The sequence below is a fragment of the Stenotrophomonas sp. TEPEL genome (assembly GCF_004348785.1).
GTDB classification, from domain to species: domain Bacteria; phylum Pseudomonadota; class Gammaproteobacteria; order Xanthomonadales; family Xanthomonadaceae; genus Stenotrophomonas; species Stenotrophomonas indicatrix.
In genome coordinates, this window is the sequence record NZ_QQXJ01000001.1 from 1,594,649 (window position 1) to 1,651,604 (window position 56,956).

51 protein-coding genes, 1 tRNA gene and 2 pseudogenes (1 of these 54 only partly in view) are annotated in these 56,956 nt (G+C 63.0%); 27 read left to right on the top strand and 27 right to left on the bottom strand.

The window, feature by feature from the left end; all coding sequences use genetic code 11:
- Positions 1–215, top strand: a pseudogene (locus tag TEP_RS07110) (hypothetical protein); the annotation flags it as partial.
- A 15-nt stretch (positions 216–230) separates the two neighbouring features.
- Here TEP_RS07110 and TEP_RS07115 read toward each other — a convergent pair.
- On the bottom strand, positions 231–776 hold the full coding sequence (locus TEP_RS07115) for a thioesterase family protein (RefSeq protein ID WP_080148474.1): 546 nt from the start codon (positions 774–776) through the stop codon (positions 231–233).
- Between the two features lie 69 nt (positions 777–845).
- Here TEP_RS07115 and TEP_RS07120 point away from each other — a divergent pair, with 69 nt between their 5' ends.
- Positions 846–1,424 (top strand): TetR/AcrR family transcriptional regulator, encoded by a 579-nt coding sequence (locus TEP_RS07120; RefSeq protein ID WP_132824761.1) that lies wholly within the window; start codon positions 846–848, stop codon positions 1,422–1,424.
- 56 nt (positions 1,425–1,480) lie between these two features.
- On the opposite strand, the gene TEP_RS07125 is transcribed toward TEP_RS07120, so the two are convergent.
- Positions 1,481–1,729: a hypothetical protein gene (locus TEP_RS07125; RefSeq protein WP_240790643.1), complete on the bottom strand. Its 249-nt coding sequence runs from the start codon at positions 1,727–1,729 to the stop codon at positions 1,481–1,483.
- A 166-nt stretch (positions 1,730–1,895) separates the two neighbouring features.
- Between TEP_RS07125 and TEP_RS07130 the strand changes: the two genes are divergently transcribed.
- Both TEP_RS07130 and TEP_RS07135 read left to right on the top strand, forming a co-directional pair.
- On the top strand, positions 1,896–2,309 hold the full coding sequence (locus tag TEP_RS07130; RefSeq protein ID WP_132824762.1) for a VOC family protein: 414 nt from the start codon (positions 1,896–1,898) through the stop codon (positions 2,307–2,309).
- Positions 2,310–2,357: 48 nt separating this feature from the next.
- Positions 2,358–2,873 carry a hypothetical protein gene (locus TEP_RS07135; protein WP_059064588.1) on the top strand — a complete coding sequence of 172 codons (516 nt, stop codon included), beginning with the start codon at positions 2,358–2,360 and terminating at the stop codon, positions 2,871–2,873.
- A gap of 40 nt (positions 2,874–2,913) precedes the next feature.
- Here TEP_RS07135 and TEP_RS07140 read toward each other — a convergent pair whose 3' ends face one another.
- From TEP_RS07140 to hutI, 7 genes are all read right to left on the bottom strand, one after another.
- Positions 2,914–5,022, bottom strand: a complete 2,109-nt coding sequence (locus TEP_RS07140; protein WP_132824763.1) for a TonB-dependent receptor — start codon at positions 5,020–5,022, stop codon at positions 2,914–2,916.
- Between the two features lie 58 nt (positions 5,023–5,080).
- The gene (locus TEP_RS07145) at positions 5,081–5,881 is read right to left on the bottom strand and encodes a restriction endonuclease (protein WP_132824764.1); all 801 of its coding nucleotides are present in this window, start codon (positions 5,879–5,881) and stop codon (positions 5,081–5,083) included.
- A 96-nt stretch (positions 5,882–5,977) separates the two neighbouring features.
- Positions 5,978–7,414, bottom strand: a complete 1,437-nt coding sequence (locus TEP_RS07150; protein WP_132824765.1) for a serine hydrolase domain-containing protein — start codon at positions 7,412–7,414, stop codon at positions 5,978–5,980.
- Positions 7,415–7,564: 150 nt separating this feature from the next.
- A complete protein-coding gene (gene hutU, locus TEP_RS07155; RefSeq protein ID WP_132824766.1) occupies positions 7,565–9,232 on the bottom strand; it encodes a urocanate hydratase in 1,668 nt (555 codons plus the stop codon).
- A complete protein-coding gene (hutG, locus tag TEP_RS07160; RefSeq protein WP_032976262.1) occupies positions 9,229–10,083 on the bottom strand; it encodes an N-formylglutamate deformylase in 855 nt (284 codons plus the stop codon). Before hutG ends, hutU begins: the two co-directional genes overlap by 4 nt.
- Positions 10,080–11,621 (bottom strand): histidine ammonia-lyase, encoded by a 1,542-nt coding sequence (gene hutH / locus TEP_RS07165; protein WP_025876974.1) that lies wholly within the window; start codon positions 11,619–11,621, stop codon positions 10,080–10,082. Before hutH ends, hutG begins: the two co-directional genes overlap by 4 nt.
- Positions 11,618–12,841: an imidazolonepropionase gene (gene hutI / locus TEP_RS07170; RefSeq protein ID WP_132824767.1), complete on the bottom strand. Its 1,224-nt coding sequence runs from the start codon at positions 12,839–12,841 to the stop codon at positions 11,618–11,620. Before hutI ends, hutH begins: the two co-directional genes overlap by 4 nt.
- 67 nt (positions 12,842–12,908) lie before the next feature.
- On the opposite strand from hutI, the gene TEP_RS07175 reads away from it, so the two are divergent.
- Positions 12,909–14,279, top strand: coding sequence for a formimidoylglutamate deiminase (locus TEP_RS07175; RefSeq protein WP_132824768.1), 1,371 nt, complete (start codon positions 12,909–12,911; stop codon positions 14,277–14,279).
- Between the two features lie 28 nt (positions 14,280–14,307).
- Complete coding sequence (hutC, locus tag TEP_RS07180; RefSeq protein ID WP_132824770.1) at positions 14,308–15,036, top strand: histidine utilization repressor; 729 nt, start codon at positions 14,308–14,310, stop codon at positions 15,034–15,036.
- Positions 15,037–15,167: 131 nt separating this feature from the next.
- Here the strand turns inward: hutC and TEP_RS07185 are convergent, their stop codons facing one another.
- The 3 genes from TEP_RS07185 to TEP_RS07195 all read right to left on the bottom strand — a co-directional run bounded on the left by TEP_RS07185 (position 15,168) and on the right by TEP_RS07195 (position 17,271).
- Positions 15,168–16,184 (bottom strand): restriction endonuclease, encoded by a 1,017-nt coding sequence (locus TEP_RS07185; protein WP_132824771.1) that lies wholly within the window; start codon positions 16,182–16,184, stop codon positions 15,168–15,170.
- 238 nt (positions 16,185–16,422) lie between these two features.
- Positions 16,423–16,914, bottom strand: a complete 492-nt coding sequence (locus TEP_RS07190; protein ID WP_132824773.1) for a phasin family protein — start codon at positions 16,912–16,914, stop codon at positions 16,423–16,425.
- 81 nt (positions 16,915–16,995) lie between these two features.
- Entirely contained in the window at positions 16,996–17,271 is a 276-nt protein-coding gene (locus TEP_RS07195; protein WP_025876985.1) for a polyhydroxyalkanoic acid system family protein, read from the bottom strand.
- 125 nt (positions 17,272–17,396) lie between these two features.
- Here TEP_RS07195 and TEP_RS07200 point away from each other — a divergent pair, with 125 nt between their 5' ends.
- From TEP_RS07200 to aroA, 4 genes are all read left to right on the top strand, one after another.
- Positions 17,397–18,206 (top strand): FHA domain-containing protein, encoded by an 810-nt coding sequence (locus TEP_RS07200; protein WP_100460401.1) that lies wholly within the window; start codon positions 17,397–17,399, stop codon positions 18,204–18,206.
- 183 nt (positions 18,207–18,389) lie between these two features.
- Complete coding sequence (gene serC / locus TEP_RS07205; protein WP_025878758.1) at positions 18,390–19,475, top strand: 3-phosphoserine/phosphohydroxythreonine transaminase; 1,086 nt, start codon at positions 18,390–18,392, stop codon at positions 19,473–19,475.
- A gap of 51 nt (positions 19,476–19,526) precedes the next feature.
- Entirely contained in the window at positions 19,527–20,717 is a 1,191-nt protein-coding gene (gene pheA, locus TEP_RS07210; protein WP_025878757.1) for a prephenate dehydratase, read from the top strand.
- Positions 20,718–20,791: 74 nt separating this feature from the next.
- A complete protein-coding gene (gene aroA / locus TEP_RS07215; RefSeq protein ID WP_132824774.1) occupies positions 20,792–22,099 on the top strand; it encodes a 3-phosphoshikimate 1-carboxyvinyltransferase in 1,308 nt (435 codons plus the stop codon).
- 127 nt (positions 22,100–22,226) lie between these two features.
- Here aroA and TEP_RS07220 read toward each other — a convergent pair whose 3' ends face one another.
- A complete protein-coding gene (locus tag TEP_RS07220) occupies positions 22,227–22,796 on the bottom strand; it encodes an energy transducer TonB (protein ID WP_132824775.1) in 570 nt (189 codons plus the stop codon).
- 118 nt (positions 22,797–22,914) lie between these two features.
- Complete coding sequence (locus TEP_RS07225; RefSeq protein WP_025878754.1) at positions 22,915–23,559, bottom strand: energy transducer TonB; 645 nt, start codon at positions 23,557–23,559, stop codon at positions 22,915–22,917.
- A gap of 113 nt (positions 23,560–23,672) precedes the next feature.
- On the opposite strand from TEP_RS07225, the gene serS reads away from it, so the two are divergent.
- On the top strand, positions 23,673–24,953 hold the full coding sequence (gene serS / locus TEP_RS07230) for a serine--tRNA ligase (protein ID WP_025878753.1): 1,281 nt from the start codon (positions 23,673–23,675) through the stop codon (positions 24,951–24,953).
- A gap of 165 nt (positions 24,954–25,118) precedes the next feature.
- On the opposite strand, the gene TEP_RS07235 is transcribed toward serS, so the two are convergent.
- Together TEP_RS07235 and TEP_RS07240 are read right to left on the bottom strand one after the other, a co-directional pair.
- Entirely contained in the window at positions 25,119–25,469 is a 351-nt protein-coding gene (locus TEP_RS07235) for a ligand-binding protein SH3 (protein WP_132824776.1), read from the bottom strand.
- Between the two features lie 130 nt (positions 25,470–25,599).
- Entirely contained in the window at positions 25,600–26,187 is a 588-nt protein-coding gene (locus TEP_RS07240; RefSeq protein WP_059064575.1) for an NAD(P)H-dependent oxidoreductase, read from the bottom strand.
- A 122-nt stretch (positions 26,188–26,309) separates the two neighbouring features.
- On the opposite strand from TEP_RS07240, the gene TEP_RS07245 reads away from it, so the two are divergent.
- The 8 genes from TEP_RS07245 to TEP_RS07280 all read left to right on the top strand — a co-directional run bounded on the left by TEP_RS07245 (position 26,310) and on the right by TEP_RS07280 (position 37,073).
- Positions 26,310–27,302, top strand: coding sequence for a LysR family transcriptional regulator (locus tag TEP_RS07245; protein ID WP_025878750.1), 993 nt, complete (start codon positions 26,310–26,312; stop codon positions 27,300–27,302).
- An 85-nt stretch (positions 27,303–27,387) separates the two neighbouring features.
- A tRNA-Ser gene (locus TEP_RS07250) sits at positions 27,388–27,477 on the top strand.
- A gap of 84 nt (positions 27,478–27,561) precedes the next feature.
- Positions 27,562–29,034 carry a site-specific integrase gene (locus TEP_RS07255; protein WP_165933900.1) on the top strand — a complete coding sequence of 491 codons (1,473 nt, stop codon included), beginning with the start codon at positions 27,562–27,564 and terminating at the stop codon, positions 29,032–29,034.
- Positions 29,035–29,087: 53 nt separating this feature from the next.
- A complete protein-coding gene (locus tag TEP_RS19745; protein ID WP_165933901.1) occupies positions 29,088–29,324 on the top strand; it encodes a hypothetical protein in 237 nt (78 codons plus the stop codon).
- A gap of 397 nt (positions 29,325–29,721) precedes the next feature.
- On the top strand, positions 29,722–32,508 hold the full coding sequence (locus TEP_RS07265) for a DNA methyltransferase (RefSeq protein WP_132824778.1): 2,787 nt from the start codon (positions 29,722–29,724) through the stop codon (positions 32,506–32,508).
- Entirely contained in the window at positions 32,505–34,610 is a 2,106-nt protein-coding gene (locus tag TEP_RS07270; RefSeq protein ID WP_206140194.1) for a DEAD/DEAH box helicase, read from the top strand. The genes TEP_RS07265 and TEP_RS07270 overlap by 4 nt, the downstream gene beginning before the upstream one ends.
- A complete protein-coding gene (locus TEP_RS07275) occupies positions 34,603–35,796 on the top strand; it encodes a GIY-YIG nuclease family protein (RefSeq protein ID WP_132824779.1) in 1,194 nt (397 codons plus the stop codon). Before TEP_RS07270 ends, TEP_RS07275 begins: the two co-directional genes overlap by 8 nt.
- Before the next feature lie 2 nt (positions 35,797–35,798).
- Entirely contained in the window at positions 35,799–37,073 is a 1,275-nt protein-coding gene (locus TEP_RS07280; RefSeq protein ID WP_240790644.1) for an abortive infection family protein, read from the top strand.
- A 93-nt stretch (positions 37,074–37,166) separates the two neighbouring features.
- Here TEP_RS07280 and TEP_RS19750 read toward each other — a convergent pair.
- The 3 genes and pseudogenes from TEP_RS19750 to TEP_RS07290 form a co-directional block, all read right to left on the bottom strand.
- A pseudogene (locus tag TEP_RS19750) lies at positions 37,167–37,355 on the bottom strand (integrase); the annotation flags it as partial.
- A gap of 23 nt (positions 37,356–37,378) precedes the next feature.
- Positions 37,379–37,747, bottom strand: coding sequence for an H-NS histone family protein (locus TEP_RS07285; protein WP_132824780.1), 369 nt, complete (start codon positions 37,745–37,747; stop codon positions 37,379–37,381).
- Between the two features lie 81 nt (positions 37,748–37,828).
- Positions 37,829–39,220 carry a site-specific integrase gene (locus tag TEP_RS07290; protein WP_132824781.1) on the bottom strand — a complete coding sequence of 464 codons (1,392 nt, stop codon included), beginning with the start codon at positions 39,218–39,220 and terminating at the stop codon, positions 37,829–37,831.
- 854 nt (positions 39,221–40,074) lie between these two features.
- On the opposite strand from TEP_RS07290, the gene TEP_RS07295 reads away from it, so the two are divergent.
- The 5 genes from TEP_RS07295 to TEP_RS07315 all read left to right on the top strand — a co-directional run bounded on the left by TEP_RS07295 (position 40,075) and on the right by TEP_RS07315 (position 46,910).
- Positions 40,075–41,394 (top strand): SIR2 family anti-phage-associated protein, encoded by a 1,320-nt coding sequence (locus TEP_RS07295; RefSeq protein ID WP_240790645.1) that lies wholly within the window; start codon positions 40,075–40,077, stop codon positions 41,392–41,394.
- Positions 41,391–43,136: an anti-phage-associated helicase HerA gene (gene herA / locus TEP_RS07300; protein ID WP_132824782.1), complete on the top strand. Its 1,746-nt coding sequence runs from the start codon at positions 41,391–41,393 to the stop codon at positions 43,134–43,136. The genes TEP_RS07295 and herA overlap by 4 nt, the downstream gene beginning before the upstream one ends.
- Before the next feature lie 203 nt (positions 43,137–43,339).
- Positions 43,340–44,152 carry a hypothetical protein gene (locus TEP_RS07305; protein WP_132824783.1) on the top strand — a complete coding sequence of 271 codons (813 nt, stop codon included), beginning with the start codon at positions 43,340–43,342 and terminating at the stop codon, positions 44,150–44,152.
- A gap of 125 nt (positions 44,153–44,277) precedes the next feature.
- Positions 44,278–45,225, top strand: a complete 948-nt coding sequence (locus tag TEP_RS07310) for a hypothetical protein (protein WP_132824784.1) — start codon at positions 44,278–44,280, stop codon at positions 45,223–45,225.
- A 143-nt stretch (positions 45,226–45,368) separates the two neighbouring features.
- On the top strand, positions 45,369–46,910 hold the full coding sequence (locus tag TEP_RS07315) for a MobA/MobL family protein (RefSeq protein ID WP_132824786.1): 1,542 nt from the start codon (positions 45,369–45,371) through the stop codon (positions 46,908–46,910).
- Positions 46,911–47,732: 822 nt separating this feature from the next.
- On the opposite strand, the gene TEP_RS07320 is transcribed toward TEP_RS07315, so the two are convergent.
- From TEP_RS07320 to TEP_RS07335, 4 genes are all read right to left on the bottom strand, one after another.
- Positions 47,733–48,203 carry a hypothetical protein gene (locus TEP_RS07320; RefSeq protein WP_132824787.1) on the bottom strand — a complete coding sequence of 157 codons (471 nt, stop codon included), beginning with the start codon at positions 48,201–48,203 and terminating at the stop codon, positions 47,733–47,735.
- A 221-nt stretch (positions 48,204–48,424) separates the two neighbouring features.
- Positions 48,425–49,897 (bottom strand): XVIPCD domain-containing protein, encoded by a 1,473-nt coding sequence (locus TEP_RS07325; protein ID WP_132824788.1) that lies wholly within the window; start codon positions 49,895–49,897, stop codon positions 48,425–48,427.
- Positions 49,894–50,532: a hypothetical protein gene (locus tag TEP_RS07330; RefSeq protein WP_132824789.1), complete on the bottom strand. Its 639-nt coding sequence runs from the start codon at positions 50,530–50,532 to the stop codon at positions 49,894–49,896. Before TEP_RS07330 ends, TEP_RS07325 begins: the two co-directional genes overlap by 4 nt.
- Before the next feature lie 649 nt (positions 50,533–51,181).
- Positions 51,182–51,631, bottom strand: a complete 450-nt coding sequence (locus TEP_RS07335) for a hypothetical protein (RefSeq protein WP_132824790.1) — start codon at positions 51,629–51,631, stop codon at positions 51,182–51,184.
- A gap of 639 nt (positions 51,632–52,270) precedes the next feature.
- On the opposite strand from TEP_RS07335, the gene TEP_RS07340 reads away from it, so the two are divergent.
- Entirely contained in the window at positions 52,271–52,678 is a 408-nt protein-coding gene (locus TEP_RS07340; RefSeq protein WP_132824791.1) for a hypothetical protein, read from the top strand.
- Positions 52,679–52,751: 73 nt separating this feature from the next.
- Here the strand turns inward: TEP_RS07340 and TEP_RS07345 are convergent, their stop codons facing one another.
- Positions 52,752–53,117 (bottom strand): helix-turn-helix transcriptional regulator, encoded by a 366-nt coding sequence (locus TEP_RS07345; RefSeq protein ID WP_132824792.1) that lies wholly within the window; start codon positions 53,115–53,117, stop codon positions 52,752–52,754.
- A 520-nt stretch (positions 53,118–53,637) separates the two neighbouring features.
- Between TEP_RS07345 and TEP_RS07355 the strand changes: the two genes are divergently transcribed.
- Together TEP_RS07355 and TEP_RS07360 are read left to right on the top strand one after the other, a co-directional pair.
- Entirely contained in the window at positions 53,638–54,501 is an 864-nt protein-coding gene (locus tag TEP_RS07355; protein WP_132824794.1) for a hypothetical protein, read from the top strand.
- 19 nt (positions 54,502–54,520) lie between these two features.
- Positions 54,521–55,846, top strand: coding sequence for an XVIPCD domain-containing protein (locus TEP_RS07360; RefSeq protein ID WP_132824795.1), 1,326 nt, complete (start codon positions 54,521–54,523; stop codon positions 55,844–55,846).
- 45 nt (positions 55,847–55,891) lie between these two features.
- Here the strand turns inward: TEP_RS07360 and TEP_RS07365 are convergent, their stop codons facing one another.
- The 3 genes from TEP_RS07365 to TEP_RS07375 all read right to left on the bottom strand — a co-directional run.
- Positions 55,892–56,269, bottom strand: coding sequence for an EF-hand domain-containing protein (locus TEP_RS07365; protein WP_132826474.1), 378 nt, complete (start codon positions 56,267–56,269; stop codon positions 55,892–55,894).
- A 31-nt stretch (positions 56,270–56,300) separates the two neighbouring features.
- Positions 56,301–56,681: a hypothetical protein gene (locus tag TEP_RS07370; protein ID WP_132824796.1), complete on the bottom strand. Its 381-nt coding sequence runs from the start codon at positions 56,679–56,681 to the stop codon at positions 56,301–56,303.
- Between the two features lie 90 nt (positions 56,682–56,771).
- Positions 56,772–56,956, bottom strand: partial view of a MacB family efflux pump subunit gene (locus TEP_RS07375; protein WP_132824797.1) — the 3' portion only. Its footprint extends 1,780 nt past the window's final position; the window shows 185 of its 1,965 coding nt (coding positions 1,781–1,965); the start codon falls outside the window, past its right edge; the stop codon is at positions 56,772–56,774.

The following is a 56,956-nucleotide window of genomic DNA, read 5'->3' on the forward strand; positions in this document are numbered from 1 at the left end:
ACCTCGATCTGCATGCCGAACGGATTGCCGGCCAGCGGCCGGCACTACCCTTAACGCCTGGTCAGCACACCGTGAGCGTCGGCGCCAACTATGGCGCGCCCGAAGCTGGCGCGTACAGCCAGATGCGGAAGACCTTCGAGTATGTGCTGCATGTGGGTGGCCGCACGCAGATCACCTTCGTCACCCCCATGATGGTGGAGGCGTCTGCCCCCTGATCTGCGCGGCTGGGGTCAATCATGGTCCTGCTTCAACGCCAGATCGGCAGCCAGCAGCGCCTCGGCTGCCGCACTCAGGGCCGGCGAGGGCGGAGCAACCACGCCGATCGATTCCATCATCTGTGGCATGCCGACGAACTGACGTGCGCGGCGGTCGTAGATGCCGGTGATCAGCAGTGCACGCGTGGCGGTTTTCTGCTCCGGGCCGATCAGTACGCGCTGCTCCATGATGCCGCGTGTGCCGACCCAGCCGACCAGCCGCGTTTCCAGGGTGAAGCGCTGGAATGGCTTCAGCTCGCGGCGGAACTGAATGGTGCCGGCGCCGACGATAGGCGCCCACTTCTCACGCAGCGCCACCTTGCCCAGCCCCATGCGCAGGATCAGGTCCAGCCGGCCCAGATCGAAGATGTTCCAGTAGCGGCCGTTGGTCATGTGCAGATTGCTGTCCAGGTCGTTGGGCAGCACCCGGAACTGCAGGCGGGAGACGCCGAACGGGGCCTCCAGCTTCGGCCGGAACAGGCTGCACAGCAGCAGGTGGAGCAGGCGGAACCAGAGATTCATGGTTATGACGACTGTTATAGAATGGGCGATACGCTAGTCTATGACGACTGTCTTAGCAAGGAGCCGGCCGTGAGCCCGCGATCGTCCGATGCCCCCCAGCGTGTGATCGATGCCGCAGCGCAGATGCTCGCGCGTGTGGGCCTCAACGCGACCAGCATCCGCGAGGTGACCAAACTGGCTGATGCGCCGCTGGGGTCCACGTATCACCACTTCCCGGGCGGCAAGCAGGAATTGTTGGCACGGGCCACCACGATGGCCGGCGACAAGGTGGAGGCGCTGCTGATCGAACTGCTGAAGGGCGGCGCGGTGCAGGGGTTGCAGCAGTTCCTGGCGATGTGGCGCGAGCGCCTGCTGCGTACCGGTTTTCGTGCCGGCTGCCCGGTGCTGGCGGCGGCCGTCGAGGAGCCGGTGGAGGCCCTGCCGAGCCAGCCACGTGTGGCGGCCGCCGAGGTGTTTGCCCGCTGGCAGGGGCGCCTGGCTGAGGCGTTCGTCGCCGATGGGCACGCGCCTGCCGGGGCAACCGGCCTGGCCAGCCTGGTGATTGCCAGTGTGGAAGGCGCAGTGGCGATGAGCCGTGCACTGCAGGACATCACGCCGTTCGACCAGGTGGCTGCGCAGTTGTTGAAGGCAGCCGCACCGCCTGCCTGAGCGGCGCGCGGACTACTTGAAGAACATGTAGATCCACCCGGCAAACATGGGCACCATCACAGCGATACTGGATGCCACCAGCCAGCGTACATGGCCCCTTGCCGTTTCAGTGCCCAGGCATGCAGAGGCAAGACCAGCAGGGCCTGCAGGAACAAGGCCGCCATGGCGCCAAGCCAAAGCGCAAACACGCCCAGGCAGCCGTCACTCATGCAATAGGTCGCGAACCACGACCCCCATCCTGCCAGGCCGATCATCGGCAGGAACATGACGATGGCAACAGGGCGGGTGAACTGGGATGTTTGCATGCAGGAGCCGATCCGTTCCGTGGCTGCCCAGAATATGGGATCCACACCGGACTGCGGTTGCCGTGGATCGGGCGGGAACCGGATGGGGCGTGGCCTGTAGACGCGCCGCCACGGCAGGGTAGAATCGGGCCAGCGCAGCCCGCGCGTGCTTGGCAAGGATGTCTGCATGCTGCACCACCTCTCGTTGGGTGTCCGCGATCTCGAGCGTGCAGGTCGCTTTTACGATGCCGTTCTTGCAGCACTCGGTTACCGCCGCGTTTTCGAAGACGACACTGCGATCGGCTATGGCCTGGTCGAGGATGAAGACCTGTTGTGCCTGAAGCTGCGCGACGATGCGGTTGCGCCGGGACCTGGCTTCCATCTGGCGTTGACGGCAACTACGCGCGACGCCGTTGATACCTTCCATCGTGCTGCCTTGGCCACCGGAGGCCAGGACAACGGGCCTGCCGGTCTGCGCCCGGACTACGGCGAGCGCTACTACGCTGCGTTCGTGATCGATCCAGATGGCCATCGCATCGAGGCGGTGACCAAGGCGGCGCCGGATGCGGTCAGCCTGCTGCAGGTATTCAATGCGTTGTAACAGGATCTGCCACGACGTTTAATATCAATCACACGCAAGGAGAAGCGCATGGATGTCGCTGCACGCAGGAACAGGAAGTTCGTTCGTTGGCTGATGGTGGCGATGTTCGCCCTGTTGATGCCCTTCGCGGTGCTGGCCCAGTCCGGGCCTACGGCCACCCCGCCCACAACAGATGCGGCCGCCGAAGAAGCCCAGTGCCGCGCCTGCACCTATGAACGCATCGGGCACAAGGTCGACATCGGCCTGGTGGCCTTGGTGTCGCTGCTGGTGGTCGGCCTGCTGGTGGCCATTTCCCGCGAATGGGGGACGACCTCGCAGCGCTGGACCTGCCGCACGATGGCCCTGCTGCTGGTGGGCATCGGGCTGGCCCTGCTGTGGTGGGCGGGCAGCATCATCTACCTGGGCTATAACCCGTGGCAGGAGGACGCCGCTCCGCTGGATGCCGCGTTGGCCTCTACACTGCTCAGCACGTCACCGAAGTGGCTGGCAGGGCTGTTGATGATGGGTTTCGCGCCAACCGTGTGGCGGCGCAGCGAGCGCCTGCCGTCCTGGCGCATTGCATGATCCATGGGGCGCCGGCGATGCCCGGCGCTCCCCTTGTGAATCAGTCGAAGCGCCAGCGCATGCCCGCATACACGCCGCGGCCTTCGCCGGGCGTCGAGCGCGCCACGTCCTTGCCGGCATCGTTGTAACCGGGGGTGACGGTGGCGGCGTAATGGCGGTCAGCGATGTTGCGCATCTCCGCCCACAGCTGCCAGCGGCCGCCCGGTGCGTCGTAACCGATGCGACTACCGAAGATGACGTGGCTGTCCGCCCAGTAGCTGTTGGCGTAGTCCACCGCGATGCGTGAGGCGTACTCGGTGTTCAGTGCGGCATACAGGCCCGAGGCGTGGTCGAAGCGCAGTTCGGCTTGGTAAGCGTGGCGCGGCAGGCCGGGCAGGCGGTTACTGCCGAAGCGCGTGTCATGGCGATAGCGGAAATCGCTGAAGGTGTACGCCTGGCGCAACGACAGACGGCCCGGTGCAGCCCGCCACAAGGTGCTTTCCAGACCGGCCTCGATGCCACGGTGCACGGTGGGGCTGGCGTTGTTCTCGGCGATGAACAGGTTCGGCACCGGCTGCAGTTCCACGCTCAGCAGTTCATGGTTCACGTGCGCGTAGTAGCCGGTCAGTTCCCAACGGCCCAGCGCCGCTTCGCCGCGTGCGCCGAGTTCCAGTGTGGTGGCGGTCTGGTTCTGCATCGGTACCGGCGCGCGCTGGCGGCCGGTGGACGGGCCATTGCCCGCGCTGAAGTACTGGTTCGAGCCCCAGATCATCGACCACGGGTGTGGCGCTTCCACCGAACGGCTGAGGTTGCCGAACCACTGCGTCTGCGGCGTCTGCTGCCAGGTGAAGCCCAGCCGCGGCGCGTAGTCCCAGTCGTGGTCGCGCAGGCCGCCGCCGCTGCTCGGCCAGGTAACCTGCACATCGCGGCGGGTGTTGATCAGTGCAAAACCGGTCTGTACGCGCAGGCGATCATTCACGGCCAGGTTGTTGCCGATGTGCAGCGTGCCGTCGGTGCCGTGGTGGCGGAAGTCGCGCGTGCGGGTACCGGCGGCATAACCGTTGTTGGCAAAGCGCAGCGACTCGTGCACATCGGCATCCAGGTCGTGGGTAATGCGCAGCCCGATGGTGGTCTCGCTGTCCAAACCGAACAGCATGTGGCGGCGGCGGTAGTCCAGCGTGGCATTGAGGTTGGCGTAGTCCAGCTGCTGGCGGTACAGGCTTTCGTTCAAGTCCATCGGGTACTTGTGATAGACCAGCCCGGCCTGCAGCGAGGAATCCTCGTCGATCTGCAGGGTGGTGAGATTGCCCACCCAAGTGCTGCCCGGCTGCGGACGGCGCGCATCGATGGCCAGGTTGGCCGCGTTCGCCGCGCGCGGATCATTGCGGATCTGCTCGCGGGTCAGGCGCCCGGGTGTCTCGTGGTTGGTTTCGCGGTAGCGCACGAAGAAGCGGGTCTGCAGATCGGGGGTAATCTGCCAGCCGATGTTGGCCATTGCGCCCTTGCCATCGCCGGCCGCATGGCGCTGGTAGCCATCGAATTCGGTATCGGTATAGGCCAGGAAGTAATCGACATCGCCGCTGACGCTGCCCCAGCTGATCCCGCGCTTCTGGTAGCCGCGGCTGCCGGCTTCGTAGTGCAGCTGCACGCCAGCCGAGTCGCGACCGCTGCGGCTGATGTAGCCGATGGCTCCGCCCAGTGCCAGCGCGCCGCGTTCGAAGCCGTTGGCACCGCGCAGCACTTCCACGCGCGACAGCCACAACGTTTCCAGCAGTTCGTAAGGTGTGCCGCCCGGGCCAGTCAGTGGAAGGCCGTCGATCGACACCGCGATGCCGGAAGCATGTGCACCTGGGCCGCGGTTGATGCCCGAGCCGCGGATCGACACCTTGGTGCCTTCGTTGCCCGGCGACTGCGCGCTGATGCCGGGCTGGTACGCCAACACGTCGGCGCTGCTGGACAGGCGGCTGTCCGCCTTGGCCACGTCGATCACGTTGCTGGCGCCCGGCACGCGCTTAAGCGCCTCGCGCGCCTGCGCGCTGGCATCGGCGGCAGTGACCTGCACCGCATCCAGCGTGGTGGCCTGTGGGGCGGCGTGGGCGGTGGCGGACAGGCCAAGCAGGATGGCCAGCGACAGCAGGGAGCGGGTGGGGCGGTGCGGCAGGAAGGGCATGTGGAGAGTCTGTAAACCACAAAACAGGCGCGAAAGTTAACAGGTCGGGTGCGGTACGTCACCCCCGGCAGGCCGGGAATCGGCTACACCCCATGAACAACTCGCCGGTAGTCCGGTTCTTGCGCTCAACCAGCGGCGCAGCGCACTTCCGGCAGCTTGCGGCAGTTGCGGCTTGCGTGGGCGTTGCCAGGGTTGGCTCCAGCCGTTCCAACGCTTCGGTGATCGGCCGAGTCTGCACTTCGCGGATCATCCGCAGCAGCTCGGCGCCGGGCACCAATGCGACGGGTTTGCCCGCCACGAAGGCCTGGGCATCACGGCTGAACTTGCCCCAGCTGACAACCACTGCCGCGTCCGCCTTGTGGTGTGCGAGCAGCCCGTACATCTCGCGCACGACCGCCACGCCTACCTGCTGCCGTCGCCATTGCTTGCATTGCACCAGCGTGCGCTTGCCGTTGCGTCGCAGGATCAGGTCGATGCCACCGTCAGCGCCGCCCAGTCCGGTTTCTTCGACTGCATAGCCTTGGCGCCGGAAGGCTTCGCCGACAAGAAGCTCGAAGTTGCGCCAGCCCGTCGTAGCCAGGCTTTCCAACCCGGTTCGGGTATCCAGCAGTCTGCGTCGCTTATAGGCGCCAGCCAAGGAAAGCAAGGTGGCAAGCATGCAGACCGCCAACCAGGCCCAGGCAAATACCGGTTGGGCGAGAACCTGAAGGAGGATGTCGCCAGTGGGGGCAGTGACAGGTTGGCGCCACGCCGGTAACAACCAGCGCAGAGTGGCGAAGCCGAGCCCGCCCGCCGCAGCGTTGATGTACCACGGCCATGTGGCCATGACATCCAGAAGACTGTTGCGCCTGCGTCCCATGCATTTTTCTCCGACGTGCTCGCCATTGTTCGGTCGAGCCTTCCGATTGGTTTTCCGGTGTGCCCCACAGCAAATTCCAGTAGAAGAGGCGCGACGCTACAAAGCGGATTTCACCAGTGCTTTTGATTTGACGTATAGCGTTTTGGCCATCTCTGCGTTACCGAGCGCAGCATGGCATTCGGCAAGGCTGTCCCAGGCGTTGGCCGAGGTGGGATACAGGGCCGTGTTGAGGGCGAAGACCTTCAGCGCGGGCCGGTCGCCCAGATTGTTGCGGATCGCGTAGCCGGTTGCGTTGATGGCCCGCTCCAGCTCATTGGAAGGAATGCCACTGCGTTCGCGCAGCCATGCACGCAGCGTGCTTTCACTGCTGCTGTCGCCGGTCAAGGCATAGCCGATCAAACGTTCGGACAGTGCTGCATGCGGAAACTCGCTTGGCGCAGCCACTGCCATCGTGCTGTCCACCAGCGTGCTCGACCAGACATTGTGGGCGCTGCCATTGGTCAGGTACACGAAGACCCAGTAGCCGCTGGCCAGCGTGCCCTTGTAGGCCAGCCGCGCGCGCACGCGGGTGCCACCATCGTGGCCGACCTGTGTGTAGCCATCGCTGCGGGTCGTATCCCAGCCGGTGGAGAAGAAGTTGCTGCCACCGCCGGTCAGTGTCTGCGGCTTCCACAGCGCTTCCAGCGTCCCTGTGCGCACCAGCTTGCCGGTTGCCAGTGCCTGCAGGAAACGGTTCATGTCGCCCACGGTGGTCTGCAGATCGGCGTGGCCCCAACCGTAGTTCGGCCATGGATCTTCATTGGCCGGCTGCAGCTGGCCGTCCTTGCCGATGTACGGCGTTGCCGCGCGCTGCGCGGGCACGCTGGCTGCTCCCCACGAGGTGCTGGTCATTTTCAGCGGCTGCAGGATGCGTTCGCGAGCGATGACCGGATAGGGCTTGCGGTACTGCGCCTCCAGCAAAGCAGTCAGCACCAGGTAGTTGGCCTGCGTGTACTGCACGCGGCTGCCGGTTCTGAACTGCATTGGCGCCGAACCGGCCACCTTCAACGCAGCAGCAGGATCGGGTGCCACACCCGGGTAGCCTTTGCTCACCCAGCGGTTGTCCACGCGGTCGTAGTATTCGCCGATGCCAGAGCTGTGGTTGAGGAAGTCACGCACGTGGATGGCCTGCCACGCGGGCGGCAGGTCCGGCACATAACGACTGGCGGGGGCATCCAGATCCACCTTGCCCTGGTCCACCAGCTGCATTACCAGCGTGCTGGTCAGCAACTTGGCCATCGACTGAGCAGCGAAGATGGTATCGACGGTGGTGGGCGCGTGGGTGGCCGGGTCGCGCTCACCGCTGGCGCCTTGGTAGAGCACCTGGCCGTTGTGTGCGACCAGCACCGCCTGGCCGGCGATGCCGTAGCGTTCGCGGTTGGCCTGGAGCTGGCTGTTGAGCTGGGAAGCAAGATCTGGCGGAACATCCCGCGCCGAAGCGAACGGGGTGGCGAACAGGGCGCAGAGCAATGCAGCAGCGAGCGTGCGGTACATCGCGGTGATCCGTCAGCGGCGATGGCGCATCTTGGTCACGGCGGGGGATAGGGTCAAGCCAGGAGGGTTGTGCCGACCAAGACCGGCATCCACCAGAGCGATGGCCATCAGGAAGAGCCGGCCAGCGGCCGGCACTACCCGGGTGCTGGGTCAGCCGAGGATTCCTGGCAGATCCAGACCCTTCTCCTTCGCGCACTCAATCGCGATCTCATACCCCGCATCGGCATGGCGCATCACGCCGGTGGCCGGGTCGTTCCACAGCACGCGTGCAATGCGCTTGGCCGCCGCTTCAGTGCCATCGCAGACGATCACCATGCCGGCGTGCTGCGAGAAGCCCATGCCCACGCCGCCGCCATGGTGCAGTGACACCCACGTCGCGCCACTGGCGGTGTTGAGCAGGGCATTCAGCAGCGGCCAGTCGGACACAGCATCGGAGCCGTCGGCCATCGCTTCGGTTTCGCGGTTCGGCGAGGCCACGCTGCCGCTGTCCAGATGGTCGCGACCGATCACCACCGGCGCCTTCAGTTCACCGTTGGCCACCATCTCGTTGAAGGCCAGGCCCAGTCGATCACGATCGCCCAGACCGACCCAGCAGATGCGCGCCGGCAGGCCCTGGAACTTGATCTTCTCGGCGGCCATGTCCAGCCAGCGGTGCAGGTGCGGGTTGTCCGGAATCAGCTCCTTCACCTTGGCATCGGTCTTGGCGATGTCTTCCGGGTCGCCGCTCAGCGCCGCCCAACGGAACGGGCCGATGCCACGGCAGAACAGCGGCCGGATGTAGGCCGGCACGAAACCCGGGAAATCGAACGCATCCTCGACGCCTTCTTCCAGCGCCATCTGCCGCAGGTTGTTGCCGTAATCCACGGTAGGCACGCCCAGCGAGTGGAAACCGAGCATGGCGCGGATGTGGTTGGCCATCGACGCACGCGCGGCCTTTTCCACTTCCTTCGGGGCGGTCACGCGCTTGGCATCCCATTCTTCCACCGTCCAGCCCTGCGGCAGGTAACCGTTCACCGGGTCGTGGGCGGAGGTCTGGTCGGTCAGCAGGTCCGGCTTCACGCCGCGGATCAGCAGTTCGTCCAGCACGTCGGCAACGTTACCGAGCAGGCCCACCGACAGCGGCTTTTTGGCGGTGCACGATGCTTCGATCAGGCGCAGGGCCTCATCCAGATCGTCGGTCCAGGTATCCAGGTAGCCGGTGCGCAGGCGCATCTCGATGCTGCTCTTGCGGCATTCCACCGCCAGGCAGGAGGCGCCGGCCATCACCGCGGCCAGCGGCTGCGCGCCACCCATGCCGCCCAGCCCGCCGGTGAACAGCCACTTGCCGGCCAGGCTGCCGTTGTAATGCTGGCGGCCCATTTCCACGAAGGTTTCGTAGGTGCCCTGGACGATGCCCTGCGCGCCGATGTAGATCCAGCTGCCGGCAGTCATCTGGCCATACATCGCCAGGCCTTTCTTATCCAGCTCGTTGAAGTGATCCCAGTTGGCCCAGCGCGGCACCAGGTTGGAGTTGGCGATCAGCACGCGCGGTGCATCGGCATGGGTGCGGAACACGCCCACCGGCTTGCCCGACTGCACCAGCAGCGTCTGGTCATCGTCCAGGCGCTTGAGGGTTTCGACGATGGCGTCGAAGCTCTCCCAATCGCGTGCGGCACGGCCGATGCCGCCGTACACCACCAGCTCCTGCGGCCGCTCGGCCACGTCCGGGTGCAGGTTGTTCATCAGCATGCGCAGCGGCGCTTCGGTGAGCCAGCTCTTGGCGGTGAGCGTGGTGCCGGTCGGTGCGGCAATGGTGCGGGACGGGTCGTTGCGGGTCATGCGGCGCTCCGGTTCGTAGCGAATTCAAGGCAGGCATTGAGCACCTGCGCCAGGGTGTGGCGCAGCGGTGCGGCGTGTTCGGGGTCGAGCGGGGTGGGCCAGCTGTGCTCGTCCACCTGGTCGGGTAGTGGTTCGTGCATGTAGCCGCGGCAGGCCAGTTCCATCTGCAGGCTGTGCACACCACCGGCAATGCTGCTGTAGTGGCGGGTGATCCAGCCGCCCTTGAAGCGGCCGTTGCGCACCTGGCTCATGCCGCTGAGCGCCAGCAGGTTCTCCACCACATCGCTCAGTGCGTTGTCGCAGGAGGTGTCCGGTGCACCGGACGGCCCGGCGGTGCCGAGATTGAACTGCGGCAACTCGCCCTCGAACAGGTGCGGGATGTGCGAACGGATCGAATGCGCGTCGTACACCACCACGGTGCCGTGGCGTGCACGCAGGCGTGCGATCTGCGTGGCCAGTGCGTTGTGGTACGGCGCGAAATACGTGTCGCGGCGCCGGGCAATCTCGGCGTCGTCCGGCTCGCGACCGGCGTGGTACAGCGGCTGGTTGTCGAAGGTGGTCAGCGGGCATAGGCCGGTGGTGTTTTGCCCCGGGTACAGCGACACGCCGCTGGGGTCGCGGTTGAGGTCGATCACCGAACGCGAGATTGCCGAGCGCACGGTGGTCGCGCCCATGCCGCGTGCGAAGTCGTACAGCTCATGCACCCACCAGTCGGCATCGCGGCGCGCCAGCCACGGCGAGTGGAAATCGCCGATCAGGTCATGCGGCAGCTCGCTGCCGGTGTGCGGGAAGCTGACGATCAGCGGCGCGTCGCCTTCGTGCACGGTCAGCCATTCGGGATGGCCGTTCATGCCTGCGGTTCCACCGTGGGCAACAGCTCGGCCAGACCCTTGGCCAATGCGCCGCTGCGGACCAGGTCGGTTGCGATCACCATGTCCGGGTGGAAATAGCGGTCGTCCTGCAACATCGGCACCTGTGCACGCAGCGTGGCGCGCACGTTTTCCAGTGCCTTGCTGGAGCGCAGCGGCGCATGGAAGTCGCAGCCCTGCGCAGCGGCCAGCAGCTCGATACCGATTACGTTGGCCGCGTTCTCGGCCATCTGCATCAGGCGGCGTGCACCATGCGCGGCCATCGACACGTGGTCTTCCTGGTTGGCTGAAGTGGGAATCGAATCGACGCTGGCGGGGTAGGCGCGCTGCTTGTTTTCCGAGACCAGCGCAGCGGCGGTCACCTGCGGAATCATGAAGCCGGAGTTCAAGCCCGGGCGCGGCGTCAGGAAGGCTGGCAGGCCGGACAGCGCAGGGTCGACCAGCATCGCCAGGCGGCGCTCGCTGATCGAACCGATTTCGCACACAGCCATCGCCAGCATGTCGGCGGCGAAGGCCACCGGCTCGGCGTGGAAGTTGCCGCCGGACAGCGCCTCACCGGTGTCGGTGAACACCAGCGGGTTGTCGGACACGCCGTTGGCTTCGATTTCCAGCGTGGTCGCAGCCTGGCGCAGGATGTCCAGCGCCGCGCCCATCACCTGCGGCTGGCAGCGCAGGCAGTACGGGTCCTGCACGCGCACGTCGTTGTCGCGGTGCGATTCGCGGATGCCCGAATCCTGCATCAGCGTGCGCAGGGTGGCCGCGGTGGCGATCTGCCCACGCTGGCCACGCAGCGCATGGATACGCGGATCGAACGGCGTATCCGAGCCCTTGGCCGCTTCCACAGACAGCGCGCCGGTGACCAGTGCGGCCTGGAACACGGTTTCGATCTCAAACAGGCCGGCCAGTGCGTACGCAGTGGAGAACTGGGTGCCGTTGAGCAGGGCCAGGCCTTCCTTCGCGCCCAGTTCCACCGGCTGCAGGCCGGCGCGTGCCAGTGCGTCCACGGCGGGCAGGCGTTCTTCGCCGACGAAGGCCTCGCCGACGCCGATCATCACGCTGGCCAGATGCGAGAGCGGTGCCAGGTCGCCCGAGGCACCGACCGAGCCCTGCGCCGGCACCACCGGCAGCACGCCCTTCACCAGCATTGCTTCCAGCAGCAGCAGCGTTTCCTCGCGCACGCCGGAAGCACCCTGGGCCAGGCTGACCAGCTTCAACGCCATCATCAGCCGCACCACATTCGCCGGCATCGGCTCGCCCACGCCCGCGGCATGCGAGAGCACGATGTTCCGCTGCAGGGTGGCCAGGTCCTCGCGTTCGATGCGCACGCTGGCCAGCTTGCCGAAACCGGTGTTGATGCCATACACCGGTGCGCCCTTGGCGACGATGGCAGCCACCGTTGCGGCACTGGCACGCACCGCCGGCAACGCGGCCGGGTCAAGCGACAGCGGCGCACCGCGATACGCCTGCCGCCACTGGGCGAGGGTGACATGACCGGGGCGAAGAACCAGGGTGTTGCTCATGTGTTGCTCCAGGAGGCAGGCAGGTCGGGCTGTCCGCGCACCACGCGCGCGTGCAGCGGGTTGAATCCAATGCGATAGACCAGGTCGGCGGGGGCGTCGATGTCCCAGATCGCCAGGTCGCAGTCCATGCCGACGGCCAGGCGGCCGATGCGCTCGCCATGGCCCAGCGCACGCGCCGCTTCACGGGTGAAGCCGGCGATGCACTCGTCCACGGTCAGGCGGAACAGGGTGGCGCCCATGTTCATTGCCAGCAGCGGGCTGGTCAGCGGCGAAGTGCCGGGGTTGCTGTCGGTGGCCAGTGCCAACGGCACACCGGCCGCGCGCAGCGCAGCGATCGGCGGCAGGGTGGTATCGCGGGTGAAGTAGAACGCGCCCGGCAGCAATACGGCGACGGTACCGGCGGCGGCCATCGCGGCAATGCCGGCGTCGTCCAGGTGTTCGATATGGTCGGCCGACAGCGCGCCGAAACCAGCCGCCAGTTCGGCGCCATGCTGGTTGCTCAGTTGTTCGGCATGGATCTTGATCGCCAGCCCATGCGCACGCGCAGCGTCGAATACCTGGCGGGCCTGCGCCGGCGAGAACGCGATGTTCTCGCAGAAGATGTCCACGGCCTCGGCCAGGCCTTCTGCAGCGATGGCCGGAATCATCACCTCGCACACCTCATCGGTGTATTCCTGCTCCTCGCGACCGGGCGGCACCGCGTGCGCACCGAGGAAGGTCGGCACCACGTTCACCCGGCATTCCTCGCCCAGCGCGCGGGCCACCTGCAACTGCTTGCGCTCGTCCTGCAGGGTCAGGCCGTAGCCGGACTTGATCTCGATGGTGGTCACGCCTTCGGCGCGCATCGCCAGCAGGCGCGGCCGGCTCTCGCGTGCCAACTGCTCTGGCGAGGCAGCACGGGTGGCGCGCACCGTAGAGACGATACCGCCACCGGCACGGGCGATCTCGGCATAGCTCACGCCCTGCAGGCGCTGCTCGAATTCGTTGGCGCGGTTGCCGGCGTAGACCAGGTGGGTGTGGCAATCGATCAGACCAGGCGAGATCCATCGGCCTTCGCCGTCGATGCGGGTGGTCGGCTGCAGTTGGGCATCGCTGCCGGCGGGGCCAACATGCACGATGCGGCCATCAGTGGCGGCCAGTATTCCATCGCGCAGGACACCCAGGCCCTCGCCATCGAGGGTCATCAGGTGGACGTTGGACCAGAGGGTATCGACGAGCATGGCATCCACAACGCAGCTGTGCTTATATGTCTATACAATATAGGCGTCCAATTCGGGTTGTCCAGCCATGTCCGATTCGCGTCCCGCGCACTCCTTCCATGCCGCCCATGCCCTGCTGGCCGACGGCTGGGCCGCCGACGTCCGCCTGCAGGTGCAGGACGGGCGCATCGCCGCGGTCACGCGTGGGCAGGCTGCGCAGCAGGGTGATACCCGCGTGGGCATCCTGGTGCCGGGCCTGCCGAACCTGCACAGCCACGCCTTCCAGCGCGGCATGGCCGGCCTGACCGAGATCGGTGGCGGCGACGGCGACAGTTTCTGGAGCTGGCGCGAACTGATGTACCGCTTCCTGGCCCATCTGCGCCCGGACGCAGTGCAGGCCATCGCCGCCCAGGCCTACATGGAAATGCTGGAAAGTGGCTTCACCCGTGTCGGCGAATTCCACTACCTGCACCACGATGCTGATGGCCGCCCCTACGCCGATCGCGCCGAGATGAGCGTGCAGATCGCTGCTGCGGCCGCGCGGACCGGCATCGGCCTGACCCTGCTGCCGGTGTTCTACGCCCACGCCGATTTCGGTGGCGCGCCGCCGAATCCGGCACAGCGCCGCCTCATCCATGACGTAGACGGGTTCGCGCCGCTGCTTGATGGCGCCCGCACCGCGCTGGCCACGCTGCCCGATGCGGTGCTCGGCATCGCCCCGCACAGCCTGCGTGCGGTGACGGGCGAAGAGCTGAACGCACTGCTGCCGCTGACCGATGGCCCGATACACATCCATATCGCCGAGCAGGTGCGCGAGGTCGAGGCCTGCCTGGCGTGGAGTGGCAGGCGACCGGTGCAGTGGCTGTACGAGCATGCCCCGGTCGATTCGCGCTGGTGCCTGGTGCACGCCACCCACATCACCGACGACGAGCGCGCGCAGATGGTCGCCAGCAACGCCGTGGCTGGGCTGTGCCCGATCACCGAGGCCAACCTGGGCGACGGCCTGTTCCCGATGCAGGTCTTCGCGCGTGAGGGCGGGCGCTTCGGCGTGGGCTCCGATTCCAACGTGCTGATCGATGCCGCAGAAGAGCTGCGCCTGCTGGAGTACGGCCAGCGCCTGACCCTGCGGGGTCGCAATGTGTTGGCCCCGGATGCCGGCCGCAGCACCGGGCGCTTCCTGTTCGAAGGGGCATTGCAGGGCGGTGCGCAGGCGCTGGGTGTGGCCGCCGGCCTGCAGGTAGGTGCCAGCGCAGACATGGTTGAACTGGACGCCGCGCACCCCGCGTTGCAGGCGCGACACGGTGACGCATGGCTTGACAGCTGGGTGTTCGCCGCACGTAATGGCGCGCTGCGATCGGTCTGGCGCCATGGCCGCCAGTGCGTGGCCGACGGCCGCCACCTGCAGCGCGAGGCCATCACCACCGCCTTCGCCGCTGCCCTGCGTGGCGTGCTGGGCTGATCGCCTCCCACCATCGAGACCCCAGCACGTGAAGGCCAGCAAGTCCGCCACGCTCAACCAGCGCATCCGCAGCGACCTGGAAAGCCGCATCCTCAGCGGACAGTGGGCGCCGGGCTTCCGTATCCCGTACGAGCACGAACTGATGGAGCAGTACGGTTGCTCGCGCATGACGGTGAACAAGGTGCTGACGGCGCTGGCCGAGAGCGGCATGATCGAGCGCCGCCGCCGGGCGGGCTCCTTCGTGGCGAGGCAGCCACCGCACCTGGAGCAGGTGGCGCTGGAGATCCCTGACATCGCGATGGAGGTCGGCTCGCGCGGACATCAGTACGGCTACCGGCTGCTGCAACGCGAACTGCGCCTGGCCGAGGCAGCCAATGCCGGCGAAGTGGAACTGGCCGGCAGCGAGCAGTTGCTGGCGATGCGCTGCCTGCATCTGGCCGATGGCCGCCCGCTGGCGCTGGAGCATCGCTTGATCAGCCCGGTCGGCGTCCCCGAGGTGCTGGAGGTGGATTTCAGCACCACCGCGCCGGGCAGCTGGCTGCTGCAGAATGTGTCGTGGACGCGCGCCCAGCACCGCATCAGCGCTTGGGGCGCCGACGCGCCCACCGCCAGGCTGCTGGAAGTGAAACCCGGTACCGCCTGCCTGGTGATCGAGCGCCTGACCTGGCGCGGCGAACAGCCGATCACCCGCGTGCATCAGATGTTCCTGGGTGACGCCTGGGACCTGGTCGCCCGCTTCGCACCCGGGGCGCGATAGCGGCGAACCCACGCTCGGCTTCTTCCCTGGGCGCTTTCAGCCAAGCGGGAATGAATCGCCGTGAGTAGATCCACGCCATGCGTGGATGTGGTGCCGAGCAGCCGAGCTCGGCACCATCACGCCTCAGTCCGTCAGTACGTCGCGCACTGCCGCCAGCGCACCGGCTCATCCACGCCGGGGCGGGCGTTGAGCTGCACGCGCACGTTGCGCAGGGCGGGGTAGCGCAGCACTTCCTGGCACACGCGCGGCCACACCGTTTCCAGTTCACCGGTGCGGTTGATGGCCAGCGTCTGCCGGGTCAGCCAGACACCGCTGGCGATGCCGGATTGCCCCGCCAGGGCGCGGGCCAGTTCGGCCTGGTAGCGGTCCAGCGTGGCAGCGTCCGGGTTGGGATTGCTGCGCGCATCGTCGGCATTCTGCGGCGCCGCTGCGACGACCACGGGAGCGGGCGCATTCGCGGCGCTGTCCGGCGCGGCGGGCGTCGGCACAGGAGGTGCAGCCGGCGGCGCGACAGGTGCAACGGCCGGTGCGGGGATCGGGTCCGCCTGTTCTTGGCGCAGGCCCTGCAGGCCAAGCCCGACCAGCAGGCCCAGCGTCACTGAAGCCAGTGCGGCGATGGCAATGCGGCGCAGCGCCTCATGGCGGGCGATCGCGCGCACGCGGGTCTCAACATCGACCGGCAGGTAGGGCTGCAGCAGTGGCCACAGGCGCGGACCATCGATGACTTCCACTGCCTGCTTTTCCGCTGCGCCCAGGCCATCGCGTTCAACCCGGCCTTCGGTGATCAGCATGCCGCCCTTGGCGCCTGCCAGTCGCGCGGCAGCACCCAGTTCGTTCACCGCAGCGGTGCCGATGCGATAGGCCAGGCCGTGCTTGCACGACACCCGCCAGGTATTCGGTCCATCGCTGAGCAGGAAATCGCTGCTCGGCTCGCGGCTTTCCTCGCTCGGATCCTGCAGTTCACGCAGGCCCCGCTGCTCGCGCAGCATGCGCTTGATCAGGGCGGAAAACTCGCGCCAGTGCATGCCCGCCAAGGCCTGCAGGCCCAGTTGCATTTCGGTACGTCGACGCTTGAACCACCACAGGTACACGGTGGCCAGGGTGCAGGTGAGCAGGGCCGACAGCAGGGCCAGAATCCAGGGAAGCATGCAGGGCGACGACGGAAGGGGCGAAAACGGAAGCCCACAGTGTAAAGGGCCGACCGGTTGATTGCGTCAGGGTGTTCCCGACAACAACCGTGATGCAGCCCGCAGATCTGCATGCGCCAGACACGAAGAAACCCGCCAATCCTGAAGCCGTGAGGGGAGGGAACAAACGGCAGCCGAAGCGATTGGCGGGTTCTACGCGATTGTCAACGAAAATTTATTGCGTTGCAACAAAGGTGGTTCAGGGCGTGCTGCCCGGCGACTGGTGGCTGCCCGGCGAGGGGGCATCCACGTCGGTGGAGGCACGGCGTTCGAGCTTGGCCAAGCGTGCGGTCAGGGCATCGATGCGGGCTTCCAGCGCGGTCACCTGATCGGCGGTCGGCACGTGCAGTCGCTTGAGTACGCCCTGCACCTGGTCATCGAAGGCCTTGTTGACCTTGTCCCAGGTTCCGGATGCCTTCTCGCGGGCTTCGTCCAGCGAGTGCTCGACGTTGTCGCGCCAGCCCGGTTCCTGCTCGCCGCTGCGTTCACGGCGGCGGGCTTCCCAGGCTTCGCCTTCCTTCACCAGGCCATCGAAGAAACGGCCTCCCTCTGCCTGCGCGCGCCCGAGGGCGCCCAGACCGGCCAGCCAGACCTGCTGTGCCGAATCGCTCAGCTTGCGCGAAAAGCGCTCTGCCTGGTCGCCGAAGCCGGCATCGTCGTCGCGGCGATCGTCATTCTCGTAACGGTTCATTGCATTCCCCGTGGGAGTTGGGCCTATCCCCGAGAGTAGCGCGGCGCGCCGTTGCTGGGCCGTGATGGCCGCAGCGCAGGTTCAGCCCAGCTTTTCCTTCAACACGCGCTGGATCTCGCTTTCGACCATGCCCTTCATTGCCGACAGCAGGAAGCCCAGTTTGGCCGTGACCCGCACCGCGCCCGGCTGCAGTTCGATCGCACCGTCCACGCCACTGCCGGAGAAATTCAGCACGTCGGCGGCCCACGACGACTTCAGGCCGAAGCGTTCGCCCAGCTTGGCGGCAACCTGCTCGATCGCTTCACGTGCCTGGGTGTCGGGCAGGGTGTGGGCGTGGCGGACATCGATGGTGGACATGCAGGCTCCTGGCGCAGGGCGGGGATCAATTGAGAGGGCGAGCATTGTGCGCATCGACGGCGCCCACGCCAAGCGCTCATCGCAGGTTCTTCTTCGTGGGCGGCCAACCTGCTAGTCTGCGCCGCGTGCAGAACCTGCTAGTTCACTTCAGTCAACAACAACAGCCCGACCAGCCGCTGCGGCCCGGGGTGCAGCGCATCGTGCGCCAGGCAAACGGCAGCGTGCGTCTCGGTGATGCCGGCAACGGCGCGCTGCTGCTTGCGCAGTTCTGCATGGACGACCGCGGCCTCTGGCTGCAGGTCGGCAACGGTATCCGTGGCATCCATGTGAATGGTCGCCCGGTGCGGCGCATGGCCCTGCTGAGGGCGGGCGACGCGGTCTACGTCGATGGCGTGGAAATGGTCCTGCAGGGCGAGGTCGACACCCTGCTGCAGGCACCGGCGCCGGCAGCCAGCGTCGAAGGCAGCGGTGACGAGCAGCGCCTGCTGCGCGGTGTGGGCGGCCTGCACCACGGCCGCAGCTACCCGCTGTCGCGCACGCGGGTGATCGGCCGTGGCAGCGATGTCGACATCGAGATCGATGAACCCGCCTTCGCCGAACAGCACGCGCGGGTGGAAGTCCACGGCGAGCGGGTACTGCTGCGCGACCTGGGCAGTGCCGATGGCACCCGGGTCAACGGCGTTGCCGTACGCCACTGCTGGCTGCAGGCCGGCGACCAGGTCGTGTTCGACGGCCAGCACCGGTTCGTGCTGGAAGTGCCGCATGACCCGCGCCGGCGGCCGCCACTGGCCGATGACGAAGGCAGCGACGAAGCCGAACAGGCACCGGTGGTACCGGTCGCTCCGCGTCGGGTGCGGCGCTGGCCGTGGCTGCTGGGCAGTGCGTTGCTGCTGGCAGCCGTGCTCAGCCTGCTGCTCTGGTTCGGCGCGCGCTGAATTAGTTCCGCCGGGCATGGCCCGGCGCTACCACCCGGACCAACCCGCCTGGTAGGTGCCAACCTTGGTTGGCACGATGCCCCGGCCGCAATGGATACGGATGCAACCAAATTTCCCTTGCGCCACAAGGCCGCAAGGCTGGTGCAGTGCGGCATACTAGGGGTCTTGCCCCACAGGTGTGCCATGACGCGCGCGTTCAACTTCAGTGCCGGCCCTGCAACGTTGCCGGAATCGGTCCTGCGCCAGGCGCAGGCGGAAATGCTGGACTGGCACGGTAGCGGTGCCTCCATCGTGGAAATGAGCCATCGCGGTCCGGAGTTCATGTCCGTGGCCGCCGAGGCCGAGGCCGACCTGCGTCGCCTGCTCGACATTCCCGAGGACTATGCGGTGCTGTTCCTGCCCGGTGGCGCCACCACCCAGCAGGCGTTGATCCCGCTCAACTTCGCCAGCCCCGGCCAGCGTGCCGACTACGTGGTCACCGGCCACTGGGGCAAGACCGCAGTCAAGCAGGCCAGCCCCTACGTGGACGTCAACATCGCCGCCAGCAGCGAGGCCGAAGGGTATCGCCAGCTGCCCGAGCGCGCCGGTTGGCAGCTCTCTCCCGATGCCGCGTACGTGCACATCACTGCCAACGAGACCATCCACGGCGTCGAGTTCCGTGATGTGCCCGAGACCGGCAACGTGCCGCTGGTGGCCGACTTCAGTTCATCCATCGCCAGCGAGCCGCTGGATGTGCGCCGCTACGGTGTCATCTATGCCGGTGCGCAGAAGAACCTGGGCCCGGTCGGCATCGCGGTGATGATCATCCGTCGCGACCTGCTGGAGCGTAGTGGCCAGCCACGCGCGGACATCTTCGATTACCGCTCGCACGTCGCCCGCGATTCCATGCTCAACACCCCGCCCACCTGGAACTGGTACCTGGCCGGACTGGTGTTCAAGTGGATGCTGGCCGAGGGTGGCGTGGTCGAGTTCGCCAAGCGCAACGCCGCCAAGGCCGCGCTGGTGTACGGCGCCATCGATGCCTCCGGCGGCTTCTATCGCAACGAGGTCGCCCATTCGGCGCGCTCGCGGATGAACATCCCGTTCTTCCTGCCCAACACCGACCTCGATGCCCGTTTCGTCGCCGATGCCAAGGCCGCCGGCCTGCTGGCGCTGAAGGGTCACAAGGTGGTCGGTGGCATCCGCGCCTCGCTTTACAACGCCATGCCGCTGGCCGGGGCCGAGGCGCTGGTCGCCTTCATGGCCGATTTCCAGCAGCGTCACGGCTGAGCAATGAACGGCGCGCATCGTCGGGTGCGCGCCCCGCAACAAGGAATTCCGATGGCAAGCAAACCCAGCAAGAAGGCGTCGAAGAAGGCCGAGCCGGCCAAGGACAGCGCCACTTCCAAGCCCAAGGGCAAGTCGAAGGCAACCGCGGTGCCGACCCTGGCGCCACTGGCATTGGCCGATGTGCGTTCGAAGATCGACCAGATCGACCGTGACATCCAGAGCCTGATCGCCGAACGCGCACAGTTCGCCCACCAAGTCGGCAAGGCCAAGGGCAAGCTCGCCGCCGCCGTCGACTACTACCGCCCCGAGCGCGAGGCGCAGGTGCTGCGCATGGTGGTGGATCGCAACGAAGGCCCGCTCAGCGATGAGCTGCTGGTGCACGTCTACCGCGAAATCATGTCGGCCTGCCTGGCCCAGCAGGAACCGTTGAAGATCGGCTACCTCGGTCCGGAAGGTACCTTCAGCCAGCAGGCCGTGCTCAAGCATTTCGGCCGCTCGGCGCTGGGCCTGCCGATGGCCAGCATCGAAGAAGTGTTCCAGGAAGTGGAAGCGGGCAACGCCGATTTCGGCGTGGTGCCGGTGGAAAACTCGGGGCAGGGCACCATCCAGATCACCCTGGACATGTTCCTTACCTCCAACCTGAAGATCTGCGGCGAAGTGGAACTGCGCGTGCAGCAGTACCTGATGTCGCGCAGTGGCCGCATAGAGGACATCGAACGCGTCTACGGCCATCCGCAGTCGTTCATGCAGACCTCGGCATGGATGCGCGCCAACCTGCCCAAGGCCGAGAAGATCCCGGTGGCCAGCAACGCCGAAGGTGCGCGCCGTGCGCGCAACGCCGACGATGCCGCGGCCATTGGCGGCGAGAGCGCCGGCCATGTGTACGGCCTGAAGAAGGTCGTCACCAAGCCGATCCAGAACGATGCCGACAACACCACCCGTTTCCTGGTGGTGGGGCGCAACATCTTCCCCACCTCCGGCCATGACCGCACCTCGGTGCTGGTGTTCATCCATGACAAGCCCGGCGCGCTGTTCGATGTGCTCAGCCCGTTCGCGCGCCATGGCATCAGCATGAACCGCATCGAGTCGCGCCCCTCGCATCACGGCAAGTGGGAATACGGCTTCTTCATCGACCTGGCCGGTCACATCGACGATGCGCCGATGCAGGCTGCACTGGCCGAACTGGAAGCGCACTCGGCGCAGATCAAGGTGCTTGGCTCCTATCCGGTAGCCGTGCCCTGATCCCTGATGTGGCGGCTGCGGCCGCCGCCCCTGATGCACCGCCGGCGAGCCGGCGTTTACGGAACCATTCAACGATGAGCAACGCGCAGCACTGGATCGCCCGCAAGGGCCAGCCCCTGCAGGGCAGCCTGACCATTCCCGGCGACAAGTCGGTCTCGCACCGCTCGGTGATGTTCGCCGCACTGGCCGATGGCACCTCGCATATCGAAGGCTTCCTGGAAGGCGAAGACACCCGCGCCACCGCGCGCATCTTCAGCCAGCTGGGCGTGCGCATCGAAACCCCCAGTGCGTCGCAGCGCGTCGTGCACGGCGTCGGCATCGATGGCCTGCAGGCACCCAGCGCACCGCTCGACTGTGGCAATGCCGGCACCGGCATGCGCCTGCTGGCCGGCCTGCTGGCCGGTCAGGCATTTGACAGCACGCTGGTCGGCGACGAATCGCTGTCCGGCCGTCCGATGCGCCGCGTCACCGGTCCGCTGTCGCAGATGGGCGCGAAGATCGACACCGAGGAAGACGGCACGCCGCCGCTGCACGTGCATGGCGGGCAGACGCTGCACGGCATCGACTTTGCCTCGCCGGTGGCCAGTGCGCAGATCAAGTCCGCCGTGCTGATCGCCGGCCTGTACGCGCACGGCGAAACCAGCGTCACTGAGCCGCACCCTACCCGTGACTACACCGAGCGCATGCTGTCCGCGTTCGGCGTGGACATCGCGTTCTCGCCGGGCAAGGCCCGCCTGCGTGGTGGCCAGCGCCTGCGCGCGACCGATATCGTGGTGCCGGCCGACTTCTCTTCGGCCGCGTTTTTCCTGGTGGCGGCCAGCATCATTCCCGGCTCCGAACTGCGCCTGAAGCAGGTCGGCCTCAATCCGCGCCGTACCGGCCTGCTGCACGCGCTGCGCCTGATGGGCGCGGACATCACCGAACAGAACCCGGCAGAGCAGGGTGGCGAACCGGTGGCCGATCTGCTGGTGCGCTATGCGCCGCTGAAGGGTGCGCGCATTCCCGAGGAGCTGGTGCCGGACATGATCGACGAGTTCCCGGCATTGTTCGTGGCCGCTGCTGCCGCCGAAGGCCAGACCGTGGTGACCGGCGCCGCCGAACTGCGGGTGAAGGAATCCGATCGCCTGGCCGCGATGGCGACCGGCCTGCGGGCGCTGGGCATGCAGGTGGACGAAACCGAAGATGGTGCCACCCTGCACGGCGGCGTATCGCTGGGCAGTGGCACCATTGAAAGCCACGGTGATCATCGCATTGCGATGGCCTTCGCCATTGCCGGCCAGATCAGTCATGGTGAAGTGCGCATCAACGACATCGCCAACGTCGCAACGTCCTTCCCGGACTTCGACGGACTGGCTCGCAGCGCTGGCTTCAACCTGACCTGACGTAGTCCCGGCGCTACCCTTCGGCGACTGCCCCGGTAGCGCCGGGCCATGCCCGGCGGAATCCCAACGCGCGCGAAAAAAAACGGAGGCCNNGGCCTCCGTTTTCATTTCAGGCGTCAGCCGGCGATCAACGCTGTTCGGTACGGAAATCCACCGGCACGCGTACCAGGCTGGCAACCGCACGGCCCTGGTGCATGGCCGGCTCGAACTTCCAACCCTGCACGGTGTTCAGCACGGCACGGTCCAGATCGCGGCTGCGCTCACCACTGCGCGACACGATAGCAGCGTCGGTCACGTTGCCACGCGTATCCACGTTCAAGCTGGCAACCACGCTGCCCTGCACGCCACTGCGCAGCGCAGCGGCCGGATAGCTTGGCTTGCTGTTGCTGGCCAGCGGACGCGCCTCACGGTTGCGTACGGCCGGGGCTGCCTTGCGCTCGCTCTGCGCGGGCGCGGCCTGCCGCGCAGCCGGGGCAGGCGTGGTGGCAACCGGGGTTTCCGTGGCCGGCAGCATGCGCTCGCTTACCGGCGCAGGCGCAACGTCGTCATGGCTGGAGAATCGCAGCCAGACCAGTGCCGCGGCGAACATCGCCACGATCAGGGCGAGCCACAGCCAAGGGGAGGTCGAGCGCGGCTCGAGCGCGCGGTCCTGCTGCAGTTGCGGCGAATGAAGGTTCTCGTGGGTGGTAGCAGTCATCGCAAACTCCTCACGTCAGTAACGACGCCCAGAGTGTTGCCCGAGGCGGCGTCGCAGCGTGTCAGCATTGCGTCAACGCAACCTGCAAGGTTCAGCTTTTCTGCGGGGAAGCGTTCAGTTACTGCGGCTTGAAGTCGAACGGCACTTCAATGCTGCCCGGCACCGGCTGGCCATTGCTGACTGCCGGGCTGAAGCGCCAGCGACGCACCGCGTCCGTTGCCGCACGGTCCAACTCGCGCGAACCGCTGCGCTGGATCACCGTCACGTTGTTCGGGTAGCCGGTGGCGTCCACCTCCACCCGCACCACCACGCTGCCCGCTTCACCGCGTCGCAGGGCGGCGGCCGGGTAGGCTGGCGGCGGCGACTGGCCGGCAATCGGCATCGGCTGCGCATTGGCGGTTGCCGGTGCCGCAGTGCCCGGCGCGGCCGGAGCAGGTTCAACCGTGGCCGGTGGCGGGGGCGGGGCGGTTTCCACCAGCTTCGGCGCATCTTCCTCGTCCGGCACCGGGGCCGGCTTGGCGTCAGGCATATCGCTGGAACCGGCCGCCGCGGCCAGTGGTTCGGGCAGCGGTTCCACCTGGGCGGTTTCCTGCGGCGTCTGCGCGGCCGGGTCGGCACGGAAGAATTCCTTGTCGCGTCCGGTCAGCCAGACCAGCACGAACAGCAGGATGCCCACGCCGAAGGCGATGCCGGCGATCTTCAGGGCGTTGCGCGGGATATGCACGGTGAACGACTTGGCAGGCGACGGACGGGGAGCAGACATGGACCAGACCAGTACGGAATGCCTCGATTCTGCCACGGCCGGAATGAACCGGGCGGCAGAATTCCGTATAACAGGCGATAATCCCGTTCCTGTTACCCACCACGACGCCTGCCATGCTTGATCCAGCCCTGCTCCGCCACCAGCCCGCCGACCTCGCCGAACGCCTGCGCACCAGCCGCGGCTTCGAGCTCGACGTGTCTGCCCTGGAGTCACTGGAGGCCGATCGCAAGCGCATCCAGGTGCGTACCCAGGAGCTGCAGAGCCTGCGCAACAGCCGTTCCAAGGCCATCGGCCAGGCCAAGGCCAAGGGCGAGGACGTTTCGGCCATCATGGCCGAGGTTGCCGCGTTCGCCGATGAGCTGAAGGCCTCGGAAGTGGCCCTGGACGAGCTGCGCGAGAAGATCGACACGATCTCCATGGGCATCCCGAACATTCCCGCCGATGACGTGCCGGCCGGCGCCGACGAGAGCGAGAACGTCGAGCAGTCGCGCTGGGGTACCCCGCGCCAGTTCGATTTCAAGGTGCTCGACCACGTCGAACTGGGCGCCCGCAACAAGTGGCTGGACGGCGAGACCGCCGCCAAGCTGTCCGGTTCGCGCTTCACCGTGCTGCGTGGCCCGATCGCCCGCCTGCATCGCGCCCTGGCCCAGTTCATGCTCGACCTGCACAGCGGCGAGCACGAGTACCAGGAAACCAACGTGCCGGTGATCGTCAACGCCGACAGCCTGTACGGCACCGGCCAGCTGCCCAAGTTCGAAGAGGACATGTTCATCACCCAGCTGGGTGAGCAGAAGCGTTACCTCATCTCGACCTCGGAAATCTCGCTGACCAACATCGCCCGCGACGAGATCCTCGACGCCGAGCGCCTGCCGCTGCGCATGACCGCCCATTCGCTGTGCTTCCGTTCCGAAGCCGGCAGCGGTGGCCGCGACGTGCGCGGCATGATCCGCCAGCATCAGTTCGAGAAGGTCGAGCTGGTGTCGATCTGCCGCCCGGAAGACAGCGACGCCGAGCACCAGCGCATGACCCGCTGCGCCGAAGTGGTGCTGGAGAAGCTGGGCCTGCCGTACCGCAAGGTGCTGCTGTGCACCGGCGACATGGGCTTCTCGGCCATCAAGACCTACGACCTGGAAGTCTGGCTGCCTTCGCAGGAGACTTACCGCGAGATTTCCTCGTGCTCGAACTGTGGTGACTTCCAGGCCCGCCGCATGCAGGCCCGCTGGCGCAACCCGGCCACCGGCAAGCCGGAGCTGGCGCACACCCTGAACGGCTCGGGCGTGGCCGTCGGCCGCGCGATGATCGCAGTGATGGAGAACTACCAGAACGCCGACGGCAGCATCACCGTGCCTGAAGCCCTGCGCCCGTACATGGGTGGCATCGAAACCATCGGTTGATCAACCGGTAGCGCCGGGCCATGCCTGGCGGCCTTCTGATGGGTGCCGGCCATGTCGGCACCGCATCCACGCATGGCGTGGATCTACTGCAAAGCCCTAAGCCCCCAGCGCCTGGATGCAGCATCGCGTCAGTAGATCCACGCCATGCGTGGATGACGCAATCCATCAACCTGCTACGCGCAGCTTCTCCAGCGGTACCCAACCGGCCTCGCCACCCTCCGGCACACACCACGCCCACCCATTGAGCGTGCGCACGCCGCGCAGGTGCTGCCCCGGGTCCACATCCAGCTCCCGCGCGCAGTAATCCTCCGTGGCAAACGCGCCACCCTGCGCATCGCGACCGATCACCGGCGCCGGCACGAACCCCGGCTGCTGCCCCTCGGCCTCGCACAGAAACCAGTCCTCCCAACCCTCGGGCCCCTCATAACGAACGCCCACCACCAGCGCCTGCCCACGGTGCAGGGTGATCGGGTGCGGAAATTCGCTGCGGTGCGCAGCCATCACGATGTAGTCCATCGCCCCATGGTGGCAAAAAAAAGCGGCCCCGCAAAAGCAGGACCGCCAGGGTGGGCAGGGATGGGGGAGGGAATCCCGGCCCGCGTTCAGCGCCCAGACGAGGGAGAGAGGCGCCGAACGCTGGAACGCGTCATGCCGCTGCCACTTCCGCCGGCTCATGCGACGGCAGCGCTGCCAGCGCACCGGCAATGGCGTCTTCGCGGTGCTGCGGCGAATAGGCGATGCCCTCGGCACGCACGAACTCGATGTCGTTGATGCCCCAGAAGGCAAACGTCTGGCGCAGGAAGGGCTCCTGGAAGTCCGCCGGCGAATCGGTGTAGATGCCACCACGGCTGCTGACCACGATCACCCGCTTGCCACCGGCCAGGCCCACCGGACCGTTCTCGGTGTACTTGAAGGTGCGCCCGGCCACCGCCACGCGGTCGATCCAGGCCTTCAGGGTGGAGGGCACGCTGAAGTTGTACATCGGCGCACCGATCACCACGATGTCTGCGGCCAGGAACTGCTCGAGCACCTGTTCAGCATCAGCGGCCTCGGCCGGGTCGGTCTTGGCCAGCGACCCGCTGCGCAGATGCGGTACCGGATTGGCGTCAAGATCGCGATAATCAACCTGCAGGCCGTCGATCTGCTGCTTGAACTGGGCCACCACGGCGGCGGTCAGGTGGCGGGAGACGGAGTTGTCGCCAAGCACGCTGGCGTCGATGTGCAGAAGCTTCATGGCAGTACCTATGTTCGGGAGAGGTGGCGGGCTTGCCGCCGACGGAGAGAACGATAGGTTGTTGCATCGACGGGATAAAGGTGGTTGAATGCCACGTATTGTTCTATCAATGGAACTCGGGTATGCATGACCTGAATGATCTGTACTACTTCGCGATGGTGGTCGACCACGGCGGTTTCGCCGCCGCCGAGCGCGCACTGGGCATCCCCAAGTCGCGCCTGAGCCGCCGTATCAGCCAGCTGGAAACCGACCTGGGCGTGCGCCTGCTGCAGCGCTCCACGCGCCGCTTCGCCGTCACCGACGTCGGTACCAGCGTGCACCGCCACGCCCAGACCATGCTGGCCGAGGCGCAGGCCGCGCGCGAGGTGGTGGACCGCCTCAGCGCCGAGCCGCGCGGCCTGGTGCGCGCCAGCGTGCCGGTGTCGCTGGCGCAGATGCAGCTGCCCAAGCTGCTGCCCAAGTTCCTCGAGCAGTACCCGAAGGTGCGCCTGCAGCTGAACATCAGCAACCGCCGCGTGGACATCATCAACGAAGGCTATGACGTGGCCCTGCGCGTGCGCTCGCGGCTGGATGACGATGGCAGCCTGGTGATGCGCAGCTTCGGCCAGGTGCAGGAACTGCTGGTGGCCAGCCCGAAGTACCTGGACCGCGCCGGTCGCCCGAAGGACCCGGAAGAGCTGGCCAACCACGTAACCCTCAGCATCAGCGAAGACGAGGCGCGCCAGCGCTGGGAACTGCACGGACCGGAAGGCGCGGTGCGCCGGGTGGACCTGCAGCCGCGCGTGGCCGGTTTCGACTTCCCGCTGCTGCAGAGCATGGTGAAGGACGGCTTCGGCATCACCATGCTGCCGGAAACCGTCTGCGCCGATGCCGTGCGCAACGGCGAGCTGGAAGTGGTGCTGCCGGACTGGTCGCTGCCCCAGGGCGTGTGCCATGCCGTGTTCGCCTCGCGTCGCGGCCTGCTGCCGGCGGTGCGGGTATTCATCGACTTCCTGGCCGAACACCTGCCGCCGCAGCTGGAGGCCTCGCGCCTGGATTGCGGTGGCGCCTGCGAGAAGGCCAAGGAGCGGATCAAGGCCAGTGCGCTGGGTGCGTTGGCGGTGGACGCGGGCTGAGAGCTGCCTCCGACGGAACAACGGTCTTGGGCAAATCGCCCGGCCGTGCGAGAATGCGTGCCCGGCCAGCAGGCTGGGCCGATACGGAGAGATGGCCGAGCGGTTTAAGGCACCGGTCTTGAAAACCGGCGAAGGGTTAAACCTTCCGTGGGTTCGAATCCCACTCTCTCCGCCAAAAGACCCTAACTCGTTGATTTTCAATTGAAATCATCGATACGGTCGGATTGGAAAGCAGGAAGCATGCAGAGGAAACACTCGCATGCGCATCCCTCATCATTTGAGCCGGTCATCCACCGGCCGCTGGTCGTTCGTCCAGCGCGTTCCTATTGATTTGCAAGCCGTGCTCGATTGCCGGCTGATCAAGCGCACCCTCAAGACCCACGATCTCGCCCAGGCGCACGTGCGTGCAGTCGTGCTTGGAGCGGGCTATGCTCGGCTCTTCGCACAGTTGAAGGATCAACGCGTGGACAAGCTCAGCAAGCAGGAAGCTGATCTGCTCATCGCTCGCCTGACGAGCGCCGAGAACCTCCGTGAACTGACGTTGGACCGCACGCGTCAACCGGATGGGACGGTGACGGAGCGGTGGCAAATCGACAGTCCCAAGGACCTCAAGCTGTATCGGCAGTTGATGGAGCTTGAAGCAACCGCGGGAGGGATCTCTCAATCCCTCGCAGTAACCGTGCCGTCCCTGTTTGGCTCTGCATACGCCGGCAGCCACAAAGGTCTGGCCTCCACGCCTGCCATTGAGACGATGACGCTGGGCAAGGCTCGGGATGCATTCTTGGCGACGCTCAAGGGTTCGACCCTGCCCAAGACCTACACGATCAAGAAGACGGCCATTGAGGCATTGGTGGCCTTCTTGGGGCCGAAGGCAAAGGTTCACGCCATCACCAGGTCCGATCTGGCGCGGTGGTATCAGGACATGCGTGAGAAAGGCGCTTCCACGCCAACGCTCACTAACAAGCAGAGCTACATCGGTGGCAAAGGTGGCTTCTTCGAGTGGGCCATGGCGTCTGGGCACTATCCCCGTGGCGACAATCCGGCCAGCGGCCATGTCAGCTATTCCCAGCGCGAGAAGCGGGCGCGGAAGAAGCTGGGGTTTAAGGCCTACGACAGAGCCCAGATCCAGGCCCTGTTTGCGCCCGAGGCGCTTGCCAAGCTGTCCGAGTCGGCCCGCTGGGCCTCCCTTCTTGGGCTCTATACGGGGGCGAGGGCGTCAGAGGTCGGCCAGTTGCTGGTCAGAGACGTGTTCGAGGAGGACGGCATTCCATGCCTCCGTATCTCCGACGAAGGCGAGCACCAGAAAGTGAAAACCGAGGTCAGCCTTCGCACGGTCCCCCTCCATCCCGAACTGCTCGAAATGGGCTTCCTGAGTTGGGTCGATGGCAAGCGCAAGGCCGGAGAAACGAGGTTGTTCGCCGCGGCCAAGGCAACTGCCGTGAACGGCCAAGGCAACTGGATCACCAAGGCTTTCAGTCGGCATCTGGCCGAGGTGGGGAAGGGTTGGGAGCCGGCAAAGCGTGGATTTCACTCACTCCGGAAAACATTCATCCAAGAGTTGCAGGGGGCCGGAGTGGTTTCAGAGCTAAGAGCTCAGATCGTGGGCCATGAAATTGACGACGAGCACCATTCGACCTACAGCCGCGCTTTCACTGTCCGGGAAAAGCTTCAGGGCATCAGCGTTCATTCGCCTGGATTAAGTGCAATCGCTAGCCTTGGGGGCCGGCAGTAAACTTGCCATATAAGTCTTGAGTTGCAGGCAAAATCACCATGCGGAGGCTGGTCTTGAGTGCTGTTTCTTTCTGGAGTGAGTTCTTAAGGCTGATGACGAGCGGGGGCGCTACTGGCAGTAGGTGCTCGCGCAAAGAAGTAATAGATCTTCAGTTCGAATTGAATAAGCTAAAGAAGCGCGTTGCAACGCTCGAGCGAGCCCCTAATATCGACTGGGGCTTGCCATTGGGCACCCATTTGGCTGGGATCGAGCAGACCACCAGCTTCGACCGCCAAGCCATTGTTGAATGAGGTCGCCTCACTGGCCGGGCCATCGAAGCGGGCACGGTGGCCAAGACGGCGACCGAGACCACAGGTGGGTTACGACGGGGGGCTCTACCTGGAGCAGCCGCGACCCGGCCAGACGGTGGACGTGGAAGGGGTCTGCAAGGCCCAGCTGCCTGCGGACCTTGGGGCTGCGCAAACGGTGGCCGAGGTGGCTTGCCGCTGATGGGGAGAGCCTTTGGAAACAAAGGCTTGCTATGTCGCAGGTGCTGCGGAAGTGGCCCTCTACCATGGGGCTGAACGATACTTGGGACCTGTCTTTTGAGAGTTGCCGGATGTCATTGCTTCAACGCCACGTGGACTGCTCCCATCCTCCCTTCCGCCGCGCCTGTCACGGCGGGGCTTCGTCGTGGATCTTGGCCGTATGAACGCGGTGGAAATCGAAGAGGCCATCTACGAGCTGGCCCAGGCTCCCTTTGATTCTGCAGAATTCCCCTTCCAGTTCTTGGCGGCGTTTGGCAACAACGAGGTCACCCTCAAGCGCCTGAGAAAAGTCGGGTCCGGCGGGACGAATCTTTCCGATGTTCCAGGGGCCATTCTTCAACGCAACCACATCCACTTGGCAGTGTGCGAACGAGGAAAGGTGCGTGAGACGTTCGAAGCGTTGAAGGCCAGCGCCAAGAACTCGACGTATCGGATCAAGCTCGTCCTTGCCACCGACGGTGAATCCCTTGAGGCGGAGTATCTGGCCACAGGGGAGCCTTTGGCATGCCCCTATGCCGAGCTGGCCGAGCACTTTGGCTATTTCCTGCCCTTCGCTGGCATCACCACCGTTCAGGAGATCAAGGAAAACCCGATCGATGTCCGGGCGACGGGCCGTCTGAACAAGCTTTACGTGGAGCTGCTGACCCACAACCCGGACTGGGACACCGACGAGCGGCGATCGGACATGAATCACTTCATGGCCCGACTGATCTTCTGCTTCTTCGCCGAGGACACGGACATTTTCCACGGCGATAGCTTGTTCACGCGCACCGTGGACCGGATGTCGGCTCCTGACGGATCGAACACAGACGCCGTGCTCGGAACGCTGTTCACGGCGATGAACTTGAAATCCGATGATCGTCCCAGCACGGGCCTTCATGGTTGGGCGCTGGCATTTCCCTATGTCAATGGCGGGTTGTTCTCAGGCAGCACAGAAGTTCCGCGGTTCACCCGGGCTGCACGCTCGTATCTGCTCCGGATCGGTGAACTGAACTGGCGCCAGATCAACCCAGACATCTTTGGGTCCATGATTCAGGCGGTGGCCGACAAGGAGGAGCGCGGATCGTTGGGCATGCACTACACCAGCGTGCCGAACATTCTGAAGGTGCTGAACCCGCTCTTCTTGGATGACCTGAGATCACATCTGGAATCCGCGGAGGACAACAAGGCCAAGCTGCTCAACCTGCGCAAGCGGATGGCGCACATCCGTGTGTTCGATCCGGCGTGCGGGTCCGGCAATTTCCTGGTTATCGCCTACAAGGAAATGCGCAAGATTGAGGCGGAGATCAACCGGCGGCGTGGCGAGGAGGACCGGAAGTCCGAGATCCCGATCAACAATTTCCGTGGCATTGAACTCAACGACTTCCCCGCCGAGATTGCCCGGCTGGCGCTCATCATTGCCGAGTTTCAGTGCGACGTGCTTTACCGCGGGCAGCAGCAGGCGTTGGCTACCGTCCTTCCGCTCGACAGCAAGAACTGGATCACCTGCGGCAACGCCTTGCGCATCGATTGGCTCTCCGTTTGCCCGCCGACAGGAACCGAGGTCAGCCTCCAGGGCGACGACCTGTTTACTGCTCCCGCCGATCAGTCCGAAATTGACTTCGAAAACGAGGGGGGAGAGACCTACATTTGCGGAAACCCTCCCTACAAAGGGGGGACTGAGCAGGACGATCAACAGAAGGCGGACATGGAGGCGCTGTTCGGGAATGTCACCGACAGCTTCAAGTCCTTGGATTACGTTTCGGGCTGGTTCTACAAGTTTGCCCGCTACGCCCGTGCCACCCAGGCTTCTTGTGCTTTCGTAAGCACGAGCTCCATCACTCAAGGCGAGCAGGTCGCCCGCCTCTGGCCACTGTTGCTTGCAGAGGGCTTGCGGATCCGTTTCGCCTATACCCCATTCAAGTGGCGAAACCTGGCTGCGAAGAATGCAGGTGTGACAGTCATCATCATCGGCTTGAGCGAAAGGGACACAAGCAACCCCTTGCTCTTCCAGTCGGACGACAACGACACTATCACCAAGCGCGAGGTGGCGAACATCAATGCTTACCTCATACCATTTCGAGACATCTACGTTCCCGCTCTTTCCAAACCGTTGTGCCCCATTGGTGAAATCATCAATGGCAGCAAGCCAGCGGACGGCGGCCATTTGTTGATGAAGGCAGATGGCGCGAGGGCTTTGGTCCAGGCAGAGCCAGAGACCGCGCGTTACGTGCGTCAATTCCTCGGTGCAAACGACACCATTCAAGGCAACTTGCGCTATTGCCTTTGGATCACGCCTGAAGAGGCGGAGCAAGCCATGGCCCTGGCTCCCATCAAGGCCCGCACCGATCAAGTGGTGGAGATGCGTAAGAAGAGCGGCAAGGCGCTCACCAAGGCAGGAGCCGCTACTCCCTATGCTTTCCAGCAGGTGCGCCAGACGGGCGAGGAGACGGTCATTTTGGTTCCGCGGCATTCTTCGGAAACCCGCCCTTATTTGCCTGTAAGCCTGTTCCCACGTGGGGCCATCGTCGCCGATGGGGCATTTGCCATGCTCGATGCGGAGCTGTGGTCCTTTGCCTTGCTCGCATCCAAGATGCATCTGGTGTGGGTCGCAGCGGTCTGTGGTCGCATCAAGACGGACTACCGGTATTCCAGCACGCTGGGTTGGAACACTTTCCCCGTGCCGGTATTGACGGAGCAGAACAGGTCCGACTTAGAGGCCTGCGCGAAAGACATCTTGCTGGCGCGGGAGGCGTGTTACCCCGCCACGCTTGCGGACCTCTACGAACCAGATGACATGCCGGACGACCTCCGGCAGGCCCACGAGCGCAACGACGAGGTGCTGGAGCGGATCTACATCGGTCGCCGGTTCCGTAACGACACGGAGCGCCTCGAAAAACTGTTCGATCTTTACACCAAGTTGACGGCCACGCCGGCCAAGCCCAAGAAGGGGGGAAGGGCGAAATGACCATGGAAACCAATCCGACCAATCGGCACACCGTGCCATCCGTATCCATCACGGCCGCTCGCACCGGGGAGTCGAACAAGGTCAACGCGCTGGGCATGCGGCCCATGCAGGAGCGAGCCTACGCCAAGCGGGGCGAGCAGTTTCTGCTCATCAAGTCGCCTCCGGCATCGGGTAAGTCGCGAGCCCTGATGTTCATTGCGTTGGACAAGCTGGAGAACCAAGGGCTCAAGCAGGCCCTCATCGTGGTGCCCGAACGCTCGATCGGGGGCAGCTTTGCCGACGAAGAGCTGAGCAAGCATGGGTTCTGGAGCGATTGGGTGGTTCGCCCTCAGTGGAACTTGTGCAACGCACCGGGTGAAGACAATGGGAAGGTCGCCAAGTCCAAGATCAAGGCCGTGGGCGAGTTTCTGTCCAGCGATGACCGGGTGCTGGTGTGCACGCATGCCACCTTCCGCTTCGCGGTGGACGAGTTTGGAATCGAGGCTTTCGACAACCGTTTGATCGCCATCGATGAGTTCCATCACGTCAGCAGCAACCCGGATAACAAGCTGGGCAGTCAGCTGGGTCAGCTCATCGCGCATGGACAGGTCCACGTGGTGGCGATGACCGGTTCCTACTTCCGTGGAGACACCGTGGCTGTGCTCTCGCCCTCGGACGAGGCACGCTTTGAAACGGTGACCTACACCTACTACGAGCAGCTCAACGGCTACACCTACCTCAAGTCCCTGGACATCGGCTATTTCTTCTACACCGGCCGCTACCTGGACGCGATCATGAAGGTGCTGGATCCTGGCCTGAAAACCATCGTCCACATCCCCAACGTCAATGCCCGGGAGAGCCTCAAGGACAAGCACCGCGAGGTCGAGGAAATCATGTCCCGCTTGGGCACCTGGAAGGGATTGGACCCGGCCACGGGGTTCCATCAGGTCGAGCTGGCCGACGGACGCGTGCTCAAGGTTGCCGACCTGGTGGACGACACCGACGCTGCACAGCGCACCAAGGTCCTGTCGGCGCTGAAGGATCCGGCGCACAAAGACGACCGAGACCACGTTGACATCATCATTGCCTTGGGCATGGCCAAGGAAGGGTTCGACTGGATCTGGTGCGAACACGCGCTGACCATCGGCTACCGCAGCAGTTTGACCGAAATCGTTCAGATCATCGGCCGCGCCACCCGCGATGCACCCGGCAAGGAGCGTTCCCGCTTCACCAACCTCATCGCCGAACCCGCTGCCGACGAGGCCGCGGTCGTGGACGCCGTCAACGACACCCTGAAGGCCATCGCGGCCAGCTTGCTCATGGAGCAGGTCCTGGCCCCGCGGTTCGAGTTCACGCCCAAGAACGCCGGCAAGATGGACGGCTTTGACTACGGCGAGGACGGCTACCAAGAGGGCGGTCACAACGTGGGCGTTAATCCGACCACGGGCCAAGTTCACGTGGAGATTGGGGGGCTGGCCATGCCGACCTCGCCCGAAGCGGCGCGCATCTGCCGGGAGGATTTGAACGAGGTGATCACCACCTTCATTCAAGACAAGACGGCGGTGGAGCGTGGGCTGTTCGACAAGGAAAACACCCTGCCCGAAGACCTGACCCAGGTTCAGCTCGGCAAGATCGTGCGTGATCGATACCCGGACCTGACCGCAGAAGATCAGGAGGCCATCCGTCAGCACGCCATCGCTGCGCTCAACGTGACCCAACAGGCCAAGCAGCGGCTGGCAGAAGACGATGCCCAAGGGGAGCAGGGCAACACCTCGCTCATCGACGGGGTTCGAAAGTTCGTCAACGTGCGGGATTTGAACATTGACCTCATCGACCGGATCAACCCGTTCGATGCCGCCTACGCGGTGTTGGCCAAGGCCATGGATGAGAAGATTCTCCGTCAGGTCCAGGCCAGCATTTCAGCCAAACGCGTGGCCATTCCTTACGACGAGGCCAAGGCGTTGGCCCTGCGAGCCCGCGCGTTCAAGGCAGAAAAGCAGCGAGCCCCCGACATCAACTCGCCAGACCCGTGGGAGCGCAAAATGGCCGAAGGCGTGGTGGCCTTGGCCAAGCACGTCCAGCAACGCAAGGCGGCCGAGGCCCGAGGTGGCGATCATGGCTGATTGGGACGAAGACGAGGCCTTGTTGGCCGAGTTGGGGCAGGACCTGGCCCCGATCAACGCCGCTGCGCGAACGCCCCAGGAAGAACGGCTGATCGCTGGTTTCGAAGAAATCCTCCGGTTCGTGGATGAGCATGGGCGTGCTCCGCAGCATGGAGAGGAGCGCGACATCTTTGAACGCCTGTTCGCCGTGCGCCTGGACCGTCTGCGGTCGCTTGCCGATGCACATCCGTTGCTCATGCCCTTGGATGCGCACGGATTGCTCCAAGAAGCACCTACCCTTGCTGTCACCGGACAAGGTGATTCGGTGGACGATGACGTCCTGCTGGCCGACTTGGGTGTGAGCGAAGGAGGAACCGAGGACGACATCACCCAGTTGCGTCACGTTCGGTCCTATGAAGAGCGCAAGGCCTTGGAAGACATCGCCAGCCGCACGCCTTGCGCAGACTTTGAACGCTTTGCGCCGCTCTTTGAACGCGTGGAGGGCGATCTCAAATCGGGGCTCCGAAAGACCTTGCGGTTTGGCCGCGACGCCAGCGTGGAGAAGGGCAACTTCTTCATTCTCGGCGGGCAGATGGCTTACGTCGCCGAGGTGGGCGAGCCGGTGCGCACGCCAAATGGGGAATCCAACGCCAGGCTGCGGGTGATCTATTCCAACGGCACCGAGAGCGATTTGCTCGAGCGCTCCTTGCAGCGGGCACTCTACAAGGACGACACCGGCCGACGCATCACCGACGACGATTACGGTCCCCTGTTTGGGGATGCTTTGGAAACGGACGACGTGGTGAACGGCACCATCTATGTGCTGCGGAGCCTTTCCCGCAATTCATACGTCCAGGAGAATCAGCAGCTGATCCACAAGATCGGCGTTACCGGGGGTAAGGTCGAGACCAGGATTGCTAACGCGGAGAGGGAGTCGACCTACATGTTGGCAAAGGTGGAGGTCATCGCCACCTACAAGCTCGCCAACGTTAATCCCATTCGCCTTGAGAACATCTTTCATCGCATCTTCCAGTCTGCGCGTCTTGAGCTAACCCTCCGAGATCGGATGGGAGTTCCTGTGAAGCCGCGGGAGTGGTTCTTGGTTCCTCTTCCGGTGATTGACGAGGCGGTCAAGCGCATCCAAGACGGGAGCATCACCGACTACGTCTACGACCCTGCCCAGGCCATGCTGGTTCGCCGGAGCTGATCGTGCTGACGAGCCCTCTCGATGATCAGGTGTTGGAGCGGTGCTTGGGCGCCGCTTACATGCTGCTCCAAGAGAGCGGGCACACCGACGCGGCTGATCTTCTTCGCACCTCCACCGCATCGATCCAGCACGATACCTCTGACAACTGGAACGGGGGCACGAATTACTGGAACGTCCTGCTGGAAGTGCCGGCGCCGGAGTTTGCGCGCTTGCGACCCAAGCTCAAGGACGTTTGCGAACAGATCACCGAGGCATTGACGGAAGCCATTCCCCCGAATGGCCACGACTTCTTCGCCGCCCGGTTGTTTCCCATCGTGGGCCAGAACGAAGACTGGCGCTCCTCCTCTCCAGTTGTCATTCCCCGTGCCGTTCGTCGGAACATCTTTGATGGGCTCCGACTGGAGCAGGTGAACGTGTTCGGCGCGTTGGACGACACCGAGTTCCTGAGCCGCATCTACGAGCTGCGGCGGTTGCCATCCACCGATTCGCGCTACAAGGACGCCGCGGGGGACATCCACCAGCACCGGGTCAATAATTTTGACTGGGACGATTACTGGATCTTCGACGACGACCGATTTCCGTTACTGGATGGTCCGGCCGATACCTTCCTACGGTTCCTGGCGGAAATGGTCCACCCGGTGGTGAGGCCTGACCGCCAGGAGGCCGCTACCATCGTTGAGCACCTCAACGACCAATTGCGGCAAGCGGGTTGGCATTTGGTCGAAGTCGAGCGGATCGCAGGAAGGGCCCGGTATGAACCCCGCCCGTTGACCTCCAACGATCACCGATCTTTTGAGAGGGGAAGGTCTGCCGCTGATTCCTTGGACGCGGGCGCCATCGCCAAGCAGATACAGCGCATGGAATACGCGGTCGAGAAAGATCCCGAGCTGGCCATCGGCAGCGCGAAGGAGCTGGTGGAATCGTGCTGCAAGACCATCCTGGGCAAGATGGGGGTGGAGATAGGCAAGAGCGATGACATGAACGACTTGGCCAAAAAGCTGGCCAAGAGCTTGGACCTGGTGCCTGAAGGGATCGATGACCAAGCCAAGGGGGCCGAGTGCATCAAGCGCATCCTGAGCAACCTGAACCAAATCGCCGGTAACTTGGCCAACCTTCGCCGCCTCTACGGCACCGGCCATGGCAAGGACGGCAAGCACCGTGGTCTTCAACCCCGTCACGCCCGCTTGGCTGTAGCATCTGCGGTGGCATTCGTTGATTTTGTCACCGAAACTTATCGTGATCGCCACGCCAAGGATGAGAAGCACTCCACAGAGTAACGATTGACCTGATGAATGAATGGACCCCTCTCCGAATCGGGCTTCGGTCGCACACCTTCGATCAAGTAGTCTCGCGCATACTGAGGTGAAAGCTCACGGATAGAGCCTTGCTGAATCGTCCAGCCGCTCGGCGAACTGCCCACGCTGGTAGCGCGGCAGCTTCACTTTGGGCCGATACAACTCCAGAGCGCTAATCTGCTTGCTGCGCATCACTTCCGGCTTCTTGTGGAGGTAGTGCTTGCGCAATACCTGGACCCTGTCCCGGTGAACAGTGCTATGGCCCGGTTCATGACCCTTATTGTTGGCTAGATCAGAAAATCGGTGGGTGACTTGCCAGCTTGGACGAGCGCTGCCATCCACTTGGGCTGTCTACCACGCCCAGTCCAAGTCTCATTCGGATTGGCCGGGTTGCGATACTTCGGAGCCACCTTGCCCAGTTTGCGGGCCGAAGGGCTGTTCCGGACGTTTGTCTTCTTGGACTTGCTGGGCGCAGCCGCATTAGGAACTCCGTAGAGTTCCTCGATTGTGTAGCCATGATCCTTGACGTATTTGTTGATCTTGGCACGCATGGCAGCAGCCTTCGGGCGTGTCAGAATCTTGGTCTGCTGCTTCTCTGCGCTGCTGATCAAAGAGCGCAGCTCCTTGACCGACAATCCCGTCAAATCGATAGGCATTAGAGAGTTCCTCAAAATGGACAGCCGTTAGCCTAGTGTGGAACGAGCTTGATTGCCACACGCGCGCTGCCCGGGTGGCCATTATGGATAGAACTTGCTGGGGTCGGACAGCTGCTCCGCAAACTGGCCCCGCTGATACTTTGGCAGTTCAACGCTAGGCTGGTAACGCTTGATGGTGCGAATCTTCTTCTTTTGGGCCAGCGCCGGTTTTTTGTGGAAGTAGGCCTCGTGCAAGACGGCGACACGCTTGTTGGGTGAGTGCCCGGTGATCAATGCGATGACCTCTTCCGGGATGTCCTGGTGATGAAGTTCTGTGGCGATGGTGTGGCGGAATGCATGGAACCCAACGCCTTTCCTGAAGCCAAGACGCTTCATGTAGGTGCTGAACTGGTTGAGTGCCGCTTGGCTGTAGCGAGCATTTGAGTCGCCCGTTTTGCGGTTGACGCCCGCCGAGAGGTGAGGGAAAAGCCGGGGATGGCCGCTCTCCCGAATGTCCTCCACGAAGTCCAGGAAGCCCGCGTCGATGAGCTGCTGTGCGATGGGCACGTCCCGGATGGCGGACCTGCCTTTCAAGCGTTGTCGGCTTCTGCCTCGGTTCTTATGCGCTAGGTCTGGATCAATCGTGACTCGAATGCGGAGCCACCACATGCCCGCCTCCTGAACGATGTCCGCAACCTTCAATTGCGCGACTTCGTTGATTCGTGCCCCCGTGTAGAGGCCGATCATGGGCATCCACCATCGATGGGGATGGCTCTTCGCCCACGGAACAAAGGTTTCCGGTGCGAAGATTTTCTGCAGGTCTGACTCGTCGAACAGGCGCTCCGCCTTGTCTGCATCTTCGGCCAAGTCTTCCTTGAACTTCTTGAAGGGAGCCATGGGGGACGCTGGGATCGCGTTGGCCTCGACCAGGCCTTTGAAAAAGGTGGAAAGGAAGCGGCGATGCTTCTCAAGCGTCTTGGGCGCCAGCGGAGGAACGGCCAGTTCTTTGCCCAGCGCGACTGCCTGGTCATACGTGTAGCCGCGATACTTCGGGTCTGAGAGAAGCAATGGCGGAGCCCACCGCAGCAACTCCCATAGGCGATAGATATGGGCATGGTCAATGCGGGAGACGGGGATGTCCCCACACGCCATTTTGAGCAAGGTGAGCGTGCGGAAGGTCGAGCCGGTCGTGTCCTTCGCCAAGCCTCGATCATCGCGGGACCTAACGTAATCCGCAATCTCCACTGAAAGAAGACGAGGGGCGGATGCGACAGGCAGCGGGACAGGGTATTGGGTGCAGCCATTGGCCCGGCGGCTGCGACGTTGGCGGTCGTCGGCCCGGTCCAGCATTTCTTGAGCGTGGATGGCAGCCTCTCGGCCGGTGATGTTCAATTCCTCGATGCGAAGATTGCCTACCTGGATGCCTCTGAGCTGGAGAGTGCCCATGGGGTGGAGCAGGTATTGGTGGAGGTGTTCTAAAGCGGGGGAGGGCATTGCTTGGCTTCCATCGGAACGATGGAAGTACCAATAGAACAGGTCCCAAAATGGTCAATACAAAATCGGGATCAATCTGAACGCCGTAAGTGTTGCGCAACGCCACGACCAACTCAAGGAAGTGTCATATTTGTACCGGGCTTGGTTTCGTTGTCATGATTAGCAAAAACAATGAGTTACGGATCGGTAGCTCCAAAATCTCCGCAGTCATTTTGGTACTTTTTAATTCATTTAAGCTAACCAGTTGCATTTCGCTAAATGAACCGTAGTTAAACGATGCCTTTTTATTGTTAGTTTGGTTGTGAGCTTTTCAAGTGCTCGGCCTGCCACAACATGGTGTTGAGGAGAGACGGCATGGCGTAGAACGAGCAGACGGGCTCGAAAGCAGCGAAGCCATCTAGTGAAGTTTTGCGTGAGGGTCGAACTGGAAGCAAGTCGAAGACGGCGGCGGGCTCCGCCCTCAACCAAGCCCTCGACAAAGGCAAGAAAGGCAAGAAGGGCAAGAAGTGAGTTCTAGGGAAGCAAGCGTCGCAGGGTGCTGGCTTCCTACCAACTATAGCCCCTACGCGAGGCCATTGAGCTAAGCTCTGGCAAGCCATGGCTATGGAGAGCAAGTGATCATCTTCCGGGTATACGACATCGTATGGGACGTGGATGGGGCGTCGGTGGCGCTTCCCTCGCAAGTCAAGATCGCTTACGCAGACAGAGACTCCTTGCTGGACGCTCTATCCGATGCCTACGGGGTGGCTGGTCAAGGCCTTTAAAGTGGCTCGGCCTACAGGTGGCGGGAGACCGGCTTACACTGCGCTTAATTACAAGGGCTCACCTGTGCGCAGGGCAGGACAACGACATGGATGAAACAGGGGGTTGTTATGGGCATTACGGCGTATCGCGGCGGCAAGCCGATTACGGACGAGCTTGAGCTGCAGGCGTATCTCGCATCTCTTTTACGACTGGAGAACGTTGGTCTGCTGCTGGGGGCGGGGGCGTCCTGCTCAGCAGGGGGCCAGACGATGAGGATGCTGTGGAGCAGATTCCTGGTAGGCAGTTCGGTTGAGGCAGACTGGCTTTTGTCCAAGGGGTTCATCACGGATGACGAAAAGAGATTGCCGTTGCCACCGCTTCCGCCCCCGGCGCCAGGTGTTCCGGTTGTTCCGACCAATCCATTCATCCCGCCCCCTGTTGCCAGCTTGCCCAACTTCGAAGTCCTTCTGGACAGGCTTGAGATCGCCATTCTGGAATGGGGGCGACAAGGCAGTTCGGAACTCGTTCAGGCACATAAGGTAAGGTCGGCCCTGTTTAGAGCCGTCGTCAATGCAGCGACGCTGAAGGAAGATTGGTGGAAGTCTCCTTTGGGTGCGGACTTGGCTGACGAGCTGTCGGCCCACCGCTCAATCCTCCAAAAGCTCACTGCAGCCCGACAGCCCGGCCAGCCAGCGCCCTGGGTCTTTACGACCAACTATGACTTGGCCATCGAATGGGCGGCGGAGTCGGTGGATCTTCAGGTCATCAATGGCTTCTTGGGCGTGCACAGCCGCCGTTTCTCACCCCAGAGCTTCGACCTCGGGTTCCGCAATGCCCAGGCTAAGGGAGAAGCTCGTTTCGGCGTCTACAACATCTACTTGGCCAAGCTCCATGGATCGCTGACCTGGAAAGAGGTTGACCACAGCTTGTATGAGGTGCCGGCATCTGAAGCTTGGCGCGATATCGATGAGTTCTTGACCGGGTTCGCAGACAAGCTGAGCTACTTGGTCCTTCCGCGCGCAGCCAAGTATCTTCAGACCGTCGGCTATGTAATGGGCGAACTGCTGCGACGATTCGCAGAGTTCATGGCCCGCCCGCAGACGGCGCTCATCGTCAATGGCTATGGTTTTGGCGATGAGCACATCAACCGGCTCATCCGCTCTGCGTTGCTCAATCCCACTCTTCAGGTAGTCGTGTATTTGCCTGAGTTCATGGGAGACCCCGCAGCGGCGGACCTTCCGCAAACCGTGCGAAGACTCCTTGCTCTTCAGACGCCGCGCCTGACCATCGTTGGTGGTGGAAGTAGGGCTTTCACCAGCGCGTTAGCAAATGATCTTCCAGACCCAACGGTCTACGATCAGGAACTGGCAGATCTGCGCAGGCGACTGATGCCTGAGAAGCCGGACGGAACCGAGGACGACGCGCCATGAGGAGTCGCCAGGCCATAGGCTATGTTGTCCAAATCGACGGCGTGGATATCACGCTGAACCTGATGGACGTCCATAGGGGGCAGTTGGCTGCTCACGTGCATGGCGTCTCGGTCGTCACTGAAGTCGGCAGCCTTCTAGGGATTGAATCTGGTGGGCGCCTGCTGGTGATGAAGGTTCAATCCCTGTCGTTCGCCGAGCCTAAAGAGGTTCACCGGTTCGGACTTTCAGGAACTTCGGTTTCCTCCGAGCCCCTGCGACATTTAACGGGGCTGGTGGTTGGTCGGCTGCGCCGTGAGGCCGGACGGTTAGTGTTCGTTTCGGATTCGCTTTCCTCGCCGGCGTTGGGGGCTGAGGCCTTTCCGCTCACCGATGACGAGCTCTCATCGATTCTTGGCGGTTCGGTTGCTACACCGGCAGACATCCACTTAGGTGATGACCTCCGAGGCGGTGGTCGTCTGACCGTGGACCTACAGAGCCTGGTCTCCAGGCATGTGGCGGTCCTTGGCAGCTCAGGGCAAGGCAAGAGCTGCTTCACTGCTGCGGTGCTCCAGCAGGTCGCGAAGATGCCTAAGGCGCGTGTCGTCATCTTTGATATCAACGGTGAATACGAAGACGCCTTCCCTGCGGATAACTATCCGCCGAACGCTATCAAGGTGACTCGTATCGGTGGGTCGGATTCGGAGAGCTACCGCATCCCTTACTACGCATTGGGGCGTCTTGGCCTGCAACGCCTATTGTTGCCAAGTGACAAGACGCAACGGCCCGCACTGACCTTTGCCTTGGATCACCTCAACCAAGTGAAATGGTTCCCCGGGGCCGGTGGCGTGGGCCTAGCGGTAGACACGCAAGCGTCGCTGTTCGACGACTGTAGAAGTGATCGCGTCTTTGAGGCCCAAGCCATCATCAACAGCCTGCGGGCGGGGACAGCGCCATTGGCCACGTCATGGCCTCCCATGCTGGCACTCGGTCCTTTGATTGCGGATAGCCACGCCATTGCCCCAGCAAGGGGCTCGCTCGAACGCAATGCCTGGAACTACGGCAACATTGCACCTCTCATTACACGAATTGCCCGTTTCACTGACGATGAAATGTTCAAAGACGTCGTTAACGTGGATGGCGGTTTGGGCAGCGGTGGGCCGCTCAGTTGGCGAGATGAGTCTAGAGCCGTCGTGGAACGGCTGTTTGGCGGGGACGAAGTGGAGTGGCGGGTGCACATCGTTGACCTCCGTCGGGTATCGCACGATCTCACTCCGTTTGTCTTGGGGGCCGTCTTGGAACTCTATGCATTCGAGCTCTTTAGTCGTGGCCAAGAGAACAAACGAGAGACCCTGTTGGTGCTGGAGGAGGCGCACCACTACCTACGCCAGTTGGGGGCCGGCGATGAAGCCGTGAACAATGCCTTGGCCTACGAGCGCTTAGCCAAAGAGGGGCGTAAGTTCGGACTGGCGCTCTGGTTGAGCACCCAACGGCCATCGGAAATCTCCCCCACTGTTCTTTCGCAATGCAACACCTGGGTGTCGTTCCGGCTGTCGTCGGAGAAGGACCTTTCGGCCATTCAGTCCGCCAGTGAGTGGGCTGACAAACGGGAAGTCCGGCGCATTGCTGGTCTAGCCCGTCAGAACGCCTTGGCCTTTGGTGGCAGCCTACAGATGGCCACCCTGATCAAGGCTCCGACTGCGGACCCGCTGCCTCGTTCGGAAGACGGGCGCTTCAACCAGTGGGCTTGTAGGGTTGACGAATGATGCAACCGCGCCCTTGGCGGCCTAAGTTGCCGAGTGGCTTGTAGATAGCGCCTTATGAGTGGATAAAGGATTGCTAAAGCGGGCCGATAGATATGCTATCTGCAACCTTAGTGTGGGCCTGTCCTGCCTGTCTCAAGTTTGCGTAGAAGGATTTCATGAGCTTTTGATTGCCCGAAACACCATGGAGAAGGAGAATGGAAATGATGAGCAAGGACGATTGGGATGTGTTGTGTGCGCAAGTAACTGAGGAGATGACTTCACACGTCAAGCGCTTTGCAGTTCCGCTGACTATGAGTGAGGAGCACGGGTCAGGCGTTGCGTGGGGATCGGGCACCTACATCTCGCTGGGGCGGGATACTTGGATCCTGACCGCTGAGCATGTCTTAAGCAATGTTCCAGAAGGGGGGCGTCTCGCCCATCTTCCTAAAGATGGGGGGGATTACAATGCAGCGTTCGGAAGGCCAGAAGTCGCCGGATGGCCTGTAGATGCGGCAGCCCTTCCGATCTACCCAGATCCGCAATTTTTGCCTGAAGCGGCTAGGGTCACGTCATCCATTGCTGAAAGCTACTCGCCGGTCGATGAGGAGCTCCTGTTCTTCTATGGTTTTCCTGGGTATACGGTAGAGCGGAACGATCCACGTCAGAAAGACAAGCAGATTGTATCTCGATTCAACCATCTGACGGTTTCGGGCAAACCGATGGTCTCGCAAGCTATCGGTCCAGAGGTGAGTCTGGCTGCATCCAACTTTGATCCCAACGCCCACGTTGCTGTTCACTATCCATTCGCTGCACAGCGTGCTAAGGACGGCGTCGTAGTGCCGTTACCGAATGCTGCTGGCATGAGTGGAAGCGCTCTTTGGGATACCAAGTTTGTTGACTGTATTAAAAAGGGAATTTCTTGGACTCCAGAATACGCTGAGATCTGTGGAGTCGTGTGGGCTGTGCTCGACAATCCGGAGGTCATCTTTGCCACCAAGATCGAATGCGTCCGTGCGGGGCTGCCAGAGGTCTTCTAGGCTTTGATGGCCCGGTTGCGTGTGGTTCTAGACCCTGATTTCAGTGCGCTGTTATCACGGTCGCGTGTCTCGCCGTTTCAATGGTTAGAGTGTTTCTTTCTTCCGAAGGAATATGGGTGATATAGATGGAAGAGGTTGCTAATGGAGTAGGTTTCAAGGATCGTCCGATTGTGCCTTTGGGCGTCACCATGGTGGTGTTGGACACTTCTGCGGTGCGACAACTAATTCATGAGCCGGGCGTTACCTGGGATGCATGTTTCAAAAGAATGTCGGAAGACGGATACTCGTTTAGCTTGGCTGAAGTTGCGGCATTCGAGCTCGTTTCTCAGGTTCAACGAGGATCCATTTCTATCGAGGATCATTCGACTCTGATGGTAAGGCTGACCTCGTTCCTCAACCCCGAAGCGCCCGTGCTTCCTTCATACTGCGATGTGATGGGAATGATCGGGGCTGGGGAGTTCAATGAGCTCGAAACACGCATCTTGATTGCGACAGCGTGGAGCATGTTGAATTCAGACTTCTCCTCTCAGGACTACGCCCCCGTCCTGACGGACGAGATGCGAGAGGAAGAGGTGGACGAATGGGCTGGCTTCCTTAAAGACGTGATGGAGCATGTATGGTGCTCGGGACTTGATGTTTCCCAGGCAACTCCGGAAGTAGCGGCAGAGGCTCTTGCTGTCGCCGCTGCGGATTCGCTGGACAGGACGGGCCCCGTAGTTCCGGGGATGAGTGTTCGGCAGCACCTTGAGGTCAGGTATCGCTTCAGGCAGGCGGCTCGCAGTAGGTTGGACAAGAGGCCCTACAACCCCGCTTCTGCCAAGAAAAAGAACGATGCTATGGACCTGAGTATGTATTCGTATTTAACCCTTCCGGCGTTCGTTGTCACGAGGGATAAAGGGTTTATGTCTAAGCTCGCTAGCATTGAGAGCTTTCAGCGCGACTGGTTTAAGTTGCCGGAGGAATTGGCTGACGGTTGGAGGCGAGGTGAGCGTCCCACGCCGCAATGGCCAGCCACAGAGTGGATTGAGAAAGAGAAGGAACGGACTTTGCTGGATTTTTTGGTCCCAAGGTAATCGTACACTGAGGAGCAAGAGCGCACTTAGGCGTTCCTGCGGAACGCGTGCGCCAAGGGCTTCGCCCCTGGGACCCCAAGCCTCTGCGAGGCTTGCCAAAAGCAAAAGCTGATCCATAAAGACTCCTGTTTTCAGGAGTTTTTATGGCTATCTTCCACACATCAATCAAAACCTTCAGCCGCGGCCGCGGCCAGTCGGCCGTCGCTGCGGCGGCCTACCGGGGCGGGCTGCTGCTCATGGACTTGCTCACCGGGCAGCAGCATGACTACCGCCGCCGTAGTGGCGTCGTTGAGAGCTTCTGCCTCGCCCCGCCTGACGCCCCCCCGTGGGCCTTGGACCCTCGGGAGCTCTGGGCAGTCGCAGAGGCTGCGGAGCGGCGGAAAGACTCGACTGTGGCGAGGGAGTTTGAAGTCTCCTTGCCCCATGAGCTATCCGAAGAGCAGCGGGCGCACTTGGCGTTTGTCATCGCCGACGCACTGGTCGGGCGTTATGGGTTCGCTGTCCAAGCCAGCATCCATTCGCCTGGGACGCCTGATGGGCTCAACCACCATGTCCATATCCTGGCAACCACACGCCGCATCGGTTCGGAGGGATTCGGTGAAAAGACCAGGGAGCTGGACGTGGGGCCCTCAGGTAAGGTGCAAGTGCAATGGATTCGGGAAATGGTCGCAGCGGCAACCAACGCGCACTTGGAGGCGGCTGGGCTTACCGACACGATCGACCACCGCAGCCTGGCCGAACAAGCTCGGTCGGCGATAGAGCGGGGGGATGATCTGGCAGCTGCGGCGCTTTCGCGCGAACCGACCCAGCACCTAGGCAAGCATGCTGCGGCCCTAGCTGGGAAGGGTGTGGCGACCGACAAGGCAAGCACGAACGACCAGATCGCCGAAGAAAATCGGGAGCACTATGACTTCCTCGTGCGCAAAGCCGGGCTGGAAGGAAAGCCTGCCCCAGTGCCTGGCCAAGAGGCCGCGAAGCAAAGTGGTCGAGTGCTCAATGCCGCAACTGCAGGGCTACCTGGGGGGCTGGAGATGCGAGGCGTATCCGGGGTCCGGCTGCACAACCTGCTCCTTTCGTCTCACGGGCATACGCCGGAACCGACGCCCGTCAGCCTTGCCGAAAAGATTCTCGATGCACTGCGCGACGTGGAAGAGATTTCCCGGGCTAGGGCAGACTTGGCCATGGAGAAGGTTCGCGATGCCTTGAGGTGGGCTCAGCGACAGCTTTCTTCTCAAGAAGAATCCCGCGAGCTTCGGCAGTGGATCACGGAGGCTGTGGTTCAGATCCGTGCCCTCAAGCACCTCATCATTGGACGGGCTCGCAGGCTGCTTAACGTGAAGAGTGCAACCAGGCTGCGTCACATGGCCGAGCAGGAGTGGGAACGGTTCAACGCCGATTGTCCGCCGGGGTCAACGAGATACTCGAGGTCGGAGTGGACACTGCGCCGAGGGCGGCGACTTTCGGTTCTCGAGAAACATACAGCCGAGTTGAAGGTGGCTCAGGAGAGGGCATCGGAGAGGGAGCTGAGCGCTATCGATGCCGAAATCCTTGCGAAGGCTGAGCTGCTTGCAGCGTTGCCCCATCCCTCACAGGTGGCGGCTCCTAAGCTCGCTGAGCCGAAGCAAGTGGCCTCGAGCGTCTTGGGTTCCGTCCCGTCGGTCCCCCGAGGGCCAACGTTCCACTGACCCTGCAAAGAACAGGCCCCGCGAATGCGGGGCTGTTGTTCAATGGGGGGCGATGCCCACCGATGGTTTTCGAGCTGGCAGTGGTTTCGCTGGCGGAAGGCCGCGAGACGCACGCCAAGCATCGGGTGAAGGGAAGCTTATCGGCACTTGGCTGCGGTCCACGCTCGCCGCTTGCGATACAGTGCTTCTCGTAGGAGAGTAGGCGAGGGGCTGACCTCCCGGGCCTCCCTGCGACTCGGCGAATCGACGCAACAGTAGTCTTGCGACATCCAGTGCATGTTGAACATCCAACTCACGCTCAGCAGCGTTGCGGGTGTTGTTTTCAGGCAGCAAGGCTTGAAGAACCTGGCTGGCGATACGAAGTTCGACGTTTGCTGGCATTTTTAAGTCATCTGGTGAATGGTCTTCACATCGAAGCACCCAGACGGAAATGCGCAAGCCTCTGATGATGCAGCGCGTCACACATTTGCCGTTTGGATGCCTTGCCTTAAGCGTCGAGAGTTGCTGCGTTTTAGTCGTGCCTGGCTGGGTTGCTTTCCGGCGCAAGCTTGACCAACCAATGGCCTCCCGGAGCGCCTGCGGGTTCAGGAGGTCGAAGTGCAACGCCACCCCGAGCCCATCTATGTGCGTGCCCGGAGGTGGATCGGCAGGCTTTCCTCCGGCTATGATTGGGGAAACATTGAAAGGAAACCTGCCCAGCAGGCTTTCTGCAACGGTTTGAAGGGGTTGGGTCGAAGGTGATCCGATCCCACTCTCTCCGCCAAGAATGCAAAAACGCCCCGAAAGGGGCGTTTGCATTTGTGCAGCAACGACACAATGTCGTCAGAACGCAGGCTCGATCACCGGAGAAGAATCAACCGTCGGATAGGAAAGCCGATACTTCCGCGTGGTGTCCACATCCACGAGGATCTCGATGGAGCGTCGCCTGGCGATCGCAGCCTTGGTCACGCCCAGCGCGCACAGGCCGGAGGCCTCAAGCACCGTTGCGGTCATCAGATGCCGACCTGGCTTCAAGGCAAACGTCACCGTTTCAGCAGTGTTGAGATGGGCGGCCATCTTTTCGTCAACCATGACGCCCACGGCGCACATTCCGTTGATCGCACCTATATCGCGTGTCACTACGACATTGCCGGTTGAAGGCCCCTGATCGGCCAGGGGGAATACCCGCTCAGCGGGCACTGGCCTTACGTCAGCGACCTCGGGCTGCCGAGTAGGCAAGGCGCAGCTCGTGGCCAGTAGTGGAACGGTGCACATCGCGGTACGCATCATGATCTTGGCGGTTCTGCGATACATGCTTCCCTCCCTGTAGAAAAGACCTGTCCCAGCGCGAAAGCTCGCTCTGTTGGCGCGACTTTACAGGAAGCTGAGGTACCCTCGTCCATGGCTCTACAGGAACGTCGGTTTTCGCCAGCAGGTCGCCTTAAGTAACTCTGAGTTTGACTATCAGACGGGTGTTTCGCTGATGAATTCTGCCGGGAGGGGTATCGATCCACACCGCCTTCGAATGACTGTATTCAGCCCATGCGCATCGCTGCTTGCGTCTGCTCCTGGGCGTGGTCGTGCTGCGCGACCTGCTGAGCCTGCGAAACTTGCTCGACCTTGGCGAGCGAATGCTCTACGGGCGTGTTGACCGCCTCGCTGACCGCCACCGATGCGCGCAGGTGTGCCGGGTTGTTGAGTTCGCCCTGCACGACGAACATGCGCGGGCCAGACTCGTTGCTGGGCGGGTTGCCCAGTACCACATGATCCACGCGCTCCAGGCGGTTGCTCTTGGCCGTTGCCAGCAAGCTGGCTGTTACCCGCTCACTGGTTTCATCGAAGCTGCGCCCGTGCTTGGCATCCACGGCGGATACGCCGTCGCGAATCTGCCGGTAGAGCGAATGGTCGGGGTGGCCTTCCTTCCTGGGATCCAAGCCTGCCTTGTCCAAGGTGGATTCGATGCTTTGCTGCAACGGGCTCTTGGGAGAGAAGCCCGGATTGCTGAGAGAGGGAGAGCCCTTGTCAGTTGCGTCCTGTGCCATTCGCTCACCGGGTTTGAGCGCAATGCGGGGCTGCTGCTCCGCTTCGGCCTCGCGGCGAGCGTATGCGCCTGCATCCTCGGTGCCACGCACGTAATTGATCCCGTCGCGCAGGAGGCCAGGTCCACCGCCTGCAAGCACCGTGACTCCCGCGCGCAGTTGATGGATGTCACTGCGATAGTCGGCAATCCGGCGCAGGTCTTCAGGATCTGTAACCCGGGCATTGGGGTCATCCAACACGGACTGCACTGGCCCCTTGTCGGTCATGCGGTCAAGGAAATGAACCAGTCGATGGGAGTCACCCAGCTGGACCGCCACGGCAGCGGAGATGGCGTGGCCGCTCCTCAATCCGGGTGCTATGAGGGACGCGACGCGTTGGCCCTGCTCGGCATTGCGAAGAACCTCGAGTTCCTTCGGGAGCGCGTACATCTCAACCTTGCCGTAGTGCGGGCCGCCAGCGCTGACCAGGTCGCCTGCCATCACATGGTTGGTGAAGGGCGCCGCATTGGCGGGTTGGCCTTCGGGCATGCGGTACGCCAACCCGGCAGCACCGTAAGGATTGAAGGCATCGCCAGGGAGGTTGTAATGGTGTGCAGTGATCTGTGCGAGCGCGCCACCCAGTGAATGGCCGGTGACGTACACTGGGCCATCTCCATTTTCTTCAGCCTGTCTGACCGCCTGTTTGGTCAATGCAAGGGCATCGCCGAGCTGTGCGTTGACTTTAGCGGTGACCATCGCAGCGTCGGTGCCGCCGTCAATCAATGCCTGCCGATCGAACTCAGTGCCTCGATGGGCGACGATGATCTCCTTGGACTCAATGTTGCGATACACGGTCCCTTGATATCCGGTGCTGGAATTCCGTGTGGCCAGGACCTCGTACTCGATTCCCGCAATGGTGACAAAGTCGCCGTCTGAAGAAGGGGTTTCGTAGGCTGCGTTTGAGAGTGTAGCGTTCGTTATTGAATTCATGGAACGTCTCCTTCAATCCTTTGGGAGATCTCTACAGGAAAATATTTCTGGCGTTCATCCTGTGTGAGCTTCTGAAACAGAGTGTGGGACTTGCTGTTCGCTCGCTCAGGTGTCTGCCCTGGGAACACGGGTTTTAGTGCCTTCTCTACGTATGTAATGGCGCGTCCTTCAACTTCGATCTTTGGGAAGAACGCGGGAACAGAGGCTTTGATTGATCGGCCGTCGACGATGAGGGCGAACGAGGCCTGTACGAAGCTTGGCGTCCATCTGCATGGTCCGCGCCCGTAATAGTCAGCAACCTCCATTGCATCTTTGAACACTGTGCTGCGGAACTCGGTTGCACTGACGCGTTGCACCGGAAACTCAACTGACTGCCGTTGCGGGGCGTACTGCACGCCCTCGTAGTTGTTGATCGGCGGGAGGCAGAGCGGGTCTATCTCGTAGGAGACGAGGACCGTGGGAATTGGCATCTCCACGGGAGCATCGTCCACCCGGATCACAATCGGCAGCGCATCCTTCGGGGCGGGATTCTCGCGATAGACCGGGTATGAGCGTTCCTTGTTGCAGCCCGGAACGGCCAGGGTGATCAACGCGATCAATGCCACGTGTGGAAGAGCTGGAAGAAATTTCAGCATGAGCGGTCCATGTCGCTGATTGAAGTACTACGGGGGTAGGCTTGTACAGGGCGACTACGGAGCGTGGTTCTCAAAGCGTGAAACCGCAGACAGGGCTTGCCTGATCGCTTGTGGGCCCGACACGGGGTTCCTTTGTGGGACACGGCGCCTTGCGCCAGACCTGGGGCAGACGCGACAGCCCTGGTCTCGCTGACTGTTCATTTCCATGGCCTTCATCCATCCGACCCGATGATTCGGGGCTTTGCGAGACGATGTTCACCGGCGCTCCATTGCTCTGCGTCATCTGACTATACGGCCCGCATCGGTTGGGCTCCAAGGTCTCGACCCTTCATGCCAAGGTATGAGCGCTGGATCACACATTCAGAATGCCTTACCCCATGGCTATTTTCCGATGGCGGCGCAGATGATTGAGGCGCGACAGCCTGCGGAGCCATTCGGACGTCTACGGCAATGCGTACCCGCAGAAGTTGGCCCATTCCGTCGTCATGCGGCGCCTCTTCACCAGCACTGAGCCTCGCTTGAGGGCGGCCTGGCCTTGTCGTAGATCTGGCGCGCTTGACGGTCTCGGACAGGACGTCCGGGGAGTCGGGGTAGAACCCACCTGTCGCAGCGACCTACGAGCAGTCGCTGACGGTTCAAGAGCGTTGGTTCAGGCGCGTTGAACCTTCCGCCCCTTGACGAGCCGCGCCGTGGCCAGCCCCAGCGCTACCAGTCCTGAGGCAATGGCCAGCCATAGCATCAACAGTGAATTATCAGTATCTCCGGCGGCCACCGCCACGGACGGATCGTGGAGGTAATAGCGGATATCAATCTCCTCGGCCTCGTCGGAAGCGCGCATCTGATTGCCGAGCCTGTTGGATACCGCAATCTTCTCCCCCCGCTCCTGGCCGTCTTCAGTTTCGAACTCGACATTCAGGACGAAATTGTTCTCTCGCCCCTTTCGCTCGTCCCAGGTGACTTCGGTGACCAAGCCCACGGCATCCCGCCCGTCGAGCCCGTCGGTAAGGGCATGGCGATGATGGTCTTTGTAGGCCACCACAGAGAGTGCGATAGCCACACCAGCGGCGACGAGAATGTTGCGCCAGGAAGTGAAATTCACGGTCAACTCCAAATCGATTGAAGCAGGCGACCTTACTGACATGAGCGGTAGCGGACTTGATGGCCGTGGAGTAAGCGCGTCACTTGGTGGCCTTTGAGCCCTTGCGGTGGAAGCGTTTTCTGTAAGTATCCACGACACCTTGGCGGGTCGACACACCAAGCGCAGACGGGGCAGATTGCGACGTTCTGCGCATTGAGGATAGGTGTGCCCGTATCTCGCAGCGTTTCGCGCGGTACGTGTCGCTTTTGACAACACGCTGCGTATGGCCCGTCCAGATCCTCAGCGGTTTCTGGTATGCAAAGTGCGCCATTCAATGCGCAAGTCGGCATCTCATGACGCAACATCCGCAAGTACGCACTGATACAAGCTTTCCTTGCTTTTCATCGCCGTCGCAACGAGTCAACCATGGCCTCGCCAAGGCACCTGCCTAGGCCGGGATTGGCGTCCCGAACTTACGTATCACTACGGATCGTGTTGCAGCCGCAACTGCAATCACGACAATGCACCGTCTGCCAGTCCATGGCGGGCGGTGCGTGGGGATCTCTCGATCCGCCGGCTTTAGTGGTACGTATCCGGCACGCCAACCCGCACCGTCCGCCACCTTGCATCTGCAGGTGGCCACACCGCGAGGTTGCTGCCATGTCTGACCTGCTTCCCGACTATCCTCGTCTGCACGCGCTGCTCGGCGATGCCGTGCGCGATCTTCCCAATGCTCTTGCCGAAAAGATGGAAGACGCACTCAGTGATGCCGCCGAGTCCGCGCCTCCGTCGGCGTTCTTCACGTTCCTGCAAGGCCACGGCAAAGGCCATCGTGCGGACGGCACACCGTGGTCCGAAAAACGCCTCACGCCCGGTCGCGCTTTCGACTTGGCCTTGGCTACCCGCAGTGCCTCGGGCATCACCGCGCTTGCTGCCATGTTGCACGCCGCACACGTAGCACGGGAGAACGACGATCCGGGCTCCTATCCGTCGGCAGCGCTGGTCGATGGTCTGTTTGATGCCTGCGAGGCGCTGTCACTACAGATAGAGCGCTGCCTTGACCCTTGATTCACAGGTGCGCCGCAACGGGAAGGGTGGGGACTTCCAACGTGGTCCCCATGCCTGCGGTTCAAGCGCCGTGCTAGTCGCTGTCGCTGTCGCTTTCTGCTTGCTCTGTGCCGTTCGACCGCTTCGCCCGCTCTTTCAATTCCGTCGCCAATCGTCGCTGTTCTGCGTGCGGCATCCGGGCGGCGGCGAGAATGACACTGGCCAGTACATCGCTATCAGCCAAGAGATAGGCGAGAGGAACGCCCAGTTCGGCAGCCATCTTGCCGGCAGTGGCAAAGTCCGGCTCCGACGTGCCCTGTTCGTAACGTGTCACCCGGCTGGACACCACATCCTCAGACAAGCCAATGCGCCGGCCCAGCTCCCGCTGGGAAATGCCCATCGCCAAGCGCGCTTCTTTGAGGCGCTTGGTGAACTGGTCTCGGAGAGGTGTGGGGGACATTGCCCGCCTAGGCGCAGCCTGTAACGGTCTACAGGATGGCAATCACCCCACAATTCGTATGCTACATTATTTGTAGCATAGTGGGTCGGAGTAGCGTATGAAGCCGTCTCCGCAGCCAGCGTCGCCTGGCAGCACAAAATCGACAATCTGCCTTGCCTGCGGATACCGCGGCCCGATGGCCATCCGCAATCGCCGCGGGCATTGGTCTAGCTCCGGGTGGGCATTCACGCTTCTCGCGCTGCTTGGCGGTGCAGTTGGTTTCTTATTGATGGGCGTCACCGGGATGCTGGCCATGTCGATACTGATCGGCATTGTGGGTGCACTCGCGGTCAGCCCGGCATCTGCGTACCACTCCTGCCCGCAGTGCCACGTCGATCTGCAGTGGCGGTGAAGGTGTCAACTGGCACGGCGATGGAGGTGCGTAGGAAAATTCTGATCGTGGGCGGGTAGTGATGACGTTCCTGTCCCGTTGATCGGCCTTTGCCTATAGTGGAGCCAAACCCCGCAATGGAATGGCCCGATGCCCCCGATGTCCTCCGGCCGGTGCCTGGCACTCGCAATCGCCGTCGCTGTGAGCGCCAGTGCCTGCGCACGACCGCCATCCACCGAACACGAAAGGAATCCCACCATGCCTGGCGCAACGCAGACCGGCCGCACCCTCAACGGCCACACCTACACCGACGCGCCCGTGGACGTGAAGCTGGGGCCGAATACTTTCCGTATCCCCGCCAACTATCTGGACAGCCAGATTGCGCCTTGGCCCGGTGAAGGCGTTTCGCTGGTCATTGAATGGCCGGACATGACGCCGACGTTGCCGGGGGCGCGGGCTAATCCAAGGACCAATGATTTCCGCAAGGAAATTTCCGTTCGGATCAATTACGTTGATCGCGTTCCCATCGAGGGCTTGATGGAGCGCTACGCGTCCAACGAGGCTCTTACCGAGGCGGATTCGGTGGAACGCGGAGATCCCAGGGATAGGCTCGATCTCCGAATCCCGCTGGCTGAGACGATGGGATTGACGCCGTACGCCATCGACGAGGCGGCAATGAAGGAGTTCGCAAAGCGCTACGAGGCGCGATATGGGAAGGCTCCCGTCCGGAATCCAGCTTACGAAAGGGACTGGTACGTCGCACGCCAGGCCGATGGCCGGATCAGCACGTTCATCAAGTGTGATGCCGAGGGCTTTCGTCAGGACGGCGTGCGGCTGGAGGGTGATCAGGTGATCAGCGTGCAAGGTGAGGTTGCCGCCGGCTGTGTTCACTACTTCGTGGATGGTGACAACAAGCTCTCCGTTACCCTGGACTACAAGAGAGCCTTCCTGAAGGACTGGAAGCGTATGGAAGACGCTATCAGAGATGTCATCACGCGCACCCGATCCAATTGATCCAAGGAAGGATTCAGGCATGAGTGGATTGACCGAACATGATCTCAGGATCCTTGGCAGTTATGCCAAGGATGGCAACCGCGAGCTCTATTGGAACTACCTGTCGCAGTTGCCGGGCGCCGACGGGTACGGAACGCTGGCATTGGGCGTCGTCAGGAATGACAGCCTGCCAGGAAGGGTTGCGAACAGCTATGCGCACAGCTTCGCCAGGACGCAGCAGGATGAAGGTTCCCGGTTCCCCAACGCCGAATTGACCGAGCGCCAGTGGGAATCGTTTGGGCAGACACTGCTTGATAGAGATCTGGAACTACGCCAGAAGTGGATGGCGGAACGCCGCCCGGACCTGGCGCTTAACCTGCCTGGGGCTGACGTGATGCTGGCCCACGACCGCGCCTTCGATCAGCATCATCTGGATCCCAATTGCTGGACACCCCGCGTGCTGCTTCAGGCCGCGCTGGAAAAGAGTGGCCCGCAGAAGCTCGAGCAGATCTGGACCAACATGCTCGACAACGATGGGGCCGGACTCCCGCGGGTGGGAAGTACCAGCCGCGATGCCATCACCCAGATGGGATTGAGCAAGGGGAGCCAGTACCTCGGCACGCTGACGTTCCATGAAGTTACCCAGGCCCTGGGTGGCCGCTCCTCGGTCGACCCCAACGTCATTGGCGGCCTCAATTCCTACGCGTTGTACTTTGAAAAGGACGGCAAGTGGGTCAGTGTCACCTCCGGCGGTGGGCACTGTTCGCTGCGCGAGATCACCGATCCGGCCCGCATCGCCGAACTCAACGACGCGCGCGAAGTCCGCCTTGAGCGCCAGCAGAAGGCCACCCACTTCCACCCGGAAGATCCCTACCGCTCCATCACCCGTAGTCCGCTCACTGCATCGGTCGATGGCACGCCAGGCCCCCAGCGTTCGCCAACGCGTCTGGCGGACATTGGCCCGGACCACGCCGAGTACCGTCTGCTGCAGCAGGTCAGCGGGCATGTCGTCGGCATCGACGCCAGAGCAGGACGCACGCCGGATGAAAGCAGTGAACGCCTGATCGCCAGCGTGATGGTCCTGGCCCGGCAGAACAACCTGGACCGTGCCGACCATGTGCTGCTCAGCGCGCAGACGGCGGACAGCCCAGCTGGCCGCAACGTGTTCGTGGTGCAGGGCGAGATGAACGACCCGGCACACCTGAGGGCTTCCATGCCCACCGATGTGGCCGTTCAGACGCCGGTAGAGCAGTCCTTGCAGCGTCTGGAACTGGCCAGTGCAGAACGGCAACAGGCCCAGTCCCAGCGTCAGCAGCAGGAACTGGACAACCAGGTGCGCGAGCATCCGACAATGCGCCTGGCCTAGTGCACAGCAAGGGGCAGTGGGGTATTCCCATTGTCCCCGCGCCCGTCACTTGCCCGGTGCGTCGGCCGTCTGCGCCGCCACCATGGCCTGCTGCATTTCCTTCAGCGACAGGTAGCCATCGCCGTCGGTATCCAGCCCCGTGAAGTACTTCGCAATTTCCGGCACCACGGTCGCTTCTTCCTTGCTGATCTTCCCGTCCTTGTTCCTGTCCATCGCAGCGAACGCGGCATCGATCGAGTCAGCCTGCTTGCTGAAGCGTGACTGCTGATACGTAGCAAACTCGCCCTTGTCGACGCGACCGTCCTTGTTGCTGTCCATCGCGGTGAAGGTGGAATCGATATAGGCCTGTTTCGGGTCGGCTGGCGCGGCCTGTGCAAGCAGCGGGGCGGCGCACAGCGCGATCAACAGGGCGGTCTTGTTCATATGCATTGTATGTAGTCCTTGAGCGAGGGAGTCAGCGGCATGGGTAGGTGTAGCCATCGCGGTCGCGATAGCTGTCGGCACGGCGGTCGTAGTTTCCGTAGCGGTTCATGCAGTAATCGGCGCGCTCACGTGTTTCCCGCTCGCGCTTCGCCGCTGCCGCGATCACGCCCGCCACCACAGCCGCGCCCACGACGCCCACCACCACGCCTGTGGTCTTGGCATCGTGCCGACGCTCACGCTCACGTTCGCGGCGCTGCCAGTCATCGCGCTCGCGGTCACGATAGTCCTGGTTCCACTGCGGACTGTAGCGGTCGCCACGCTGCGCATGGGCATCGCCGGAATACGGCAGCAGCACCAGCAGTTGTGCGGCCGCTACAAGCAGAAGCGCAGTCCTTCCTGTTTTCAGAAACATCGTCCAGCTCCTGTGCGGACATCGTCGGTAGCTGCAGTACACACCGCAGACATTGCGCGAACCTGCCGTCACCGCAGGCAACTGCGGTGATTACCGGACCAGTGCTTCCACCGGGTCCAGCTGCGCCGCGCGACGTGCCGGCAGGAAGCCGAAGCAGATGCCGATCAGGCTGGAACACGCGAACGCCGCGATGATTGAACTCACTGAAAACACCAGGCTGAAGCCCACGTCGGCCAGTGCCAGCACTGCGCCCAGCAGCAACGCCACACCAATGC

What these genes read in the sequence shown, in the direction of transcription:
- TEP_RS07195 (WP_025876985.1), bottom strand. Translation starts at nt 17,271, where the DNA reads ATGTCCACCATCGATGTCCGCCACGCCCACACCCTGCCCGACACCCAG.
- TEP_RS07305 (WP_132824783.1), top strand. Translation starts at nt 43,340, where the DNA reads ATGAGCAAGGACGATTGGGATGTGTTGTGTGCGCAAGTAACTGAGGAG.
- TEP_RS07285 (WP_132824780.1), bottom strand. Translation starts at nt 37,747, where the DNA reads ATGCCTATCGATTTGACGGGATTGTCGGTCAAGGAGCTGCGCTCTTTG.
- TEP_RS07315 (WP_132824786.1), top strand. Translation starts at nt 45,369, where the DNA reads ATGGCTATCTTCCACACATCAATCAAAACCTTCAGCCGCGGCCGCGGC.
- TEP_RS07330 (WP_132824789.1), bottom strand. Translation starts at nt 50,532, where the DNA reads ATGCTGAAATTTCTTCCAGCTCTTCCACACGTGGCATTGATCGCGTTG.
- TEP_RS07320 (WP_132824787.1), bottom strand. Translation starts at nt 48,203, where the DNA reads ATGTATCGCAGAACCGCCAAGATCATGATGCGTACCGCGATGTGCACC.
- hutI (WP_132824767.1), bottom strand. Translation starts at nt 12,841, where the DNA reads ATGCTCGTCGATACCCTCTGGTCCAACGTCCACCTGATGACCCTCGAT.
- TEP_RS07150 (WP_132824765.1), bottom strand. Translation starts at nt 7,414, where the DNA reads ATGTACCGCACGCTCGCTGCTGCATTGCTCTGCGCCCTGTTCGCCACC.
- aroA (WP_132824774.1), top strand. Translation starts at nt 20,792, where the DNA reads ATGAGCAACGCGCAGCACTGGATCGCCCGCAAGGGCCAGCCCCTGCAG.
- TEP_RS07115 (WP_080148474.1), bottom strand. Translation starts at nt 776, where the DNA reads ATGAATCTCTGGTTCCGCCTGCTCCACCTGCTGCTGTGCAGCCTGTTC.
- TEP_RS07265 (WP_132824778.1), top strand. Translation starts at nt 29,722, where the DNA reads ATGAACGCGGTGGAAATCGAAGAGGCCATCTACGAGCTGGCCCAGGCT.
- TEP_RS07270 (WP_206140194.1), top strand. Translation starts at nt 32,505, where the DNA reads ATGACCATGGAAACCAATCCGACCAATCGGCACACCGTGCCATCCGTA.
- TEP_RS07275 (WP_132824779.1), top strand. Translation starts at nt 34,603, where the DNA reads ATGGCTGATTGGGACGAAGACGAGGCCTTGTTGGCCGAGTTGGGGCAG.
- TEP_RS07240 (WP_059064575.1), bottom strand. Translation starts at nt 26,187, where the DNA reads ATGAAGCTTCTGCACATCGACGCCAGCGTGCTTGGCGACAACTCCGTC.
- TEP_RS07125 (WP_240790643.1), bottom strand. Translation starts at nt 1,729, where the DNA reads ATGCAAACATCCCAGTTCACCCGCCCTGTTGCCATCGTCATGTTCCTG.
- TEP_RS07220 (WP_132824775.1), bottom strand. Translation starts at nt 22,796, where the DNA reads ATGACTGCTACCACCCACGAGAACCTTCATTCGCCGCAACTGCAGCAG.
- pheA (WP_025878757.1), top strand. Translation starts at nt 19,527, where the DNA reads ATGGCAAGCAAACCCAGCAAGAAGGCGTCGAAGAAGGCCGAGCCGGCC.
- TEP_RS07360 (WP_132824795.1), top strand. Translation starts at nt 54,521, where the DNA reads ATGAGTGGATTGACCGAACATGATCTCAGGATCCTTGGCAGTTATGCC.
- TEP_RS07355 (WP_132824794.1), top strand. Translation starts at nt 53,638, where the DNA reads ATGCCCCCGATGTCCTCCGGCCGGTGCCTGGCACTCGCAATCGCCGTC.
- TEP_RS07135 (WP_059064588.1), top strand. Translation starts at nt 2,358, where the DNA reads ATGGATGTCGCTGCACGCAGGAACAGGAAGTTCGTTCGTTGGCTGATG.
- TEP_RS07140 (WP_132824763.1), bottom strand. Translation starts at nt 5,022, where the DNA reads ATGCCCTTCCTGCCGCACCGCCCCACCCGCTCCCTGCTGTCGCTGGCC.
- hutU (WP_132824766.1), bottom strand. Translation starts at nt 9,232, where the DNA reads ATGACCCGCAACGACCCGTCCCGCACCATTGCCGCACCGACCGGCACC.
- serS (WP_025878753.1), top strand. Translation starts at nt 23,673, where the DNA reads ATGCTTGATCCAGCCCTGCTCCGCCACCAGCCCGCCGACCTCGCCGAA.
- herA (WP_132824782.1), top strand. Translation starts at nt 41,391, where the DNA reads ATGAGGAGTCGCCAGGCCATAGGCTATGTTGTCCAAATCGACGGCGTG.
- TEP_RS07310 (WP_132824784.1), top strand. Translation starts at nt 44,278, where the DNA reads ATGGAAGAGGTTGCTAATGGAGTAGGTTTCAAGGATCGTCCGATTGTG.
- TEP_RS07365 (WP_132826474.1), bottom strand. Translation starts at nt 56,269, where the DNA reads ATGAACAAGACCGCCCTGTTGATCGCGCTGTGCGCCGCCCCGCTGCTT.
- TEP_RS07145 (WP_132824764.1), bottom strand. Translation starts at nt 5,881, where the DNA reads ATGGGACGCAGGCGCAACAGTCTTCTGGATGTCATGGCCACATGGCCG.
- TEP_RS07175 (WP_132824768.1), top strand. Translation starts at nt 12,909, where the DNA reads ATGTCCGATTCGCGTCCCGCGCACTCCTTCCATGCCGCCCATGCCCTG.
- TEP_RS07130 (WP_132824762.1), top strand. Translation starts at nt 1,896, where the DNA reads ATGCTGCACCACCTCTCGTTGGGTGTCCGCGATCTCGAGCGTGCAGGT.
- TEP_RS07235 (WP_132824776.1), bottom strand. Translation starts at nt 25,469, where the DNA reads ATGGACTACATCGTGATGGCTGCGCACCGCAGCGAATTTCCGCACCCG.
- TEP_RS07295 (WP_240790645.1), top strand. Translation starts at nt 40,075, where the DNA reads ATGAAACAGGGGGTTGTTATGGGCATTACGGCGTATCGCGGCGGCAAG.
- TEP_RS07255 (WP_165933900.1), top strand. Translation starts at nt 27,562, where the DNA reads ATGCGCATCCCTCATCATTTGAGCCGGTCATCCACCGGCCGCTGGTCG.
- TEP_RS07190 (WP_132824773.1), bottom strand. Translation starts at nt 16,914, where the DNA reads ATGAACCGTTACGAGAATGACGATCGCCGCGACGACGATGCCGGCTTC.
- hutG (WP_032976262.1), bottom strand. Translation starts at nt 10,083, where the DNA reads ATGAACGGCCATCCCGAATGGCTGACCGTGCACGAAGGCGACGCGCCG.
- TEP_RS07225 (WP_025878754.1), bottom strand. Translation starts at nt 23,559, where the DNA reads ATGTCTGCTCCCCGTCCGTCGCCTGCCAAGTCGTTCACCGTGCATATC.
- TEP_RS07370 (WP_132824796.1), bottom strand. Translation starts at nt 56,681, where the DNA reads ATGTTTCTGAAAACAGGAAGGACTGCGCTTCTGCTTGTAGCGGCCGCA.
- TEP_RS07340 (WP_132824791.1), top strand. Translation starts at nt 52,271, where the DNA reads ATGTCTGACCTGCTTCCCGACTATCCTCGTCTGCACGCGCTGCTCGGC.
- TEP_RS07345 (WP_132824792.1), bottom strand. Translation starts at nt 53,117, where the DNA reads ATGTCCCCCACACCTCTCCGAGACCAGTTCACCAAGCGCCTCAAAGAA.
- TEP_RS07185 (WP_132824771.1), bottom strand. Translation starts at nt 16,184, where the DNA reads ATGCTTCCCTGGATTCTGGCCCTGCTGTCGGCCCTGCTCACCTGCACC.
- TEP_RS07290 (WP_132824781.1), bottom strand. Translation starts at nt 39,220, where the DNA reads ATGCCCTCCCCCGCTTTAGAACACCTCCACCAATACCTGCTCCACCCC.
- hutH (WP_025876974.1), bottom strand. Translation starts at nt 11,621, where the DNA reads ATGAGCAACACCCTGGTTCTTCGCCCCGGTCATGTCACCCTCGCCCAG.
- serC (WP_025878758.1), top strand. Translation starts at nt 18,390, where the DNA reads ATGACGCGCGCGTTCAACTTCAGTGCCGGCCCTGCAACGTTGCCGGAA.
- TEP_RS07245 (WP_025878750.1), top strand. Translation starts at nt 26,310, where the DNA reads ATGCATGACCTGAATGATCTGTACTACTTCGCGATGGTGGTCGACCAC.
- TEP_RS07325 (WP_132824788.1), bottom strand. Translation starts at nt 49,897, where the DNA reads ATGAATTCAATAACGAACGCTACACTCTCAAACGCAGCCTACGAAACC.